The organism is Acinetobacter zhairuonensis, assembly GCF_022601715.1.
Taxonomy (GTDB): Bacteria; Pseudomonadota; Gammaproteobacteria; order Pseudomonadales; family Moraxellaceae; genus Acinetobacter.
The window spans coordinates 1-57671 of the sequence record NZ_JAKVIM010000005.1; the positions used below are offsets into that span (position 1 = coordinate 1).

53 protein-coding genes, 1 tRNA gene and 1 pseudogene (1 of these 55 running past the window's edge) are annotated in these 57671 nt (G+C 43.1%); 31 read left to right on the forward strand and 24 right to left on the reverse strand.

All coding sequences use genetic code 11. The annotated features are described in order from the left end of the window. Positions 1–2 precede the first annotated feature (2 nt). The 4 genes from MKI85_RS05210 to MKI85_RS16905 form a co-directional block, all read right to left on the reverse strand. Positions 3–75: transfer RNA gene (locus MKI85_RS05210), tRNA-Lys, on the reverse strand. 133 nt (positions 76–208) lie between these two features. Next, on the reverse strand, positions 209–2050 hold the full coding sequence (locus tag MKI85_RS05215; RefSeq protein ID WP_241625661.1) for a long-chain-acyl-CoA synthetase: 1842 nt from the start codon (positions 2048–2050) through the stop codon (positions 209–211). 188 nt (positions 2051–2238) lie between these two features. Further along, positions 2239–5574 (reverse strand): Rne/Rng family ribonuclease, encoded by a 3336-nt coding sequence (locus MKI85_RS05220; RefSeq protein ID WP_241625663.1) that lies wholly within the window; start codon positions 5572–5574, stop codon positions 2239–2241. A gap of 125 nt (positions 5575–5699) precedes the next feature. Continuing rightward, a complete protein-coding gene (locus MKI85_RS16905; protein WP_281070019.1) occupies positions 5700–5825 on the reverse strand; it encodes a hypothetical protein in 126 nt (41 codons plus the stop codon). Positions 5826–6326: 501 nt separating this feature from the next. Here MKI85_RS16905 and MKI85_RS05225 point away from each other — a divergent pair. From MKI85_RS05225 to MKI85_RS05265, 9 genes are all read left to right on the forward strand, one after another. Next, entirely contained in the window at positions 6327–7265 is a 939-nt protein-coding gene (locus MKI85_RS05225) for an RluA family pseudouridine synthase (protein ID WP_241625665.1), read from the forward strand. 274 nt (positions 7266–7539) lie between these two features. Next, positions 7540–8208, forward strand: a complete 669-nt coding sequence (locus MKI85_RS05230) for an HAD-IA family hydrolase (RefSeq protein ID WP_241625666.1) — start codon at positions 7540–7542, stop codon at positions 8206–8208. A gap of 74 nt (positions 8209–8282) precedes the next feature. Further along, positions 8283–8996, forward strand: coding sequence for a helix-turn-helix transcriptional regulator (locus tag MKI85_RS05235; protein WP_241625668.1), 714 nt, complete (start codon positions 8283–8285; stop codon positions 8994–8996). 49 nt (positions 8997–9045) lie between these two features. Further along, positions 9046–9651 (forward strand): glutathione S-transferase family protein, encoded by a 606-nt coding sequence (locus MKI85_RS05240; RefSeq protein ID WP_241625670.1) that lies wholly within the window; start codon positions 9046–9048, stop codon positions 9649–9651. A gap of 417 nt (positions 9652–10068) precedes the next feature. Further along, positions 10069–10866, forward strand: a complete 798-nt coding sequence (locus MKI85_RS05245) for a fumarylacetoacetate hydrolase family protein (RefSeq protein WP_241625673.1) — start codon at positions 10069–10071, stop codon at positions 10864–10866. A 25-nt stretch (positions 10867–10891) separates the two neighbouring features. Continuing rightward, positions 10892–11788, forward strand: a complete 897-nt coding sequence (locus tag MKI85_RS05250; protein WP_241625675.1) for an acetaldehyde dehydrogenase (acetylating) — start codon at positions 10892–10894, stop codon at positions 11786–11788. Positions 11789–11798: 10 nt separating this feature from the next. Next, on the forward strand, positions 11799–12818 hold the full coding sequence (gene dmpG, locus MKI85_RS05255; RefSeq protein ID WP_241625677.1) for a 4-hydroxy-2-oxovalerate aldolase: 1020 nt from the start codon (positions 11799–11801) through the stop codon (positions 12816–12818). Between the two features lie 785 nt (positions 12819–13603). Continuing rightward, positions 13604–14842 carry an OprD family outer membrane porin gene (locus tag MKI85_RS05260; protein ID WP_241625679.1) on the forward strand — a complete coding sequence of 413 codons (1239 nt, stop codon included), beginning with the start codon at positions 13604–13606 and terminating at the stop codon, positions 14840–14842. A 283-nt stretch (positions 14843–15125) separates the two neighbouring features. After that, positions 15126–15986 (forward strand): alpha/beta fold hydrolase, encoded by an 861-nt coding sequence (locus MKI85_RS05265; protein WP_241625681.1) that lies wholly within the window; start codon positions 15126–15128, stop codon positions 15984–15986. Positions 15987–16062: 76 nt separating this feature from the next. On the opposite strand, the pseudogene MKI85_RS05270 reads toward MKI85_RS05265, so the two are convergent. Then, a pseudogene (locus MKI85_RS05270) lies at positions 16063–16741 on the reverse strand (DUF1345 domain-containing protein). Positions 16742–17048: 307 nt separating this feature from the next. Continuing rightward, positions 17049–17948 (reverse strand): DNA-binding transcriptional regulator HcaR, encoded by a 900-nt coding sequence (gene hcaR, locus MKI85_RS05275; RefSeq protein WP_241625685.1) that lies wholly within the window; start codon positions 17946–17948, stop codon positions 17049–17051. A gap of 282 nt (positions 17949–18230) precedes the next feature. Here hcaR and hcaE point away from each other — a divergent pair, with 282 nt between their 5' ends. The 7 genes from hcaE (at position 18231) to MKI85_RS05310 (ending at position 25164) form a co-directional block, all read left to right on the forward strand. Beyond that, positions 18231–19598: a 3-phenylpropionate/cinnamic acid dioxygenase subunit alpha gene (gene hcaE / locus MKI85_RS05280; RefSeq protein ID WP_241625688.1), complete on the forward strand. Its 1368-nt coding sequence runs from the start codon at positions 18231–18233 to the stop codon at positions 19596–19598. Continuing rightward, complete coding sequence (hcaF, locus tag MKI85_RS05285) at positions 19595–20113, forward strand: 3-phenylpropionate/cinnamic acid dioxygenase subunit beta (protein WP_241625689.1); 519 nt, start codon at positions 19595–19597, stop codon at positions 20111–20113. Before hcaE ends, hcaF begins: the two co-directional genes overlap by 4 nt. Further along, positions 20113–20439: a 3-phenylpropionate/cinnamic acid dioxygenase ferredoxin subunit gene (hcaC, locus tag MKI85_RS05290; RefSeq protein ID WP_241625691.1), complete on the forward strand. Its 327-nt coding sequence runs from the start codon at positions 20113–20115 to the stop codon at positions 20437–20439. The genes hcaF and hcaC overlap by 1 nt, the downstream gene beginning before the upstream one ends. A gap of 2 nt (positions 20440–20441) precedes the next feature. Continuing rightward, entirely contained in the window at positions 20442–21257 is an 816-nt protein-coding gene (hcaB, locus tag MKI85_RS05295; RefSeq protein WP_241625694.1) for a 3-phenylpropionate-dihydrodiol/cinnamic acid-dihydrodiol dehydrogenase, read from the forward strand. A 406-nt stretch (positions 21258–21663) separates the two neighbouring features. Next, on the forward strand, positions 21664–22629 hold the full coding sequence (locus tag MKI85_RS05300; protein WP_241625696.1) for a 3-carboxyethylcatechol 2,3-dioxygenase: 966 nt from the start codon (positions 21664–21666) through the stop codon (positions 22627–22629). 4 nt (positions 22630–22633) lie between these two features. After that, on the forward strand, positions 22634–23860 hold the full coding sequence (gene hcaD / locus MKI85_RS05305; protein WP_241625698.1) for a 3-phenylpropionate/cinnamic acid dioxygenase ferredoxin--NAD(+) reductase subunit: 1227 nt from the start codon (positions 22634–22636) through the stop codon (positions 23858–23860). A gap of 245 nt (positions 23861–24105) precedes the next feature. Beyond that, entirely contained in the window at positions 24106–25164 is a 1059-nt protein-coding gene (locus MKI85_RS05310) for an MBL fold metallo-hydrolase (RefSeq protein WP_241625701.1), read from the forward strand. A gap of 24 nt (positions 25165–25188) precedes the next feature. On the opposite strand, the gene MKI85_RS05315 is transcribed toward MKI85_RS05310, so the two are convergent. Both MKI85_RS05315 and MKI85_RS05320 read right to left on the reverse strand, forming a co-directional pair. Continuing rightward, positions 25189–25581, reverse strand: a complete 393-nt coding sequence (locus MKI85_RS05315; protein WP_241625704.1) for a DoxX-like family protein — start codon at positions 25579–25581, stop codon at positions 25189–25191. Continuing rightward, positions 25556–26014 (reverse strand): thiol-disulfide oxidoreductase DCC family protein, encoded by a 459-nt coding sequence (locus MKI85_RS05320; RefSeq protein WP_241625706.1) that lies wholly within the window; start codon positions 26012–26014, stop codon positions 25556–25558. The genes MKI85_RS05315 and MKI85_RS05320 overlap by 26 nt, the downstream gene beginning before the upstream one ends. A gap of 271 nt (positions 26015–26285) precedes the next feature. Here MKI85_RS05320 and katG point away from each other — a divergent pair, with 271 nt between their 5' ends. Together katG and MKI85_RS05330 are read left to right on the forward strand one after the other, a co-directional pair. Continuing rightward, on the forward strand, positions 26286–28478 hold the full coding sequence (gene katG, locus MKI85_RS05325) for a catalase/peroxidase HPI (protein ID WP_241625708.1): 2193 nt from the start codon (positions 26286–26288) through the stop codon (positions 28476–28478). Positions 28479–28687: 209 nt separating this feature from the next. Beyond that, entirely contained in the window at positions 28688–29434 is a 747-nt protein-coding gene (locus MKI85_RS05330) for a hypothetical protein (RefSeq protein WP_241625710.1), read from the forward strand. Positions 29435–29631: 197 nt separating this feature from the next. Here MKI85_RS05330 and MKI85_RS05335 read toward each other — a convergent pair whose 3' ends face one another. Beyond that, positions 29632–30249, reverse strand: coding sequence for a TetR/AcrR family transcriptional regulator (locus tag MKI85_RS05335; protein ID WP_241625712.1), 618 nt, complete (start codon positions 30247–30249; stop codon positions 29632–29634). A gap of 79 nt (positions 30250–30328) precedes the next feature. On the opposite strand from MKI85_RS05335, the gene MKI85_RS05340 reads away from it, so the two are divergent. Then, positions 30329–31981, forward strand: coding sequence for an acyl-CoA dehydrogenase family protein (locus tag MKI85_RS05340; RefSeq protein WP_241625714.1), 1653 nt, complete (start codon positions 30329–30331; stop codon positions 31979–31981). A gap of 331 nt (positions 31982–32312) precedes the next feature. Here the strand turns inward: MKI85_RS05340 and MKI85_RS05345 are convergent, their stop codons facing one another. After that, complete coding sequence (locus tag MKI85_RS05345; RefSeq protein WP_348637231.1) at positions 32313–33311, reverse strand: NADP-dependent oxidoreductase; 999 nt, start codon at positions 33309–33311, stop codon at positions 32313–32315. 318 nt (positions 33312–33629) lie between these two features. Beyond that, entirely contained in the window at positions 33630–34070 is a 441-nt protein-coding gene (locus MKI85_RS05350; protein ID WP_241625718.1) for a MarR family winged helix-turn-helix transcriptional regulator, read from the reverse strand. Positions 34071–34333: 263 nt separating this feature from the next. On the opposite strand from MKI85_RS05350, the gene MKI85_RS05355 reads away from it, so the two are divergent. After that, positions 34334–34534 (forward strand): DUF7230 family protein, encoded by a 201-nt coding sequence (locus MKI85_RS05355; protein ID WP_241625721.1) that lies wholly within the window; start codon positions 34334–34336, stop codon positions 34532–34534. On the opposite strand, the gene ptsP is transcribed toward MKI85_RS05355, so the two are convergent. Then, positions 34531–36828 (reverse strand): phosphoenolpyruvate--protein phosphotransferase, encoded by a 2298-nt coding sequence (gene ptsP, locus MKI85_RS05360; protein WP_241625723.1) that lies wholly within the window; start codon positions 36826–36828, stop codon positions 34531–34533. The two genes, MKI85_RS05355 and ptsP, sit on opposite strands and share 4 nt — an antisense overlap. 83 nt (positions 36829–36911) lie before the next feature. After that, positions 36912–37394, reverse strand: a complete 483-nt coding sequence (locus MKI85_RS05365; protein WP_100240527.1) for an RNA pyrophosphohydrolase — start codon at positions 37392–37394, stop codon at positions 36912–36914. Between the two features lie 182 nt (positions 37395–37576). Here MKI85_RS05365 and MKI85_RS05370 point away from each other — a divergent pair, with 182 nt between their 5' ends. The 3 genes from MKI85_RS05370 to MKI85_RS05380 all read left to right on the forward strand — a co-directional run bounded on the left by MKI85_RS05370 (position 37577) and on the right by MKI85_RS05380 (position 39213). Next, positions 37577–38230 (forward strand): HAD family hydrolase, encoded by a 654-nt coding sequence (locus MKI85_RS05370; RefSeq protein WP_241625725.1) that lies wholly within the window; start codon positions 37577–37579, stop codon positions 38228–38230. 151 nt (positions 38231–38381) lie between these two features. After that, entirely contained in the window at positions 38382–38630 is a 249-nt protein-coding gene (locus tag MKI85_RS05375; protein ID WP_241625727.1) for a DUF2789 family protein, read from the forward strand. Positions 38631–38706: 76 nt separating this feature from the next. After that, complete coding sequence (locus MKI85_RS05380; protein WP_241625730.1) at positions 38707–39213, forward strand: DUF2628 domain-containing protein; 507 nt, start codon at positions 38707–38709, stop codon at positions 39211–39213. Positions 39214–39265: 52 nt separating this feature from the next. Here MKI85_RS05380 and MKI85_RS05385 read toward each other — a convergent pair whose 3' ends face one another. Together MKI85_RS05385 and MKI85_RS05390 are read right to left on the reverse strand one after the other, a co-directional pair. Next, positions 39266–40123 carry a LysR family transcriptional regulator gene (locus MKI85_RS05385; protein WP_241625732.1) on the reverse strand — a complete coding sequence of 286 codons (858 nt, stop codon included), beginning with the start codon at positions 40121–40123 and terminating at the stop codon, positions 39266–39268. A 122-nt stretch (positions 40124–40245) separates the two neighbouring features. After that, a complete protein-coding gene (locus MKI85_RS05390) occupies positions 40246–40488 on the reverse strand; it encodes a DUF2061 domain-containing protein (protein WP_241625734.1) in 243 nt (80 codons plus the stop codon). A gap of 227 nt (positions 40489–40715) precedes the next feature. Here MKI85_RS05390 and leuC point away from each other — a divergent pair, with 227 nt between their 5' ends. The 4 genes from leuC (at position 40716) to leuB (ending at position 44592) form a co-directional block, all read left to right on the forward strand. Beyond that, positions 40716–42134: a 3-isopropylmalate dehydratase large subunit gene (gene leuC / locus MKI85_RS05395; RefSeq protein WP_241625736.1), complete on the forward strand. Its 1419-nt coding sequence runs from the start codon at positions 40716–40718 to the stop codon at positions 42132–42134. Between the two features lie 21 nt (positions 42135–42155). Next, a complete protein-coding gene (gene leuD, locus MKI85_RS05400) occupies positions 42156–42806 on the forward strand; it encodes a 3-isopropylmalate dehydratase small subunit (RefSeq protein WP_241625737.1) in 651 nt (216 codons plus the stop codon). Positions 42807–42906: 100 nt separating this feature from the next. Continuing rightward, entirely contained in the window at positions 42907–43470 is a 564-nt protein-coding gene (locus MKI85_RS05405) for a hypothetical protein (RefSeq protein ID WP_241625738.1), read from the forward strand. 42 nt (positions 43471–43512) lie between these two features. Further along, a complete protein-coding gene (gene leuB, locus MKI85_RS05410; protein ID WP_241625740.1) occupies positions 43513–44592 on the forward strand; it encodes a 3-isopropylmalate dehydrogenase in 1080 nt (359 codons plus the stop codon). Between the two features lie 63 nt (positions 44593–44655). Here leuB and MKI85_RS05415 read toward each other — a convergent pair whose 3' ends face one another. Both MKI85_RS05415 and infA read right to left on the reverse strand, forming a co-directional pair. Further along, complete coding sequence (locus MKI85_RS05415) at positions 44656–45048, reverse strand: hypothetical protein (RefSeq protein ID WP_241625742.1); 393 nt, start codon at positions 45046–45048, stop codon at positions 44656–44658. 139 nt (positions 45049–45187) lie between these two features. Continuing rightward, entirely contained in the window at positions 45188–45409 is a 222-nt protein-coding gene (infA, locus tag MKI85_RS05420; protein ID WP_001284370.1) for a translation initiation factor IF-1, read from the reverse strand. Positions 45410–45638: 229 nt separating this feature from the next. Between infA and MKI85_RS05425 the strand changes: the two genes are divergently transcribed. Continuing rightward, a complete protein-coding gene (locus tag MKI85_RS05425) occupies positions 45639–46646 on the forward strand; it encodes an AraC family transcriptional regulator (protein WP_241625744.1) in 1008 nt (335 codons plus the stop codon). Positions 46647–46711: 65 nt separating this feature from the next. On the opposite strand, the gene truA is transcribed toward MKI85_RS05425, so the two are convergent. The 5 genes from truA to asd all read right to left on the reverse strand — a co-directional run bounded on the left by truA (position 46712) and on the right by asd (position 52634). After that, a complete protein-coding gene (gene truA, locus MKI85_RS05430; protein WP_241625746.1) occupies positions 46712–47509 on the reverse strand; it encodes a tRNA pseudouridine(38-40) synthase TruA in 798 nt (265 codons plus the stop codon). Positions 47510–47527: 18 nt separating this feature from the next. Continuing rightward, entirely contained in the window at positions 47528–48499 is a 972-nt protein-coding gene (locus tag MKI85_RS05435; protein ID WP_241625748.1) for an asparaginase domain-containing protein, read from the reverse strand. A 46-nt stretch (positions 48500–48545) separates the two neighbouring features. Next, on the reverse strand, positions 48546–49862 hold the full coding sequence (locus MKI85_RS05440) for a hypothetical protein (protein ID WP_241625749.1): 1317 nt from the start codon (positions 49860–49862) through the stop codon (positions 48546–48548). 69 nt (positions 49863–49931) lie between these two features. Then, positions 49932–51374: a FimV/HubP-related protein gene (locus MKI85_RS05445; protein WP_241625751.1), complete on the reverse strand. Its 1443-nt coding sequence runs from the start codon at positions 51372–51374 to the stop codon at positions 49932–49934. Between the two features lie 141 nt (positions 51375–51515). Then, positions 51516–52634, reverse strand: a complete 1119-nt coding sequence (asd, locus tag MKI85_RS05450) for an aspartate-semialdehyde dehydrogenase (protein ID WP_241625753.1) — start codon at positions 52632–52634, stop codon at positions 51516–51518. 190 nt (positions 52635–52824) lie between these two features. Here asd and MKI85_RS05455 point away from each other — a divergent pair, with 190 nt between their 5' ends. After that, positions 52825–53943 carry an endonuclease/exonuclease/phosphatase family protein gene (locus MKI85_RS05455; RefSeq protein WP_241625755.1) on the forward strand — a complete coding sequence of 373 codons (1119 nt, stop codon included), beginning with the start codon at positions 52825–52827 and terminating at the stop codon, positions 53941–53943. Positions 53944–54241: 298 nt separating this feature from the next. Here the strand turns inward: MKI85_RS05455 and MKI85_RS05460 are convergent, their stop codons facing one another. Both MKI85_RS05460 and MKI85_RS05465 read right to left on the reverse strand, forming a co-directional pair. Next, the gene (locus MKI85_RS05460) at positions 54242–55348 is read right to left on the reverse strand and encodes a glycosyltransferase family 4 protein (RefSeq protein WP_241625757.1); all 1107 of its coding nucleotides are present in this window, start codon (positions 55346–55348) and stop codon (positions 54242–54244) included. 105 nt (positions 55349–55453) lie between these two features. Beyond that, positions 55454–56389 carry an LpxL/LpxP family acyltransferase gene (locus MKI85_RS05465; protein WP_241625759.1) on the reverse strand — a complete coding sequence of 312 codons (936 nt, stop codon included), beginning with the start codon at positions 56387–56389 and terminating at the stop codon, positions 55454–55456. 172 nt (positions 56390–56561) lie between these two features. Here MKI85_RS05465 and MKI85_RS05470 point away from each other — a divergent pair, with 172 nt between their 5' ends. Together MKI85_RS05470 and MKI85_RS05475 are read left to right on the forward strand one after the other, a co-directional pair. Further along, positions 56562–57020, forward strand: coding sequence for a GNAT family N-acetyltransferase (locus MKI85_RS05470; RefSeq protein WP_241625761.1), 459 nt, complete (start codon positions 56562–56564; stop codon positions 57018–57020). A 58-nt stretch (positions 57021–57078) separates the two neighbouring features. Further along, positions 57079–57671 carry the 5' portion of an acyltransferase family protein gene (locus MKI85_RS05475; RefSeq protein ID WP_241625763.1) on the forward strand. The gene runs 379 nt beyond the window's last position, so only the first 593 of its 972 coding nucleotides appear in the window; its start codon is at positions 57079–57081; the stop codon falls past the right edge of the window.

Consider the following 57671-nt stretch of genomic DNA (forward strand, 5'->3'; position numbering starts at 1 on the left):
GGTGGGTCGTCCGCGACTCGAACGCGGGACCAACGGATTAAAAGTCCGCTGCTCTACCAACTGAGCTAACGACCCATCTCGTTTTGATGGAGCGTATTGTAGCAAGATCTGTAACGAGCGCAAGAGAAAAATCGCAAAGTTGTTGATGTTTGATTATAAATACAACAACTTTGCCTGATTTTATACAAAAAAATGCCGTTTTTTCAGTTTAGAAGCGATATTGGTACTGTTGAATATTGCTATAGATTTCTGTATTCATGTCGCAATAGGCCTTGCTATTTGGCAACAAGACTAAAATTTGCTCATCGGTTTTTTCAGGATTGAAAGCTTGCTCTTTCAATTTATTCTTCTGATATTTAAAGGTGCCTGTGGTTTCAACCTGTTTCTGTACTCGTAAAAATACAGGCACAGCATAGGCAGGTAGGCTCTTTTTAAAGCAACTGACCATCGCTTGCAAATCTTGTTCATTCAGCTGGGCTTGTTCTGCTAATGTAATGGCTGCCATGCCTGCACGACCATTGGTATGCGGAATTTCTACGCCATAGACCACCGCTTCAACAATTTTAGGATATTCACACAACATGTTCTCCACTTCTGTAGTCGAGACATTTTCACCTTTCCAGCGGAAAGTATCCCCCAAGCGGTCGACAAACTGTGCATGACGGAAGCCAATATCGCGCACCAAATCACCCGTGTTAAAGTAGGCATCACCTTGTTTAAACACGTTTTGCATAATCACGGATTTGTTCTTTTCAGGGTCGGTATAGCCATCAAAAGGTGAGCGGCGGGTAATTTTGCCGACCAATAGTCCGACATCCCCTTTAGCGACTTTTTGACACCAGCCTTGTTCATTACGAATCGGCTCATTTTTTTCTTTGTCGAATTGAATAATCGCATACGGTGTAGGCGAGAAACCCACGGTATTGTCGAAATTAAATACGTTGCTAAAGCCGACATTGCCTTCACTAGAGGCATACAGTTCCAGTACTTCCTCAACACCAAAACGTTGTTTAAATTTGTCCCAAATATTCGGGCGCATACCATTACCAATCATCTTTTTCACACGATGGGCACGGTCTACATCCGATGCAGGTGCATCCATTAAGTAGCGGCACAATTCACCGACATAGCCAATTGCAGAGGCATCAAATTTCTGTACGTCTTTCCAGAAAGAGGAAGTTGAGTATTTGCGACGCAGTGCCAATGCAGCACCACCTGCAATCACGCCACACCAGCACACCACGATGCCTGTAGCATGGTAAAGCGGCAGGGTCACATACATCACGTCTTTGCTGTTTAAGTCCAGCACGTGCCCGTAAGTGCCATAGGCGAGAGTCCAGCGACTGTGGGTGAAAATCACGGCTTTAGGTAAGCCTGTGGTGCCCGAAGTGTAGATGTAAAATAAACCATCTTTGCCTTTGACACTGTGTGTGGTTGGCGTGTTAAAGGTCGGAAAGGTGATAATTTCATTAGTCAAATTTAAATACTGAGCCGGTGCTGTACCTGCATCTTGGCGTGTTTCTTGATCGGCAAACCAGTAAAAACGCTGCTCGGGTAAATTCAACTCTTGGCGGATTTCATCAACCGCCGCGCGACACTCTTCACCAACAATCAGGGCAATTGGATTGACTAAATTGATGCTATATGCCAGTACCTTGCCGACTTGAGAGGTATTGACCAGTGCAGCAGTCACGCCAATTTTTGCCAGTGCCAGTACACTGGCAACCAATTCAGGGCGGTTTTCAATCATCACCGCAATCACATCACCTTTTTGCGCACCAATTGATAAATAATAGTGTCCAATTTGATTGGCCCAATCATTGAGTTGCTGGTAAGTGTATTTTTGTTCTTCAAACAGGAGTGCAGCGCCATGCGGATTACGTTTAACCGCTTTTTCAAAGGCAATTCCTAAGCCAGCAGGAGAATTTGGGGTACGGATATATGCCTGTTTCAGCCCTGTAACCAGATGCGGCAGTTTTCCTAGAAATTGTGGGATTTTGGCAGCGACGTCTTTAATTCCAATAAGATCGCTTTGTGTGGTTTGGCTCATAAGAATCCTATTTATTTTTCGTGTCCAATACGATGTCTTTGTCTACAGGTTGAACGAGATAATCTGTACTGTTGTCCTTTTAATCGTTTCTTTCTAGTGCAATCAACCTAATCTGCTCAAAATAACAAAAAAAACCTAGCCATCGAAATGACTAGGTTTTAATTTTTTCACAGCAATTGGGTAAATGCTTACTCTGCTGTTGGATTGGCTTTTTTCGGTGGACGACCACGTGGGCGGCGTGGACGAGCTTTTTCTTTCTCTTCCTTTTCAGCCGCTGTTTCTTCTGTCGCAGCTGCTTCAATTGCCGAATCTTCGACTACATCTACAGCCAGCTCAGTTTGCACAGGTTCTGCTTTGGTTTTGGCTTTGGTAGGTGCTTTAGTTTCAGCTACCGCTTCCTTTACTACAGCAGGTGTTTCAGCAACAGCTTCAGTTACAGCAGCTTCCACAGCAGCCTCTACAGGTTCAACCACAGCAGCAACTTCTTCAACTCCTGCTACGACAGCAGGTTCAGCGGCAACTGGCGTTTCTTCCACTTGAGCTTGTTTTGCTTGCGCTAGGGCTTGTTCAGCAGCTTGTTTTGCTAAACGACGACGCTCTCGCGGGTCATTGGCAACACGCTTCTCTGACTCAGGCTTTGGTGGTGTTAAATCCAATACCGGCGCAGGTTCAGCTTCATGTGTCGCTTTCGCCACTTCGACATCACGTGTGACCGGCTTCTTCTCTGCTTCTACCGTAGTAGAGCTGTTTAAGCTAGCTGCGTATTCAGCTGTGAACTTTTGTAGCGCACGGTTGAAGGTTGGGATTAAACCAAATTGCTCAATGAGCACGGCACAGTCGTCACCATAGACATGGCGAATTAAGCTGCCCACCGTGTATTGCGCCAAAGTTGGCACTTGCGAAGGGTTGAGCTTAGGTGCTTGCGCTTGTTTGGCTTGTGCATCACGTTGCTGACGACGACGCATACGCGGGTCATTGCTAGCACGTTTTACGTCTGAACGCGGCTTTTGCTCTTCCTTTGCATCACTAGGCGTTGCTTCTGGTTGAGCTTCTACCTTGCTTACCGCTTCCACAGGTGCGGTTTTCACGGCTTCTACAGGTTTAGCAGCAACTGGAGCGACATCTTCAACAGCAACGACTGGTGCAGTGTTGTTGATCGCAACGATTTCGCTTTGTGCTTGATCAACATTCACCACCAATGCCGTAGGGAGCATGTCTTGACGTGGAGCATCAATGAGTTCCACTTTGACTTGTTGCTCATCTACAACCACTGGCGCTGGAGCTGCTGCCGGAGGTTGTTGCTGTTCGTTAAATACGCTTTGGTCGCGGTGGCGATTTGGGCGATTTGGACGTTGCTGGTTGTTGCGGTCACGACGTGGAACAGCTTGTTGTTCAGCATGAGCTTCATTTTGTTGCTCTGGTTGCTGTTGACGTTGCTTGTGCTGACGCTTCTCACGCTGTTCTTGGCGTTGCTCTTGACGCGACATTTGCACAACTTCTTCAACCACTTGATTTTGTTCTTGTGGTTGTTGTTCGCGTGGTTCACGTTGCTTGTTGTTATTCCGCTTTTTGTTGTGACGTTGCGATCTTTCTTCTTTCTCTGCATTTTTCTCAGCAAAGTCACGTTGCTCGGCTTTTTGAGGAGCAGATGTTGCAGATAAGTACGCATTGTTGCTTGCCGCAGGTGCTGTTGCGATAGTAGCAGGCGTCGTCACTTGACCAAATTGACCACGGCTTACTGCACCACCATTGACCATTTGCTCGATTGCAGCAGCTGCATTGTTTGCTGTACGCGCTTGATCTACAGTTGCCGCTTGCTTTTGAACAAATAGGTTTTCTAGCCATGCACATGGGCTGCTTGATACCGCTGGAGCAGCAGGAGCAGGTGCTTGCTGTTGTTGAGCTACTTGCTGTGGCTTTCTCTTCGCCTGTTTTTCAGCAGCAGGTGCAACGCTTGGTTGTTGATCGGCATCTTCTAAGTGCCAATCTGAAGCTTCATAACCCAATTCTTTTTCGCTAGAACGTGTTGCTTCAGTACGCTCATAGCTGGTTGGCGCGAAGCCTTCAGGGTTATAAGAAATTTCGTAATGTGGGGTTTCTAAGTGTGGGTGTGGTAATACCGTCACACGTACATTCGAAGTTTGTTCTAAGTAAACCAAGCTGTGACGCTTTTCATTCAATAGGAATGCTGCAATTTCTACAGGCACTTCAACTTGAACTTCACCATGACGTTCACGTAACGCAATTTCTTCCACTTTACGCATAATTGAAAGTGAAAGTGAGCGTAAGTCACGCACCATACCTGTACCATGACAGCGTGGGCAGACATAACCAGTCGCTTCTTCTAGCGATGGACGTAAGCGTTGACGGCTCATTTCCATTAAACCGAAGCGAGACAATTGACCAAACTGAATACGTGCACGGTCGCTTTGTGTTGCTTCACGCAGTTTCGCTTCTACCATACGCTGGTTACGGTCTTTGGTCATGTCGATGAAGTCAATCACCACCAAACCACCGATATCACGTAAACGAAGTTGACGTGCGATTTCTTCTGCGGCTTCTAGGTTGGTATTTAACGCTGTTTCTTCAACATCGTGTCCACGTGTTGATTTCGCAGAGTTAATATCAATTGAAACTAGAGCTTCGGTTTGGTCAATTACGATTGAACCGCCAGAAGGGAGCTTCACTTCACGTTCATAAGCAGTTTGGATTTGGCTTTCGATACCAAAATGCGCAAATAATGGCTCATTTAAGGTATACGTTTTTAACTTGTCGATTTGACGAGGCATCACTGCTTTTACGAAGTTATAGGCTTCGTTATAGGCTTGCTCAGAGTCAATTAGGATTTCAGCCACATCATCACGTAAGTAATCACGAATCGCACGTGTGACCACACCTGCTTCTTGGTGAACCAACATTGGCGATGGGCCAGAACTCGCTGTGCTTTGGATTTGTGCCCAAAGATCGAGAAGGTGTTGCAGATCGAGTTGTAATTCTTCTTGAGAACGACCAATACCCGCAGTACGCACAATCACGCTCATGCCGCGAGGTACATTCAGTGATGCCAACATTTCTTTCAATTCGTCACGAACTGAACCTGAAATTTGACGGCTGATGCCACCACCTTTTGGATTGTTTGGCATGAGGACTAAATAACGACCTGCCAAAGAAATAAAGGTCGAAAGTGCAGCCCCTTTATTACCACGTTCTTCTTTTTCAACTTGAACTAAAAGCTCAGTGCCTTCTGTGATGAGTTCACGAATATTTGAAGTTTGACGAGGGTCTGCTTTGTAGTATGAGTTTGCGATTTCACGCATAGACAGGAAGCCTTGGCGTCCCGCACCGTATTCTACAAATACAGCTTCTAAAGAAGGCTCGACGCGAGTCACGTGACCTTTATAAATATTGGATTTTTTTTGTTCACGGGTACGATTTTCTAAATCAAAATCGTAAAGACGCTGACCTGTAACCAGTGCAACGCGGATTTCTTCGGCATGTGTTGCATTAATCAACATACGTTTCATGGGTGTAACACCTTATAGTGATACACAGCAAAAAATCGCTATTCACGTAGCGAACATCAAACATCATGGATCAAGCTCAGATCTCAAATAAACCGATTGCGGTCTGAGGTTTTATACTGGCCTTTTTAGCTAGGCATCAGTTTTGATTCACGTATCGATGATGGCAATACGGCTTCAATCTCTAAACGATTAAAGTCACCTGTACGCTTCACTGGCGGACGAGCGGTGCATTGGATGTGAGTAACTTTCACTGTCACATTGCTCGAAGAGCATCCCTACATAGAGTGTCTTGATACGGAATTATCGTCGTATCTTTACAAATTGTGCAGATCCAATGCATCAGACGCTGTAGCCTGAATGCTGTATCAGGGTGCGACTAATCTGATGTGTATCAGTTTACGTTTAAAAACCAACTTGAGGTTGGCGACATATTTTTTCAGGCAAACTGATTTATGTACCTGAGGTACAATTAAACGCAACAGTTTGCAGTTTTGCCGATATAATAAGCCTTCGGCGTCGGCATAATTCTTTTGGGACCTTTCCGAGTTGATAATCAAAATTTCAGCTATATTTCAATATCAATATAATTGAAATGTGCTGATGATGATTCACTTACGGTGGTTTCCGTGCGCTGACTATAGCAAACCTTGCATCATCTGCCTATGGGCTAAGCTTACGTTTCTAGTGAAAAGTATAGCCTAAATGATCAGTTTTTAATCAATTTTAGTATTTTTTTAGGTCACAGTATCTGTATGAATTCTACGCAAGAATGGCAAAGTGTCACTTGGTTTGAAGTGGATGAGCATCAAGCGGGTCAACGCATCGATAATTTTTTATTTAGCCGACTCAAGGGTGTACCGAAAAGTCGCATTTATCGTTTGATTCGTGAAGGGCAGGTGCGCGTGAATAAGAAGCGCATTAAAGCCGAAACCAAATTGGCCATTGGTGACCAAATTCGCGTTGCGCCTATTCGCTATGAACAAAAAGATGAAACGGCTGCACCAGTATCTGACAAAGTGGCACAGAGTTTACTCAGCCGTGTGGTGTATGAAGACGAAGGACTGATGGTGGTGAATAAGCCATCGGGCATTGCGGTACATGGTGGTAGTGGCATGGCCTATGGTCTGATTGAAGGCTTACGTGCGGCAACAGGTAAAAAATATTTAGAACTGATTCACCGAATTGACCGTGATACATCGGGTTTGGTGATGATTTCTAAAAAGCGCAGTGTGTTAAAAACCTTACAAGACATGTTGCGTGAACACAAAATCAAGAAAACCTATGCGGCTGTCGTGAAAGGTGTGGTGAGTTTAGACAAGCAACTGATTGATGCACCATTACACCGTTATGAACTCTCGAATGGCGAACGTCGTGTGCGTGTATCGAAAGAAGGCAAGGACTCGAAAACCCAATGGAATGTGGCGGAGCGTTTTATGCATGCGACTTTGGTGTATGCATCGCCACTTTCGGGTCGTACCCATCAAATTCGTGTGCATGGTTTAAGTATTGGTCATCCGCTGGTGGGGGATGAAAAATATGGACATGAAACCGAGTACAACGGTCCTAAACCACGTCGTTTATGTCTACACGCAATGCGTTTGGATATTCCAGGTTATCCGCCGATTGAAGCACCGTTGCCTGAAGATATACAGAGTATTGTGGCGCAGTTGCGAGCACAGAAGAAGGATTAAGCCTTTTCCCTCTCCTTTTGAGAGGGTTAGGGAGAGGTAATAAAATAGGACCTCTTTTGTAGTGATTAACTGGAAATGATGCTGTATTGGTCATCTTTTCAAAGATGAAAAGAAGCAAAAATCTTTTGTTGAGCTGATGGAACATCCTGCACGAGCTTTAAGCACTGCTTTAAAGCGAAGTGCACGTCAGCTCAACGGCGACATCCTTGTCACCATCGCGTGGCAAATACACCGTGTAAATTGTCTTTCATACAAGCAAATATTGGACTCCCGCATGAATAAACCTGTAGAACTGATTATCTTTGATTGGGATGGCACATTATTTGATTCAGTCGGGCAGATTGTGGCGAGTTTGTTGTTTGCAGCACAGCAATTTTCGCAACCGCTCACCCGTGAAGATGCCAAAAGTATTATTGGTTTAGGTTTGCCTGAAGTGGCACAGCGGTTATTCCCACAAGTTCCTGAATTGCACACCGAGATTTTGCAATGTTATGCCGAGCATTATGTCGCTAATTCCAAAGGCGATGTTTGGTTTGATGGCGTGGCAAATATGCTGAGTGAATTACGCGAAGCTGGTCTATTGTTGGCTGTTGCTACAGGCAAAAGCCGTAAAGGTCTGGATCGCGTCTTGGCTCAAACCAATAGCCACGAGTTATTTGTGACAACACGTGCTGCTAGTGAAACCCGTTCTAAACCGGATCCATTGATGTTGCAGGAAATTTTGCAGGTTACTGGACTCTGTGCCGAACAAGCCATTATGGTTGGCGATACCAGCTACGACTTGGAAATGGCGAGAAATATTGCTATGCCTCGCGTAGGAGTAAGTTATGGCGTACATACGCCTGAAACTTTAAAACAGTATCAACCTTTAACCATTGCCGATGATGTTGCCAGTTTAGCTCAGTTTTTAAATCGGCAAGTCAATGCTTCTGATGTGGCATAAGCAAAGTTGATCATTTTTTAAGGCGTGTAAGGATATGCGCCTAAAATTACTTTTGAATAACAAGAAAATCCGCTATGAGTCGTTCTATTCGATTACTGCATTTATTACAGCATCTCCGTGAACAGCGTTATCCTGTTACTGCGCAACGTTTGGCTGAACATTTACACATTAGTGTGCGAAGTGTTTATCGAGATATTGAAAGTTTACGTGATCAAGGGGTTAATATTGAGGGAAGTGTCGGTTTAGGCTTTAAATTGAAAGAAAATTTTCTCCTTCCACCCATGAGTTTGGATGAATCAGAAATTGAGGCCATGTATCTGGCATTACAATGGGCCAAATCTATTCCTGATCAAGCCTTACAACAGGCTTCACATTCGGTGTTAAGTAAATTAAGAGCAGTATTACCTCAAAGAAAACAAGAATTTTTAAATGATACTTATCTAAAATCCATTCATTCGTGGATTGAAGTCGACTCAACTGTTGTTGAACAAGTTCGTATCGCCATTCGTTTACAAACTAAAATCCAGATTGATTATATGGATGAGCAAAAACAGATTTCACACAGACAATTATGGCCGTTTGCATTGGGATATTTTAATGACAAAATGTTATTGGCTGCATGGTGTGAATTACGGGAAGATTTTAGAAATTTTCGTTTAGATCGCATACAAACGCTCGTATTGACTGAGCAAATCTATCCTCAGTTTAAACGTCATTTATTTCAACAATGGTGTCAAAAAGAATTTTCAAATTCAGAAAAATCACCCAGCACTACTGACAAAAACTGACACAGCTCAGGTCTATTCTAAAAAAACAATAAACACAGAGGATAGAACAATGGCTTTAACTTTATATACAAATAAGCAATCTCGAGGCGTTGTGGTGGATTGGCTCTTGCTTGATTTGGGGATTGAGGTTGAACGTGTAGAAGTCGCTTATGGCGCGGAAATGAAATCAGCCGAATTTTTAAAACTCAACCCATTTGGTAAAGTGCCTGTGTTGGTGGATGGCGATGTGGTGATTTATGAATTAGATGCCATTTGTGCATATTTGGCAGATAAATTCGCTGAAAAAGGTTTAGCGCCTGCACTCGATGATCCGAAAAGAGGTTTATATTATCGTTGGTTGTTCTTTGGTGCAGGCCCGTTTGCAGCAGCTTCCGACAATGAACATTTAAAAGTTCAGGTGGCGCCTGAGCAAAAAATGTTTATGGGCTATGGCGATTATCAGGATACCTATCAAGCCTTGATTCAAGGTTTGGAGCAGGCAAGCCCATATTTGTGCGGTGCACAGTTTACGGCAGCCGATATCAGTTTAGGCGCAATGCTCATGTGGCAATTAAAGATGAATTTATTAAAGCCACATCCAGCAATTGATCGCTATGTATTGGCCATACAGCAACGTGAAAGTTTAAAGAAAAATCCTGCTTTGTTTGCGGCATAACGCCATTTGACTCAAAAAAGCCTCTGATCAAAGAGGCTTTTTAAATTGTAGATCTATCTCAATAGACTGCTTGCGTATTATTTTTTAGTCGTAGCTGAAAAACTCAATCCCATCTATAAAGCTGAATTCTGAATAATTAGCGCATTTTTCTCTTTGATTTTTCTACATTGTTTATTTTGATGGATAAAACAAAAAAAGATTAATAAGTTATAGCTATTGTAAAAAATAAAATAAGTATTGGCATAAAACCGCCAATTTTCCGATGCTTAAGCTGTCTAAATATACACGTTTTTAGCGGTGGTTAGGGACAGCCATCAGATTTCATTTCGCACTTTCGTTAAATCGAAAAGATGCTGTCTACACGCTTCTCTCGCGCAAAACGTTATCTATCTTTATTTACAGTTTAAGGAAACCTAGATGTCGAATTCTGCTGTTGTTGAATCCGTTGCCTTGGCACTTCGTAACGCTGAGCTTACACAGACTGCGATTGCTCCTATTCGCCCACAACTGGGTGCGGAACAAGCAGACGTCGATATTGCGTATGCGGTTCAGGAAGTGAATACCCAGCGTGCCTTAAGCGAAGGCCGTCGTTTAGTCGGACGCAAAATTGGTCTGACCTCAAAAGTGGTTCAAGCACAACTTGGTGTGGATCAGCCTGACTTTGGAATGCTGTTTGCCGATATGGCGTATGGAGATGGCGAAGCCATTCCAGCGGGATTATTGATTCAGCCCAAAGTCGAAGCTGAAATCGCGCTGGTGATTAATAAAGATTTGACCCAAGAAAAACATAGCTATGCCGACATTATCAGTGCCACGGCCTATGCCTTGCCTGCAATTGAAGTGGTGGATAGCCGTATTGAAAACTGGAAAATTTCATTGATTGATACGGTGGCGGACAATGCTTCGTCGGCTGCGTTCGTGTTGGGTTCATGTCCAGTGTCCTTAGCACAACTGGATTTGGTCAATTGCAAAATGACCATGACGCATGGTGAAGAAGTGGTTTCGCAAGGTGTGGGTAAGGCGTGTCTAGCCAATCCCCTGAATGCTGCGGTATGGCTTGCCGATGAGATGGTACGCCGTGGTCGTCCATTGCTTGCAGGTGACATTATTTTAACCGGTGCTTTGGGACCTATGGTGGTTGCCCATCCTGGGGACGAATTCAAGGTTGAAATTGAAGGATTTGGTTCAGTCATCGCTGCTTTTGCTGCGGAATAAATGTGAATTTTAAGAGAGTGAATGCATGAAAAAGATTAAATGTGCATTAATTGGTCCAGGAAATATTGGGACTGATTTACTGTATAAATTGCAACGCAGTGAATTTCTGGAACCTGTGTGGATGGTCGGGATTGACCCAACCTCGGAAGGTTTGGCACGTGCTGCCAGCATGGGCATTAAAACTACGGCAGAAGGCGTAGACGGTTTACTGCCCCATGTACTTGCAGATGAAGTTCAGATTGCCTTTGATGCGACTTCAGCTTATGTACATGCAGAAAACAGCCGCAAGTTAAATGAGTTGGGTGTACAGATGATTGACCTGACACCTGCTGCGATTGGTCCGTTCTGTGTGCCGCCTGTAAATCTTCAAGAACTCTTGGATGCAGGTGAGTTGCCAAATGTGAACATGGTGACCTGTGGTGGTCAAGCGACCATTCCTATGGTGGCTGCGATTTCGCGTGTACAGCCTGTGAACTATGGTGAAATTATTGCCACAGTTTCGACCAAATCGGTCGGTCCGGGGACACGTAAAAACATTGATGAATTTACCCGTACCACGGCAGGCGCGATTGAAAAAGTTGGCGGTGCAAAACAAGGTAAAGCCATCATCATTATTAACCCAGCCGAACCTCCATTGATGATGCGTGATACCGTGCATTGCTTGGTCGAAGGTGAGCCTGATCAAGCGGCAATTACCGCTTCGGTGCAAGCTATGATCACAGAAGTACAAAAATATGTACCAGGCTATAAATTGGTGAATGGTCCTGTCTTTGATGGCAATCGTGTTTCGATTTTCCTAGAAGTGCAAGGTTTGGGCGATTTCTTGCCGACCTATGCAGGCAATCTCGACATTATGACTGCAGCAGCTGCACGAACCGCAGAAATGTTTGCAGAACGATTATTGGCAACCGCTGAAGTATAAGGAGCAACCCATGTCTAAGATTATTGTGCATGATATGACTTTGCGTGATGGGATGCATCCTCAGCGCCATCAAACTACGGTTGAGCAAATGATTGCAATTTCAACTGCTTTGGATGATGCGGGAGTACCGTTGATTGAAGTCACTCATGGTGATGGATTGGGTGGTTCATCGGTTAATTACGGTTTTGCTGCGGCAAGCGATGAAGAATACTTATCTGCTGTGGTGCCACGGATGAAAAATGCCAAAGTTTCGGCATTACTTTTACCTGGGATTGGTACGGTCGATCATTTGAAAATGGCGCATGAGATTGGAGTGTCGACCATTCGTGTGGCGACGCACTGTACCGAAGCAGATTGTTCAGAACAGCATATCACCGCTGCGCGTCATTTGGGGATGGATACAGTAGGTTTCTTGATGTTGGCACATATGGCATCACCTGAGCGTCTTTTAGAAGAAGCGAAAAAGATGGTGTCTTACGGGGCAAACTGTATTTATGTGACGGACTCAGCTGGTTATATGCTGCCACAAGATGTGACCGACCGTGTTGCTTTACTGCGCCAAGAATTGGACAGCAGTATTGAACTGGGTTTCCATGGTCATCATAACTTGGGCATGGGCTTAGCCAATACGGTGGCAGCGGTTGAAGCGGGTGCAATTCGTGTCGACTTGGCTTCTGCCGGCTTAGGTGCAGGCGCAGGCAATACACCATTGGAATTGTTTATTGCGGTGGCAAACCGTATGGGCATGGAAACAGGTGTGGATCTGTTTAAGGTACAAGATGTAGCAGAAGATTTGGTGATTCCAATGATGCTAAATCCAATCCGTGCCGACCGTGATGCAGCAACTTTAGGTTATGCGGGTGTGTATTCATCCTTCCTGTTATTCGCGAAACGCGCTGAAGCCAAATATGGTGTATCTGCCCGTGAAATTCTGTTGGAATTGGGACGTCGTGGAACCGTGGGTGGTCAGGAAGACATGATTGAAGATTTGGCGTTGACCATGTCTAAAGCGAAGGCTGCTTTGGTTTGATTTATTAATTAAAGCGAAGAATCGAAAGCATCTAATGTCTATAAGTTAAGGAGTTTCTCGTAAACTCCTTAACTTTTTTGCTTTTCATAATTTTGTTGAGTCTCTCAAGAATCATATACTTGGAGCTCGTATGTTACTTTGGATAAGCCCAAAGTAACCAAAGGCATTTGTCATTCGCAAAACTCGTCATATAATTGTTATTAAATAATTAATCGCAGAAACTTTACTTGCAAAATACAGTCTGCCTCAAACAATTGCGAATGCCATTTTCGCGTATTAAATAAAAAAGAAGATTCCAAAGGAAAGCTAATTTTATTTTATGAACTCACAATGAACCAAGTCATGATAGTTAAATAAGCTATAGGGAAAAATACTTTTCTTCCTTAATTTAATTGCATATTCGTCAGGTTCTCAGGCTGTTCCTTACACGCTTTAAATATAGAAAATATCTGTGATATGAGCGGTTTTTCTTATAATTCTGTAGCGAACTTGAAATTTTTCACTTTAAAATTTAAACAAAAAAACACTTAAGAATTGCAGTAATTCAGAGAATAAATCAGATTTGGCGAATAAAAACGGTATAGATTCAATCTTTCATTACATCTTGCGAAATTGGGTAAAGAGTGAGTTATTGTAATTTTATCTTAATCTAAAAAATACGAGGTCTATTCAGTGGGTTAAGTTGGGTTAAAGCGCATTTTCTTAAGACTGTGGTCGGATTTTTTCTGCTCGACAAGTTCCGCATGATGGCGTCATAGCTTAACGTGATCATTGGAATGAATATCATGCGTCGTCAAACTTTATGGACAGCCATCTGTGTTGCAACAGCAGCATTAGGTACAACTGCAACGAATGCAGAATTTATCGACGATAGCCAAGTCCAGCTCAAACTCAGAAATTTTTATTTAGACCGCCAGTATGAAACGGTGCCGCAAAACAATTGGGGCAGTTGGTCGCAAGGCATCACTTTAGATGCCAAATCAGGTTATGCCGAATTGGGTGGTTTGCAGTTAGGTGCCGATCTTTTGGTGCAACATGCATTCCGTTTAAATGGGCGTGACAAAAATGCCGATTGGGTACTTCCGCATAATGGACAAGAACAAGCCAGCAATTTCGGCAAAGTCGGTGCAACCTTAAAAGCCAAAGTGTCACAAACAGAATTGAAAGTCGGTGAGTTATTGCCTGTATCACCTGTGTTGGTGTTTGACCCATCACGTCAGTTACTCACGACCTATAGCGGGGCGTGGCTAGAGTCTAAAGAGCTGAAAGATACCAAACTGAGTTTGGCTTATATTGATGGCATTAATGCGCGTTATGACAATCAGTTTCAGGACTTAAGTTTATTCCCGAACAACAATCCGAATACCGCCAAAGCTGCAGATGGGATGTATATCGCGGGGATTGATCATCAGTTTAATCCAGCGATTGGTGCGAGTTATTGGTATGCCGATGTCAAAGACATTTATCAACAGCATTATGCTGGCATCAATTACAACACCAATTTAACTGCAAACACCAAGCTCAGCAGTCATGTGCGCTATTTTGATAACTCCGAGTCAGGCGACAAACTGTATGGTGACATTGACAACCAAGCCTTGTCGGTTGGTGCAAAATTCAATCATGGTGCGCATACGCTGGGTCTGGGCTATCAACAAATGTTTGGGGAAAATAATTTCCCAACGTTGGCTGGCTGGGTGCCGCAACCATATTTGGTGAACTGGTCTGTTGCGACCTTTACCAATGCCAAGGAGAAATCTTGGAGCGTGTCTTATGCTTATGATTTTGCAGGATTGGGGCTGAAAGGCTTGAATGCCAATGCCATTTATTTTGCAGGCTTTGATGCCAAAGCAGGCGGCAAGACCCATCAGGATGAACAAGAACTGAACCTGATTGTGAATTACACTGTGCCTGAAGGTAAACTCAAAGGTCTGGGGGTACAAGCCATGTATATCGACACCGATTATGACTGGAAAAGCGACCTAAAAGAATATCGTGTGGCGACCACCTATAGCTATAAATTCTAAGTTTTCAGCTGCAAGCGGGCGATTTGGTAACAAGTCGCTCTTTTTTTTATTGACGCGATCTTGAAATGCAGAGTAACGAATGGATTGTTGGTTTTAATTTAAAAATATTGTTTTAAAACATGGTCTTAAATAATCGTTTTTTTGTAGCGTGTGATCGAAAACAAGTATCAGTATGAGGCTTTTGAACAGGTAAGATGGAGCAGTAAAACCTGTCGAAATGAATGAATTGACCTGTCTTGAACACAGAATATCAGACAGGTCTTAGGCTGTACGAGGAGTATGTATGAGCACGGTCCAAATCCCGAATTACACCACCGACCCATTTTTTGGCTTGGAAGATAAATGGATTGAAACGGCTGAAGGTGAGTTAACCCATTACCATGAAGTGGGGCAAGGAACGCCGATTTTATTTTTACACGGCTCTGGAACAGGTGTTTCGGCAGCAGCAAACTGGTGGTTGAATTTACCTCAAATTGGTGAGCAAGCCCGTTGTATCGCCATCGATTCGATTGGCTATGGTCAAACAGTCGTGGCTGAAGGTACAGCGTATGGTATTCGCGCATGGGTCGATCATGCGGTGCGTACATTGGATGCGTTGGGCATTGAAAAAACGTGGCTGGTAGGAAATTCATTGGGTGGCTGGTTAGCCTTCCAAATGGTGCTGGATTATCCTGAACGAGTGTTGGGGATTGTATCGATGGGTACAGGCGGCGCCAAACAAACCGCTGCGCTGAAAGCACATGCCAACCCTGTATTGACCGAAGAAGGCATTAAAAACACCTTGTCGATGTTTGTGGTGGATAAGAGCCTGATTACCGATGAATTGGTGAAAGTTCGCTATGAAGCTGCGAAAAATGATTATGCTTCAGATCGTTTAATGGATGTGGTCGGTGCACGTGACCGCGACCGTTTTGAATTCCCGCTCGATTTTGAAAAAATGAAAGACATCCAAGTGCCTGTATTGTTGATTCATGGCGTTCAGGATGTGGTGATTCCCGTTTCACGCACATGGGATATCCTAAATACAGTTCCATTTGCCGATGCGCACATTTTTAGTCAGTGTGGACACTGGTCACAAGTGGAAAAAGCCGAAGAATTTAATACGGTGATTAAAGACTATTTGACCGCGCGTGGCGTGAAATAATCTGATCGAAAAGAAAAGGGATGCTTGAGCCATCCCTTTTTTATGTCTGAAGTTTCATCGAGGGAAAATCGCAAAATTAAAGCGTAATAAAGCCTTTGGCAACATTAATGCTGATGGCTAAAATGGAGGTGTTGAAACCATACCTCAGAATAATATGCAGAATATTTAAAATCCGCATGGAGCGGGACGTAATGGAAACATCGGCGGTTTGTGCCGAGGTGCCAATGACATAACTAAAGTATAGGAAATCAGGGGCGGTTAGATATTGGGTCTTGGGGAAATCCAGTCCTGCATCTTGCTCATCTGCCAGTGCCAGATAATAGTCATGGGCATAATGAATCGCAAAAATAGTATGCATAAAAAACCAAGCACTGATAATGGTCAGCAGTGAAAGTAAAAGATGCCCAAGCGTCAGCATTGAGTTGTGTGGCAAATGCATCAGTTCAATCACAATTGCAATCAGGTACATCCCCAGTGTGAGAATCACCAGCAATAAAATAATCCATTTACTGGCATCCTGCTGCTGTGCATGTTGCAAAATATGCTGATGATCGACAGCCCAGAGTGTGGGCAGGGTTTTTAGTAAATAACTGGAAACAGCAATATTCCAGCTAATCAGTAAACTAGTCGACCATGTCCAGTTGCTAAACAGGGTGAGTATGCCAAATAGTAGTGCGGTCAGCAAAAAGGTAATAAAAAAGAAAGGGGCGAAATTGCATCTCAGATTTTAGGCGATGCAAGGTGGGCATAGGCATAAAGCGCTCCCGTTTAATTTTTATTTTTTATCGTATGCCTGACAGTATAAAAATTCATGCTGGGGGTGCATCTGTGTAGACTTAAGTTGTAGGAAAAACCCTACAAAAAATCTGATTTTATTTTGCAATCGTATCGTAAAAATGAAGGCAGCGCTAAAAGTTCAGCAGGGATGGGGAGCATTACAGTTCAGAGTGGCGAGTTTTTGCTAGAAAATAGGCATTTTTACCGCAAAAAAAGCACACCAATATTTACTCAGAAAATAATGGTGTGCTCAAAATTCTGTTTCTCAATCGACCAAAGAGCGTATTAATTGCGATTTATATCCAAATAAAACACGCGCGTCAGCAATTCGATAAATTTATTGACGGCTTGCGAGGTATTATTTTTACGGTAGCTCACATACAAATCGAGCGAAGGTAATTCAACTTCGAGTGGGCGAATCACGGTATTGTTCATGGTCAGTGGCGCAATGTAGCCGGGTAAAATCGTACAGCCGAGTCCCATGCCAATCGAGTTGATATTGAAAAGAATATTGTCGGCTTTTTGCACAATATTGAATTCAATATTATTGGCCTTGGCAAATTCCAAAATGGTGTTGTGCAAAGTCAGCGACTGCTCTGCCGCAGGGATAATAAAATCAATCCCGTTCAAGGCTTTGACTGGAATGCGTTCGTATTTTGCCAAAGGATGATCTTTCGGAAGTAGGAACAGCAGTGGCTCACGCAACACAAACTGGCTTTCAATTTCATCATTATGAAAATTATGCCGTGTGAAGGTAATGTCCAGTTCACCTTTTTTGAGCAAACGCATTTGCTCAGTATTGTTCATACTCAGTAATTCAATTTTTAAATCAGCATTTTGTACGCGTAAATTCGGCAAAACATATGGGAAAATTTTCATTTCCGCGACAGGGACAAAACCAATGCGCAGCATTTGTTGTTTGGCTTGCGCCACTTGGCGTGCCATCGCCACAGCTTTGTCTGCTTGGGCTAAAGTTAGGCGGGCTTGTTCCAGAAAAACGGCGCCTTCTTCCGTGAGTTCTACTTTGCGTTTGGTTCGAAACAACAACTGCACCCCAACATCTTCTTCCAGATCTTTAATCTGTTGGCTTAAAGAGGGTTGAGCGGTATAAAGCTTCAAAGCCGCCTTACTAAAGTTAAGCTCTTCAGCAACGGTAATGAAGTAACGAAGGTGTCTAAGTTCCATATAAATAACCCACTGAGTAATCCAAAAAATGTCTTACCATGACTGCAGCAAAGTATAATCTATAAACAACTATGCCGTGAAGTTGATTCAAGCATTTAGAAAATAAATGGTCTTGAGCTTAGAGCTGAGATTTTAATCTAAGAAATCACTTTTTTAATAATTGCTAAAACGTATTAATTAAAACAAAAAAAATATTTCCCTAAAAGCGCCTAAAAAACCATGATTCCTCCAAAGTTGAGTCTATTTACGTTGTGCCGTGTATTGGTCGCAGGAGAGCTTTTCATGAGTGGAAAAATTGATGTGCGTGAAATCGACGCTTTGGTCGATGCACAAAATGGACGTATCTCGCCATCCATCTATACAGACCCAGATTTATACGAATTAGAACTTGAACGGGTGTTTGGGCGTACATGGTTATTTTTATGTCATGAAAGCCAAATTCCAAAGTCAGGCGACTTTTTCAATACTTATATGGGTGAAGACCCGATTATTGTGGCACGTCAAAAAGATGGCTCAATTAAAGCATTTTTAAACCAGTGCCGTCACCGCTCGATGCGCGTGAGTTTTGCTGACTGTGGGAACACCCGTGCCTTTACCTGTCCTTATCATGGTTGGTCTTATGGGGTCGATGGTTCACTCAAGGATATTCCACTGGAAGATCGTGCCTTCCCGCAAGGGGCGTGTAAAGAGAAGTGGGGCTTGGTCGAAGTTAACCGTGTCGAAAGCTACAAAGGTTTGATCTTCGGTTGCTGGGATGATACCACCCCAGACTTGGTTGAATACATGGGCGACATCGCTTGGTATCTTGATGGGGTGCTCGACCGTCGTCCAGGTGGCACGGAAATTATTGGTGGCGTGCACAAGTGGGAAATCGAGTGTAACTGGAAATTTGCCGCAGAACAGTTTGCCTCAGACCAGTACCATGCCTTGTTCTCACATGCTTCTGCGATTCAAGTGTTGGGTGCCAAACCAGACGATGATTCATCTAAACAACTCGGTGCTGCACAAACTGCGCGCCCAGTTTGGGAAACGGCTAAAGATGCCCTGCAATATGGTCAGCGCGGTCATGGTTCAGGCTTTTTCTTTACCGAAAAACCCGATGCTAACGTATGGGTAGATGGTGAAGTGGCCAACTACTTCCGCGAAACCTTTGACGAAGTGAAAGAGCGTTTAGGCGAGATCCGTGCCTTACGTTTGGCTGGACATAACACCATGTTCCCAACCTTGTCTTGGTTAAACGGCACAGCAACCCTGCGCGTATGGCACCCACGCGGTCCAAACAAAACTGAAGTTTGGGCATTCTGTATTGCCGATGCCGAAGCATCACAAGAAGTCAAAGATGCCTTTGAACGTTCAGCCACCCGTGCCTTTGGTCCAGCAGGTTTCCTTGAGCAAGATGACTCGGAAAACTGGGTTGAAATTCAGAAAGTCTTGCGCGGCTATAAAGCCCGTCAAAACCAACTGATTATGGAAATGGGCATGGGCAATGAGAAAGTCCGTGAAGATGGTATTCCAGGCATTACCAACTATATTTTCTCTGAAACAGCAGCGCGTGGTTTATACCGCCGTTGGGCAGACTTGCTGATCCATGAGAAATGGGAAGACGTTGAAGCCGCAGCCGAAGCTTATGAGAAGGAGCTTGTGAAATGAAAGCAGTCAGCTTAGAGCTTTATCATTCAATTAGCCAGTTTATGTATGCCGAAGCCAAGTTATTGGATGATTGGAAATTTCGGGAATGGCTGGATGTGCTGGCAGAGGATATTTCCTACACCTTACGCACCACGCCAAATGCACAAACCCGTGACCGTCGCCGTTCGGTCGAACCACCAACCACGTGGGTGTTTAATGACAATAAACACTTGTTGGAGCGTCGTGTAGCCCGTTTGGAAACGGGGATGGCTTGGGCAGAAGAGCCGCCATCACGGACCACGCATATGGTCTCGAATATTTTGGTCGAAGCGACTGAAGTAGAAGGGGAATATGATGTGCATCTGACTTATTTGCTGTATCGCACGCAAAAGGAAAAAGATGTGACCATCTATTGCGGCAAACGCTTAGACAAAATCCGTCAAGTTGATTCGGAGCTGGGTTGGCAGATTTTTAACCGCAAAATTGTATTGGATCAGGTGACCTATTCGTCACATAACTTGAGTGTGTTCTTCTAATGAATAAGATTTTTGTATGCCAAATCGATGAATTAGATGAAGGTGAAGCACTCAAGGTCGATTGTGGTGTCAATGGAATTGACGCCTTGGCCGTGTTCAACAATGGCGGAGAATTCTTCGCCATGAATGACCGTTGCTCGCATGGCAATGCCTCGATGTCAGAAGGCTATCTGGAAGAAGATGGCACGGTGGAATGCCCATTACATTCTGCCCGCTTCTGTCTTAAAACAGGTCAGGCATTGTGCCTGCCTGCAACGGATTCGATTCAGACATTTCCTGTGATTGTGGAAGATGGTGCACTGTACGTCCATATGGAAGGAGCATAAGCATGGGCTGGCTTGAGGGTGAAGTTGCCTTGATTACGGGCGGTGGCTCGGGGCTAGGCTGGGCTTTGGTCGAGCGCTTTTTAGAAGAAGGTGCTCAGGTTGCAGTGCTGCAACGCTCACAAGCCAAAGTGGATGCACTGAAAGCCCATTTCGGTGACCGAATTGTGGCAGTCACTGGCGACGTAGCGAATTTTGCCGATAACGTCCGTGCCGTACAAGCCGCAGTGGAACGCTTTGGCAAACTGGATTGCTTTATTGGCAATGCGGGAATCTGGGATCACTATGCCGACATCGTGAATATGTCAGGTGAACAGCTAGAAAATGCCTTTGATGAAATCATGGGAATTAATACCAAAGCATTGATTCTGGGCGCGAAAGCGGCACTGGATGAATTGGTGAAGTCCGAAGGTTCGATCATTTTCACCCTGTCCAATTCAGCGCTGTATTCTGCGGGCGGTGGTCCAATTTATACCGCATCGAAACATGCGGGTGTGGGTGTGATGAAAGAATTGGCGTATGAGCTTGCACCAAAGGTGCGAGTCAATGCCGTCGCGCCATCAGGCATGAATGTGAATATCAAAGGGGCAGCTTCTTTAGGGCAAGAGAACCTTGGTCTACTGGATGCACGCGACCCTGAAAAAATTGCACGCGGTATGCCGCTGAACTTCTTGCCTGAACCTGAAGAAATGACAGGTTCGTATGTGCTACTGGCATCACGCCAAAATAACCGTCCACTGACCGGTGTGTTAATCAATGCCGAATGTGGTCTGGGAATTCGCGGCTTACGTCAGCCTCGTGCTGGGTTCTTTGATGAATGATTGATTCACTGAATTACTCATCATTTAGGAATCCTCAGAGCTTTCAAACGTAAAGAAATTTCAAATCTAAATTGAATGAGGTTTGATGGGTATCTAAAGATCTTTGGTACGCGGAAATGTCATTCGCAATTATTTGAGGCGGGACTAGAGTCAAAACGAAATGTTTCTGCGATTCATTAATATCGCGCTGGTTGTTGCCGAGTTTTGCGAATGACAATGGTTTTGCCTACTTTTCCCAAAAGAAAAGTAGGTCGAACCGAAGGTTAGTTCGAAAATTTATACTTTCTTGGAAAGACTCCGCTTCATCATTTCAATGTTTAATTTTGACCCACTCTTTATATTGAAATCTTTGCATATTTTAAGGAAACACAGTCATTAAGCGACAGTTTCTATTTTGGAGTCACACATGGCCGTTAAACTCATTTGTGCATCGCACAGCCCATTAATGGAATTTGCCTCTCCGCAGGAACAACGCAAAGAGCAAGTTGTTCGTGACACGTTTGCCAAGCTGGCTGCGGAAGTCAAAGCCTACGATCCAACCTTAATCATTACTTTTGGTCCAGACCATTTTAATGGCTTCTTTTATGACTTGATGCCAAGTTTCTGCGTGGGTATTCGTGCCACAGCCGCAGGGGATTGGGATTATGGCAAAGAGCATCCTGAACTGAATGTGCCTGAAGCCACCGCGTTGCAATTGGTGCGCCGTGTCTTGGATGAAGGCGTGGATGTGGCTTATTCCTATCGTATGCAAGCCGATCATGGCGTGACTCAGCCCTTGCATTTCTTATGTGGTGGACAACTGAACCGTTATCCAACCATTCCAATTTTTATTAATGGTGCCGCAGCACCAATGCCAACCACCAAGCGTACGCTGGCTTTGGGTCGTGCAGTTGGGCAGTTCATTCAGTCTTTAAATCTGGAAAATGAACGGGTACTGATTTTAGGTACAGGCGGATTGTCACATGATCCACCGACACCACAAATGGGTTCGGTGCCTGCCGAGGTCGAAGAGTTCCTGATTTGTGGGCGTAATCCAACCGCAGAATCTCGTAACAATCGTCAAGCCAAAATTATTGCGGTGGGACAGAAACTGGCCGCGGGAGATATGTCCGTTGCTGTGCCACTGAATCCCGAATGGGATCGGGCATTACTCGACACATTGGCCAAAGCAGACTTTGCCGCGATTGAAGCCATGACTGAAGCAGATATCCGTCGTGATGGTGGCCGTGGCGGACAGGAAGTCCGTTCATGGATGGCGGCATTTTCAGCCTTGCATGAGTTGGGCGAATACCACATGACCACACATTGCTATGAAGCGATCAGTGAATGGATTGCGGGCTTTGGCATCGTATCAGCAGAGTTAAAAGGGTAAATTCATGAGTACGATTGAAACCATCATCATTGTGGGTGCAGGACAGGCGGGCGCGAGCGCGATTTTAGAACTACGTGGCAATCAATACCAAGGCAAAATCATTTTGGTGGGAGATGAAAGCCATCTTCCTTATGAGCGTCCACCTTTATCCAAAGATGTGATTTTAAAGCCAGAAGCTACCAAAATAGAAATTCTGTCGGAAGCCAAACTAGCAGAGTTAGGTGTTGAGGTGATCCGCAACAATGGCGTAGTCAAACTGAATGCTGAAGCCAAAACCGTGACCCTGAAAAATGGTGATGTGTTGGCGTATGACAAACTGTTGCTGGCTACAGGTGGCGCAGCACGTCGCTTGCCGAATTTCGATGCCTTGGGGCAGCAGGTGTATACCTTACGTAATTTGGAAGACTCACAAGCCTTGGTGCCTGTGCTGCAACCTGAACGTCGCATTGTACTCATTGGAGGCGGTGTCATTGGTTTGGAACTGGCTTCTTCGGCACGTTTTAAAGATTGCCAAGTGACGGTCATTGAAATGGGTCCAATGCTGATGGGGCGTTCTTCACCCCAGCTTTTAAGCGATTTTTTGTTGGCACAGCAGCGTCAAGCGGGTGTCGATGTCCGTTTGAATACTCAAATCAGCAACTGTCGTTTAGATGGTGAAGAAGTCGTGATCACGCTTGCTGATGGAGAGGAACTGCGTGCCGATGCGGTGATTTACGGGATTGGGATAGTGCCGAATGCCCAACTGGCAGTGGATGCAGGTTTAGCGGTTGATTTTGCTATTCAGGTCAATGAAAACTGCCAAAGCTCAGATCCTGATATTTATGCTGCGGGCGATGTTGCGACTCAGTTACGTGCTGATGGACAGTATCGTCGCGTAGAAACTTGGGAAAATGCCAATCTGCAAGCAGGTATTTTTGCACGCCATGTGATGGGAGTGGAACATCCTCAAGTCAATCCTGCATGGTTCTGGACGGATCAGCTGGAGATTAATTATCAGTTTGTTGGCGATATGCAGGCAGCGCAGTGGCATGTACGCGGTGAAATGGATGCCAGTTTAGGTTCAGCCTGTTCTTGTGTGCTGTTTGGTGTGACCGATGGTGTTGTGGTGGGTGGTATTACCATCAATGCCGCCAAAGAAATGCGCCATCTGAAAAAAATGATCAGTAAACAACAGCCTTTCGACGCAGAAAAGCATTTAGATCTGGTGCAAGACTTACGTAAAATTGCTTAAGTTTTTGAGTTTACAACCTCGGCAGACTGAGTCGGATTTAAGTCTGCCGCTTTTTTTTGTGATGTATCTGTTATTTTCAATGCTTACTCGATTGGAGAGCGCGAGAAAGCATAGCAAAGTCTAAAGTTTATATTTTGTTGTTTGGCTTGAATTAGCCAATAGAGTATCTACAATAAGAAACACGCCAATCTCGACATTCATGTTATTGCATTGAATGTGACGTTTCTTTTAGATAATGACAGTACATGAAACAGAATTTAGAACAACAGCATTTCCAGATTAAAACCCAAGAATGTTGGTCACATACTTGGCGCAAACCTACTTTTCAATATCTTGAATCGGCACATTTTAATGGGACACGATTTTTAAATCCGCTACATGCACCAGAAGGCCGTACCCATTTTGATTTATTTAAATGGCTGTTAAAACGCAAATCCTCGACGTGGGGAACAGCAGAAACCGTAGATATCAGTTCAAATACAGCAACAACGAAGCGGGTTTTACCGCAAGACCGTCCGAACGCAGCACTAAATGATTGGCAGGTCTGGTTTGTGGGACATGCCACAGTGCTGTTACAGATTGGTCCCTACAACTTGATCACCGACCCCGTTTGGGCTGAATTTGTCAGCCCGAAACAAGGGCGTGGTCCTAAGCGCTTTTGTCCTGCAGGCATTGCGCTAGAAGAGCTGCCGACCATTCATGCAGTGCTGCTGAGTCATAATCATTATGACCATATGGATTTGGCATCGCTAAATTGGTTGCATGACAAGTTTGCCATGCCGATTTATACAGGCTTGGGCAATGGTTGGTATTTACCAAAAAGCATGTACGTGATTGAACTGGACTGGTGGCAATCAGCTCAGTTTCATGAGTTGGAATTGATTTATACCCCTGCGCAGCATGGCTCTGGACGTGGCATACGGGATCAAAATATGGCTCTCTGGGGCGGCTTTGCGGTCAAGCAGGGGCGTGAATACAGCTTCTTTGCAGGGGATACAGGTTATTCACCACATTTTAAAGAAATTCATACCCGTTTGGGTGCGCCGCGCATTGCCTTATTGCCAATTGGGGCATATGAACCCCGTGAATTGATGCGATATATGCACATGAATCCTGAAGATGCTTTTCAGGCGCATAAAGATTTACACGCCAAATGTTCTTTGGCGATCCACTATCGGACTTATCAACTGACCGATGAAGCGCGAGAGCAGCCTGAACATGATTTGCATGTGGCGATGCGAGGTTCTTCTAAATTGATGAATCCGTTTTATTGCCTTCGTGAAGGCAAACGCTTAATTGTTTAAATCACAAGCTATATTTTACAGTATTTATTCTTGATGTTTGATTAGGTTAATGGCTGCAAGAGATAGAGCAGTCATGGCCACATTCATAACAAAGGGATTAAATGCTTGTGTGAAATAGTGTCGGTCTACAAGCAAAACTACAAGGCTTAACCCCATCATTCCGACAATATTGAAGTAATGCAGCACTAAGGGTTTAAAGCCTGTTAAAAATAATACTCCGAAGATGATTTCGATCGCACCTGAGCATTGCATTAAGCTAAGCGCAGTTTGTTGGCTAAATCCCTGTAAAATCCAAATCCGCAGTTCATCATCGGCTTGAAATATAAGCTTGGGAATAAGACCTTGATAAATCCAAAGCACGGCAAAACTGATGTGAATGATGAGAAGGGTTTTATGATTGAATGGTGTCGTATTCACGAATAACCTGCTCTAGAAAATGATGCTTATTTTCTTTGGATGGAATAAGGCAATAATCGGTTTTACCAAAAATTTTATAACGATTGAGTGCAACACTGCGGTAAAGAAAATCACGCAATGCTCGCGGCATCATATAACCCGTTTGCATCAGTGAGAACGGCAAACCTAACCGAGACAGGACTTTTAATAAGGCTGTAGATTCTGTAAAGAGTTGCCCATTGATAATCACGATCATGGTGGTGTAATGCGTGGTCGACATTCCGTAATAGTTAAGAATTTGCTCTCCCAAAGGCGATTGAGCAGAAGCCAGTTTAAATTGCGCTTGTGGATCATGTTTAATCAGAAAGCGTGCCCAACCATTACAAATGACACAAACGGCATCAAATAAGATGATGTTATTTTGCTGAATGATTTGTTTGAGATCTTGTTCCATTTTTTTAATTATTCGAAGTTTCATGCTTGCAAAGTAGCAGATTTTTACAAACAAATACAGTTTGAAAATTGAGCTAAATTGTGTGCTGAGTATTTAGATGCTTTGTGTGAAAAATTGTTTTTAAATATTGATTTAACATAGAAGAATTCGATTGTTTTGATTAGTAAATTCCGCTTTAGCTCGTGTGAAAAACAGGCTATGTTGGTAGTCGAACACTAATTTAGACGGTTCAATAATAATCAATTTATAAAATTGAGTTTGGAGAGATAACATGGACAATAATTCGCAAGCCTCGTCAGGTAAGTGCCCATTTTCACATGGTGCAAATACCTCCGCTGCCAGCTCAAATACTGATTGGTGGCCAAATTCACTTAATTTAGACATTCTTTCTCAACACGATACTAAAACCAATCCTTTAGATCCTGATTTTGATTATGCGAAAGCCTTTGAATCCCTCGATTTAGAAGCGGTTAAACAAGATATCCGTGAACTCATTAACAGCAGCCAAGACTGGTGGCCATCCGATTATGGTAGCTATATTGGCATGTTTGTTCGTACCGCATGGCATTTGGCGGGTTCCTACCGTAAGCAAGATGGGCGTGGTGGTGCCAACACAGGTAATCAGCGTTTTGCCCCGCTGAACAGTTGGCCTGATAACGTGAATACTGATAAAGGTCGCCGACTGCTTTGGCCGATCAAGAAAAAATATGGTAACAAACTTTCTTGGGGCGATTTAATCGTCCTCGCAGGGACGGTGGCGTATGACGTTGCAGGGCTAAAAACCTTTGGCTTTGGTGGTGGTCGAAAAGATATTTGGCATCCAGAAAAAGACATTTACTGGGGTGAGGAACAGCAATGGCTTGCCCCAACAGCCAACCGCTATGGTAGCGACCAAGACCGTCAATCTTTAGAAAACCCACTAGCAGCGGTACAAATGGGCTTAATCTATGTCAACCCAGAAGGGGTGGATGGGGTACAAGACCCACTACGTACTGCGCAAGATATGCGCGTTACCTTTGACCGTATGGGCATGGATGACGAAGAAACCGTTGCGCTTACAGTAGGTGGTCATACCGTGGGTAAAGCGCATGGCAATGGTAAAGCGGAATTACTTGGTAAAGATGTTGAGGGTGCTGATGTCGAATTCCAAGGCTTAGGTTGGCATAACCCTGAAGGCACAGGTAACGGTCCAAATACCATGGTCAGTGGTTTGGAAGGGGCGTGGACCACACATCCAACCAAATGGGACAATGAATTCCTCTATCTGTTATTCACCTATGAGTGGGAAAAAACCAAAAGTCCTGCGGGCGCAAAACAATGGGAACCGATTAACATCAAAGAGGAAGACAAGCCTGTTGATGCGCACAACCCGAATGTGCGTCGCAATCCAATGATGACCGATGCCGACATGGCACTGAAAATGGATCCTGAATACCGCAAAATTGCAGAAGGTTTCTATAAAGACCCTGCACGATTAGCAGAAGTCTTTGCGCGAGCTTGGTACAAATTGACGCACCGCGACATGGGACCAAAATCGCGTTACTTAGGTGCAGATGTCCCGAGTGAAGATTTAATTTGGCAAGACCCAATTCCGACTGTGGACTACACGTTGTCTGAAGCAGAGATTGATGAATTGAAAGCCAAATTGCTGAACAGTGGTTTATCCTGCAGTGATTTAATTACCACGGCTTGGGACAGTGCTAGAACTTATCGAGGTTCAGACTACCGTGGCGGTGCCAATGGTGCGCGTATTCGTTTATCGCCACAAAAAGACTGGGTGGGGAATGAACCTGAACGTTTAGCGAAAGTACTTGCGAAACTGGAAGAAATTCAAGCAGGTCTTGCCAAGAAAGTCAGTATTGCCGACCTGATTGTACTGGGTGGTACGGCTGCGGTAGAAAAAGCAGCGCAAGCAGCGGGTGTGAATGTCAAAGTGCCATTTACCCCAGGTCGTGGCGATGCCACACAAGAACAAACAGATGAATATTCATTTGCAGATTTAGAACCCGTGCATGATGGTTACCGAAACTGGTTAAAACAAGATTATGCGGTGCAACCTGAAGAAATGCTGTTGGATCATACCCAGTTAATGGGTTTAACTGCGCCTGAAATGACAGTGTTGATGGGTGGTATGCGTGTTTTAGATACCAACTACGGCGGTGCAAAAGAAGGTGTATTTACAGACCGCGTCGGTGTGTTAAGCAATGACTTCTTTGTGAATTTGACTGATATGAATAACTCGTGGAAACCTGTGGGTAAAAACCGTTATGAAATCTGTGACCGTGCTACGGGTGCAGTGAAATGGACAGCAACCCGTGTGGACTTGGTGTTTGGTTCTAACTCGATTTTACGTTCTTATGCTGAAGTGTATGCGCAGGATGATAACAAAGAAAAATTTGTACATGACTTTATTACCGCTTGGAATAAAGTGATGAATGCCGACCGTTTTGATGTGAAAAAATAATTTCACTGATTTAGTTTGGAAAAACCGCCTTTAGGGGCGGTTTTTTATTGAATGATGATTTTGTATCTAAAAAGTTAATGATAAGTAAGCACACTTTATTTTTAATTTGGTCTCAATTTATTTAAATAATTAATTTATTAAATTTAATTTCATATAAGCTGTGTATGGTGAATTGTAGAAAAACTAAAATTTCTCAGGAAAAGTATTTGATGAACATTAGAAGAATTCTACCTGCTGTGTTTAAAAAAGGTTCTCAAATAACTGCAGCAGCTACCACTCCAATATTTCAAGTATGGATTCCTGATCCAACAGGAATTATTCCAAATACCATAGGGGTATTAATTACTACAGCTGGTGAAACAATAGCTGATACTTTAGATAGGAATATGTCACAGCGAGAAGTTATACGTACTAATAAAGCTTATATTTATTTCGTAGAAAAATTAGAAAGCAATTTAAATCAAGGTCTTAAAATAAGAGATGATGACTTTTTTAGATCTTCTGTAGGATATAGAAAACCTGCAGAAGAACTGTTTGAAGGGATGCTTATAAAATCTAGGAATCAGTATGAAGAAGCAAAAGTTGAATTATTTTCAAATTTATATGCAAACGGATGCGTAGATACAACTCTTTCACCACAAATGATTTCATTATTCATTTCGATTTTGGATAGATTAAGTTTTAATCACTTAGACATTCTCAATAGATTTGTAATATTAGGGCAAGAGTCACTATGGCAATCTAATGATGTTTATGCCTTGCAAAATGAAAATCCACTTTTACCCACTTATATGGAAGAACTGAAAAACCTAAATCTAATTGCTCCTACATTTTGGGGCGATTCCCCTTTAATAATTACTAATTTAGGGGAAAAATTTATTCACTCTATTGAATTTAAAGATATATTTGATCTTCCTCATAATAACTGTATTTCTAAAAATAACCCTATTAGGTAGTAATTCTAAGTAAAATAGTGGATGTAAAACTCTTCTAAAATATTTTAATTTATCAGGCTGATGATTATGTATTTTTAAATTGTATTAAATATCAATTGCTTAATTTATTTGATGTGCTAATAAATGAAGAAATCCGATTTGTAAATAAGTCATTAATTTAGATGTGTTTTGCCAATTCAAGATGGTTACTTCGCTTATTAAAAATTAATCTTCTCCAAACTTTGGCTAATGTCTTTTCCAAGTTCATCCCACTCTCTAAACTCCGGCTCAATCAACAAAGTTTGCGACACAAAGCCATAACACACCCGTTGTACATTCAAACTGATTCGCTTGAGTTGTTCTGTATCTTCAATATAGGGTTTAAGGATGCTACGCCACATTTCCAGCATCATGGCATAACTTTTACGGTAACTTTCGATGTTGGAGATCTGTCGTTCCAGCAAAAAAGTCTGCGCCCATAAAAATTGCTGGGTTTGAATGTGCTCCAGTTGAAAATGAATAATTTGCTGTAAATAGTCCTCAAAGCTTAATTTTGTGGATAACTCCATCAGGCTTTGTGCATAACTTTTGAGTTGTTCAGCATTACTTTTCACGTGCTGATGAATGGTCAATGCAATCAAATCTTCCTTTTTGGAAAAGTATTCATAAAAGGTGCCTAAGCCTACACCTGCCAGATCGGTAATTTCACGAATGGTGATTTTATCGGCTGAATGCACATGCAAAAGCCGAACAAAACTTTCCTGCAAGGCTTCTTGGGTCAGCTTGGCACGTGATTGGCGCGGTCTGCGACGGACTTGGATCTCAGGTTTTTTCATTGCACAAAGCTGAACATATCACAGTTAATTTTTCTCTATACTGAAATGAAAATCGAATCAGAACAAGAGCAAAATGACGATGAGCAATACATGGATGACCCATCAAATTAGCAACCAATTTGATGAAAAACAGGACTATAACCTGTTTACCACTGATCAAGTGCTACAGGAAATTTTGACTCGCTATGGCAGTCAAGATCAGCCCGCTTTAACTGAACTCGGACAAGTCGCAGGTTCTGCGGAATATTACAGCTACGCCGATCAAGCCAATCGACATACGCCAATTTTACATGCCTTCGATGCACGTGGGCGCCGTAAAGACTGCATTGAGTTTCATCCTGCATGGCATCAGTGGATGGCATTGAATCGCAGGCATGCCGTGCATGCTCATCCATTTTTAGCACCGCAATCAAAATCGGCTTGGGTGGATTGGGCGGCACGTTTTTATCTGGCTGGGCAAGTCGAAAGTGGTAGTTTATGCCCAACAGCCATGACTCTCGGTAGTATTCCTTTGCTCCAGCGTGAACCTGAATTATGGGAAAAAATTGGCACTAAGCTGTTATCGACTGAATATGATCCTCGTGATCTTCCGATTGCTCAGAAAAAGTCGATCTGGCTGGGCATGGGTATGACGGAAAAACAAGGTGGATCGGATGTGCGTGCCAATCAAACTTTAGCCAAGCCTGTTGCTGCTGCAGGCAGGGGGCAAGCCTATTTACTGACAGGGCATAAATGGTTTTTCTCGGCACCGATGTGTGATGCTCATTTGGTAGTGGCACAAACCGAACAGGATGGTTTGGCATGTTTCTTTGTGCCGCGCTGGTTGGAAGATGGCAGTAAAAATGCAGTACAGGTACAACGCTTAAAAGAAAAAGTCGGAAACCGGAGTAACTCTAGCTCTGAGGTTGAATTTCAAGAGGCTTGGGGCATCATGATTGGTGAAGTGGGACGTGGTATTCCGACCATTATTGAAATGGCAAATTACACTCGACTGACCTGTTCGGTGGGTAGTAGTGCCATGTTACGTCAGGCTTTGGTGCAATGCTTGGCTTATACCCGACAGCGTAAAGCCTTTGGCAAACACTTGGCCGAACAACCACTGATGCAAGCCGTGTTAGTCGATTTGGCACTAGAAACCGAAGCCGCAGTACAACTGAGTTTCCATTTGGCACATTGTTATGAACAAGATGACGAATTATCTCTAGCATGGAAACGGATCATGACACCTGCCGCCAAGTTCTGGATTTGCAAACGTGCGGTGGAATTGACCGGCGAAATGATGGAAGTATTTGGTGGCAATGGCTATGTCGATGCGGGCATTATGGCGCGAATTTTTAAAGAAGCCCCTGTAAATACCATTTGGGAAGGTTCTGGTAATGTCATGTGCTTGGACGTATTGAGAGCCATTCAACGTGAGCCTGAGTCTATACAGCTGTTGTTCCAGTCTTTTGCTCAGGTGGCAAAGCAACAACCATTATTACAGGCAGAATTAAAACAATTTTTGGCTCTTCTACAAAAACAGCCCGATGAACTGCAATTTATGGCACGTAGTTTGGTCAGCCGATTGGTGATTTTGGCGCAAGCCATTTTATTACAGCAGTATGCGCCTGCATTCGTAGCCGAGGCATTTATTCAATCTCGCTATCAGGTATTTCATGGGCGTGTGGTGGGGATGCTAGACCCGAAACAATTTGATGTAGACGCAATATTGGCAAGGGTTTTAGCTGCTTAACACATCAGAGTGGTTAGAGCTAAAATATATAGATTTGATTAATATTTAATCGATAGTGTAAGCCTAAGCTTACAATGAATGATGGACATTGCGTATAGGCAATTTTTTCGAAATCTCCTATCATGCATTTCATTCAGGAACAGGATGTTCCAGAACATACAAGGATTGTAATGTTCTAAAGCAAGGATCGTTTTGGTGCAACAGGAAGTTATACCGAGCAACGAATATGGAAAAAGCCCGACAGGATGTTGGGCTTTTTTTATTTGTATTCGCAGATCATTTCATCCATTAAGAAGTTTTGAGATCTGAATCATTCAATTCTGTTGCCGTGCTAAAACCTGACAATCAGTTTGCCCATGGGAGCTGCATGATTGAAGTATTGAATTAAGGTTTCAGGCAAGTTTTCAAAACCGTCAATCACATGTGCTTGGTATTTAATTTTGCCTTGCATTAAATACTCTGCCAACACGCAATGCGATTCCTGCATCAAGTCGAGATAATCACTAACCTCAAATCCCTGAATGCTAAGGCGCTTGTGCTGAATCTGCATTAAATCGGGAATATGGCGAGATTTATGCTGCTGAGACTCAGGCATGTCTGTGACAATCACACGTCCATACGTATTCATCTGCGGATAAATCAATTCTTGAATCGGCTCATCAGTATTTTCAAAGAAGATGTCAATGCCATCAGGTACGGCAGCTTTTAAGTGGACTTCTAGATGTTCAGTGTGCTTGTTAATGGCGCTATCGAAACCGATTTCATCCATTAACCATTGGCACTTCTCATCTGAATCTGTCATGCCAACCACCTTTAAGCCGTTGGCTTTCCCCAGTTGACCCAGCAGGGATCCTACCGCACTTGCCGCATCTGTGATTACGAGGGTTTGACCTTGCTGCGGTTGTGCGAGTTTGAACAGGCTGACATATGCGGTCAGCCCCGTGAAATAGAACAGAGAAAGTATGGCTTCTGGTGCAAGACTTGAGTCCATGAGGTACATATCTGCATTCCCGAGAATATATTCACTCCAACCAGTCAAACCGACCACTTGTGCGCCCACAGGAAAATCTGGATTTAACGATTCAATCACTTTGCCAACCCCATAAGACTGCAGAATTTCACCGATTTGCATGGGCGGGGCATGATTGAGTTTACTTTGCTGCAACCACGCGTGCATGACTGGGTTTAAGGACATATGTGTTTGCATGACCAAAAATTCACCCTCAGTAAAGTGGGGGAGTGGTAAGGGAACCATATCTAATATATCCATACTGAATTTTCCTTGTGGATATTTGGATAACCTAAACGCTTGATTCCTCATTATTGTCATCCTTTTGCATATGCTTTTTTATAATTGATATTGCACTTATCAAGGGAAAGCGTTGAATTATGAGTTGTTGCTTTAATTATTCTGAGTTCAAGTTCGGGTGATGTTGCTGCTCGAAATTTGTTCTGTGTAACGGATCAATGAGTGTTGTAATTGTCAGTATGTGTTACTCGGTTGTATAAACAGGATTTTGCTCTGCCATATACCACATTAAATTGCATGAACAGGGAGACTGATCAGTTGTCGCTGAACAGCAGTGATAAGATGATTGTAAAATGTACGATCACTGCTTTTCAATCGTGTTTTGATCAGTTTTCTACATTATTGTTCTTTGAGTTGTGCACGTAAACGATTGAGCTCTTCACGTAATTGACTAACTTGATCGGGCGCACATTGGATGGCTGACATAATCTGTTCAGGAATCGGCATGACGGCTTGTTTTAAAGCTCGTCCTTCGCTAGTCAAGGAAATCAGGACGCGTCGCTCATCTTCAACCGAACGTTTGCGTTCAATAAAACCTAAACTTTCCAGTCTTTTTAACAATGGGGTTAGGGTAGAAGATTCTAAAAAAATACGTTGTCCAATCTCGGAAACGGTAAGCTGGTCTTGCTCCCATAAAATCAACATCACCAAATATTGGGGATAGGTAATGCCGTGCGGTTGTAACAATTTTCTATAGTATTGATTTAACGCAAGATGAGTTGAATATAAAGCAAAACAAAGTTGATTATCGAGCTTTAATAACTCCTCTTGGTTTGACATGGTGTAGTTCCGATCACTGAAATGATCTCTATTATAACTTTAAGGCTGCACCGCTTGTACTCCAATCTGTATATTCAGATAGTTATACATAATGACACACTTAATTCCTGATTTTTAAAGTATCTGTGTTTGGGTAAAACCATACAAAAAAGCAGGAGATAAAGCTATTAATATGCTTGAAAAATGGTCAAAGAGGCGTATGATTATTTTCCTACTCAAAGCGTAGAAAAACCTAAAGCTGTATTGGAAAAAGGTGAAATTACATGGCAAAACAGAAACGACAGCAAGAACTCGTCGTGCATAATTTTGTGGCAAAACATATGCATGAGGTCAATAAAAGCCAAGTGTTTGTAGATCGAAAGAAAAATGCAAAACGTGGTTATAGCAAACATAAGCAAGGGCGATATTCCGAAGATTATCGCCCTTTTTTACATCTGTTCTATGTACATGATACTGTGTGTTAAACACTCACGATACGCGTAGAGGATTTCACCATATCGGCTAAACCATGGGTTTTAAAATAATATTCCATCCAGCTTTTAATCATCAGCGGATTACTCATCTTGAGCACATGTGCCAGTAATTCTTGTGCATCACTCATCGGAACATGGCAGATCGCCTTACGAACACGCAAAATATTACTTGAGCTCATCGACAGCGTATTAAAGCCCATTGCCATTAGCAAAATTGCCGACAACGGATCTCCCGCCATTTCCCCACAAATACTGATCGGCTTATCGTATTTATGACACTCTTTCACTAAACGCGCCAGTGCTCTTAAAATGGATGGATGATAGTGCGAATAGACATTGGCAACACGCGGGTTATTACGGTCTACAGCCAATAAATACTGGGTTAAGTCATTCGAACCTACTGAGAAGAAATCGACCAATTCCGCAAATTCTTCTATTTGTAGCAGCACACTCGGAACTTCAACCATAATGCCGATTTTAGGTTTATTGATTTTAACCTGCTCTTCTTCTTGGACAGCATGCCAGTCACGATCCAGTAAATACAGTGCTTCTTCCACTTCACTGACACTGGTGACCATTGGCAATAAAATATGTAAATTGTTCAGACCAATGCTGGCTTTGAGCATGGCACGAATTTGCGAAGAGAAAATTTCAGGATGATCTAGGGTAAAGCGGATACCACGCCAACCCAAAGCCGAGTTTTCCTCTTCAATCGAGAAATAAGGTAAATCTTTATCCGCACCAATATCGAGGGTACGCATCACCACGGGCTTGTTGGCAAAGTGGCTCAACTGTTGACGGTAAATCGCACGTTGTTCTTCTTCGCCAGGGAAGCGGTCACGTAACATAAACGGAATTTCAGAGCGATATAAACCAACACCTTTAGCGCCACGTTGCACACCACGCACGACATCAATCATCAAACCTGTATTCACATAGAGACGAACCGCGACCCCATCAGGTGTAATCGCATCTTTAGTCTCATATTGTTTCAGGTCTTTGGCAATTTGCTCTTCTTCTTTCTGAATTTCTTTATAGCGGGTACGTAAACGACGTGGTGGATTAATAAATACCCGCCCTTGATGCGCATCGACAATCATTTCCGCATCATCAAGGGTATTAATAGGAAGTTCTGTGACACCAACCACGGTTGGAATACCCAGTGCGCGTGCGACAATCACCATATGGGAATTCATGGCACCTTCAGTGGTGACAATCGCGGCAATTTTATCGACAGGTAATTCCACCAACGCTGCGGTAGAGATTTCTTCACCAATCAAGATGCTTTCATCAGTCAGTTCACGATGGCTGGAGTCAGCTTCCTGTAAAAAGGCTAAAATACGTCGACCTAAATCTTTCAGATCCGCTACTCGCTCACGCAAGTAGTCATCTTCCATTTGCGCAAATAGGGCAATATGGTTGTCGATGACGATACGTACAGCACCTTGTGCCCAGTTGCCATCACGAATTTCCGATTTAATTTCGGCAGGTAGGGCATTTTCATCCAGCATACGTAAAAATACGCTAAATAAAGCCCGTTCTTCTGCCATCAAGGCATCTTGCATTTTGTCATCAAGCGACTGGATTTCTTCCCGTACCGCTTTGATTGCACGATCCAGTAAATCCAGTTCTTCACTAATATCATCCGCTTCACGGTCAGGCACTGCTGATAAATCTGCTGGAGGATATAAAATCACAGCACGACCTAAAGCAATGCCCCCTGAACCTGAAACACCTTGGAAGGTTTTGTAGGCTGGTAAATTGTTCGGTTTACGGAAAACATCAATATTCCCGACGGCATGCGCATGGGCAATTACACCCGACAATTGCGCACATAGGGTTACCAGGAAAGATTCGGCAGCTTCACTAAAATCTTGTTTATCTTTATTTTGAACCACCAATACGCCCATAACTTTGCGGCGGTACATGACAGGCACACCGAGGAAGGAGTTATAAATTTCTTCCCCTGTTTCTGGCAGGTACATAAAGCGTTCATGCTTAGGTGCATCATCTAAGTTGACAATTTCTTCACGCTGTCCAACCAGCCCCACCAGACCTTCGCCTGTATGTAAGGATACATGCCCGACAGACTCAGGGTTTAGACCCTTAGAAGCCATAAGCAAATAGCGTTGGTTACGTTCATCGAGAAGGTAGATGGAGCAGACATCCACATGCATCGCTTCTGCGACCTGATTGACCATAATGTCGAGTGATTCATGCATACTGGTGGACGCATTGATTTCTTGTACAATCCGTCTAAGGGTATCCAGTTGCATATTCGACATAGAGTCTGCTCCCAAAAAAAATGTAAATTAGTTTTATTTATAGCAATAGTGTCCTAAAAAATCTGCATGTTTATACAATTTTTTTAAGGTTTTTTAATGGGTAATTGATTGCACAATTCCACCATGGCTTTACGATAAACATCGCGCTTGAAATTCACCACCTGTCCCAATGGATACCAATAGCTCACCCATTGCCATTGGTCAAACTCAGGGGGGTCGGACAAATTCAATTGAATATGCTGTACCGAAGCGGTCAACTTGAGTAAAAACCACTTTTGTTTTTGACCAATACATACGGGGTCTGAATCCGTACGTATATACCGATGTGGCAAACGATAGCGCAACCACCCTTTAGTTTGCGCTATGATTTCGACGTGTTCGGGCAGTAAGCCAACTTCTTCTCTCAGCTCACGATAAAGTGCCTGTTCAGGGGTTTCTCCATATTGGATACCTCCTTGTGGAAATTGCCAAGCATTGTGTCCAATGCGTTTTGCCCATAAAACCTGTCCAAAGTCGTTTGCCAAAATGATCCCGACATTGGGTCGGAAACCTTCAGAGTCGATCATTTGGCTACCTAAATTTTGTGTAATATTGTGGCCTCGCGGTCGGGGATTGTTATTTCTTTATCCAACTCGAACCAAAACAAAGCTAAAATGTTAAAATTGCTATGATCTTAACGAATTTCTATCGACTAGCGGAGATAGATTTACAATTTTTTTCTTAAATTTCAGTTTTTACGAGTATTTTCATGAAATTGGCGCTATTTGATCTCGATCACACCTTACTTAATACCGATTCAGATCACTCTTGGGGAGAGTTTTTAGTCAATGAAGGACTGGTCGATCCCATCCGCCATCGTCAAATGAACGACAAATTTTATGAGGACTACAAGGCAGGGCAATTGGACCCGATAGCCTACAATGAATTTGTATTTGAATTTTTGACTCAGCATGACAATCAGTATTTAACGGACCTACATGAATTATTCATGCAGAAAGTGATTCGTCCTCAAATGCGCCCTGAGGGTTTCGCTGCCATTGAAAAGCATCGTGAAGCAGGTCATGCCTTGGTAGGAATTACTGCCACTTCAGACTTTATTACTGCACCGATTTTTCGTGAATTTGGGATTACGGAAATTATTGCGACCAATGCGGAAGTGGTTGATGGTAAATATACGGGTAAAGTGATTAATATCGCATGTTATCAAAAAGGCAAATTGGCACGTTTGGATTTATGGTTGGCCGGACGTGAAGTGGAGGAGTCTTGGGCATACTCAGACTCCATCAATGACCGTTTCCTATTGGAATATGCGGATCATGCCATTGCTGTTAATCCTGATGATCGCTTGGAAGTCTTAGCCAAAGAACAGGGTTGGGATATTCAAGACTGGTCGATTGTTTAAATCACTGCAATACGACGCGAATTCTAAACAGCATGGGCGGATGGAAATCTGCCCATGCTTTTTTATGTGCATGTTAAAGAGATTTAACAGTTTTCAGTGCTTCGAGTTGCTATGCTGATGGGGAGAATAATAAGACGATAAGGACATGAGCATGAATCAAGTTCGACCAAGAATGACACATTTATTTGAACAGCTCGGTTTAGACGCGAGTGAAGATGCGATAGCGTTATTTATTGTGACCCATCAATTGAATGCAAAGACGCATATTGTGCAGGCAGATTATTGGAGCGAAGCACAACGTCAGTTTTTAGAAGAAAAAATCCAGTCCGATGGAGAATGGGCGATTGTGGTTGATCAATTGAATGAATCATTGCATGAAGAGTCTGTGATTAAAAAATAGGGGTTATATCGAGGTGTGGTGATCCAAACACTTTGCGTCAAGTCGTAAATAAACCCATAAATGAAGAAGAAAAAATATGACTTTAGATCAACAAGCGGTTCCACCGTCAACGTCCTTGGAAAATTCAACCTGCATGAATCAGCTGGAGCAGGATCGTGCTGTATTTATCGGTGAAAAATATAAAACTTATTATCAACAACAATTTGAAAAAATGACCACAGAGAGGCCGTATGCAGGCTTTAATATTGCAGCCTTTTTCTTAGGGGTTGTCTGGTTATTTTATCGAAAAATGTATAGCTATGTTTTGATGGCAATCGCTTTGATGATTGTGATTGGAATGGTTGAAACACTTTTGGAGATTGAAGGTTTTGGTTCAAGCATTGGTTTAAGTGTTGCATTTGGTGTATTTGGTAATACTTTGTATAAGCATCATGTCGATAAGCAGATTGCTAAGATAAGACAGCTGGGTAATGGTGACCTCACTGCTGAGTTAGAAAACCACGGTGGAACCAATTTCATTGCTGGTTTAATTTCACTGCTGATTCTACTGGGGCTGATTGGACTGGCAATGATGACCTCTTAAGACTACATAAAGTTAAAAAAACCATCCTTGAGATGGTTTTTTATTGCAACGATTATTTCATCATTTCAATCAGTTCGAGTACCGCTTTCGATTGTGTACGCCCTGGGTGCCAGACCATACCCAATTGACGGTTCATCTCAAAACTAATATCGAGTTGTTGTAAGTCTTGATTGAGCAAGGTCTGCGGTAATACGGACCAACCTAAACCAATTGAAACCAGCATCCGAATCGATTCCAGTGGATTATTACTCATGGTGATTTTTGGCTTTAAACCCTGCTTTTCAAATTCTGCCAGCGTAATTTGACTGGTATAGGTTTGTGCTGCAGGTAATAAGCTCGGGTAAGCGATTAAATCTTCTAGCTTCAGATTTTTCTTCTGCGCCAAGGGATGAAAAGGCGCAGCCACAAATACCAAGGGATCGTTCCAGAGGGTCACATACTTTAGACGTGCATCACCTTGGGGAGGAAGGGTTAGAAAAGCCAATTCCAAATCACCCGCCAAGACTTGTTCATGTGCTTGTTCAGAATCAACAAAATGCACATCTAGGGTGACTTGCGGGAAATGTTGTACATAATTGCGTAAATGATGCGGAAGATGATGCAAGCCGATATGATGACTGGTGCCAATCTTGAGTTTACCTTGCACCTGACCTTGTTCATGGCTCAGGGTGTGGTGAATATCTCCCAGTTCGTTTAACCAGTTTTTGACTTTTGGTAACAGTGAGTGCGCAGCATGGGTGGCTTGTACGCCACGTCCTGCTGACTCAAATAATTTCACCCCAAAATAGTCTTCAAGGCTATGAATCCTCTTGGTGACAGCAGGTTGGGTAATAAACAGTTGATCTGCCGCCAAAGAAATAGAACCTGTTTCCATGACTTTTACAAATGCTTCAAAGGCGGCTAAATTCATAGGAGTAATCCATAAAGTTTTTTTATGTGTAATGTATTATTTATAAACTTTTAGCTTTACGCAATAAAAAAAGCACCCGAGGATAGGGTGCAAAGAGGTCAGCAGACTCAAGGCGGAGTTATTTAAGCTGTGGTTTCTTGAGTTGTAGGTTCTGAGGTAGATTTCTTGTCCCATACTTTTTCATGGAAGAAGAATGCAATCGCTTGTACTGTCGGTTCGAGTAAACTTAAGGTAATCGCCATGACCAAGCTGCCTGTGACAAAATAGCCAACCAGCATCGCCACACTGATATGCATGATGTAATAGCTAAAAGTTTTCTTTAAGGTGCGTTGATTGTGTTGTACAAAATGATAAATGTGAGCCATGAGAAATTACCTTGAGTTGCTGTGTATGAGTAAATGATAATGATTTTATTTTCATCTGTAAAAACGAATATATTTTTAAAAATGATCGAATAATGCGATTTATATTTAGAATTTAAATATTCCAAAAAGTTTTTAAATTTATAAAAATGATAAATTAGATTTATGTTATTTCAACGCTATAATCATTTTAATGAAAGAAATTACCCAGTTCTATGGAGCGCGTCGACATGGCAGGCAAAACCTTATATGACAAATTGTGGGATGACCACTTAGTAAAACAACGTGATGATGGTTCGTGCTTACTTTATATCGACCGTCATTTATTACATGAAGTGACTTCACCGCAAGCCTTTGAAGGTTTACAACTTGCAGGACGTCAACCTTGGCGTTTAAGTGCCAATGTGGCAACGCCTGACCATAATGTACCGACCTCGAAGAAAGAGCGTGAGCAAGGTATTGCAGGGATTGAAGACGATACTTCACGTATTCAGGTACAAACCTTGGATGACAACTGTGATGCCTTCAATATTGTTGAATTTAAAATCAATGATATTCGTCAAGGGATTGCGCATGTGGTTGGGCCAGAACAAGGTTTAACCTTGCCAGGTATGACGGTGGTATGTGGTGATTCACATACGGCAACGCATGGTGCTTTTGGCTGTTTAGCGCATGGTATTGGAACTTCTGAAGTTGAACATGTATTGGCAACCCAATGCTTGGTTCAAAAGAAAATGAAGAACATGTTGGTTCGCGTGGATGGCACTTTGGGTCAGGGAGTAACACCAAAAGACGTGGTTTTAGCCATTATTGGTAAAATTGGGACTGCGGGTGGTACAGGTCATGCGATTGAATTTGGTGGTCAAGTATTCCGCGATATGTCGATTGAAGGACGTATGACGGTATGTAACATGGCGATTGAAGCCGGTGCGCGTGTTGGTATGGTTGCAGTCGATGATAAAACCATTGCTTATGTGAAAGATCGTCCTTATGCACCGAAAGCTGATCAATGGGATGCAGCGGTTGAGTATTGGAATACCTTACACTCAGATGCCGATGCTGAATTCGATACCGTTGTGGTATTGCAAGGTGAAGAGATTGAGCCGCAAGTGTCTTGGGGAACTTCGCCTGAGATGGTGATTCCAGTGTCTCAAGCAGTACCAACTTTGGCTGAAGCGAAAGATGACGTACAACGCAATGACTGGACACGTGCCTATAACTACATGGGCTTGGAAGCGGGTCAGGCATTGGCAGATATTCAATTGGATCGCGTGTTTATTGGTTCATGTACCAATTCGCGTATTGAAGACATTCGTGCAGCAGCAGAAGTAGTGAAAGGTCGTAAAGTGGCTGCAAGCATTAAACAAGCCATGGTGGTTCCAGGTTCGGGTTTAGTGAAGAAACAAGCTGAAGAAGAAGGTTTGGATCAAGTGTTCCTTGAAGCTGGTTTTGAATGGCGTGAACCAGGTTGCTCAATGTGCTTGGCGATGAATGCCGATAAATTACAACCAGGTGAACATTGTGCTTCGACTTCAAACCGTAACTTTGAAGGCCGTCAGGGCAATGGCGGTCGCACGCACTTGGTTAGTCCAGCAATGGCAGCAGCGGCAGCAATTGCAGGTCATTTTGTCGATGTTCGTACATTTTAATTGGGTTGAAGGGAGCAAATAATGAAAGCTTATACCGTTGAACAAGGTATTGTTGCACCATTAGACCGTGCCAATGTCGATACAGATTTAATTATTCCAAAGCAGTTCTTGAAATCGATCAAACGTACTGGTTTTGGCGAGAATTTATTTGATGAATTGCGTTATTTAGATGAAGGTTATCCAGGACAGGACAATTCTAAACGTCCGAAAAATCCTGACTTCGTGCTCAATCAACCGCGTTACCAAGGGGCTTCGGTTCTCATTTCCCGCGCCAATTTTGGTTGTGGTTCAAGCCGTGAACATGCGCCTTGGGCATTGGAAGAATATGGTTTTCGTACCGTGATTGCACCAAGCTATGCCGACATTTTCTTTAATAACAGCTTTAAAAACGGGATGTTACCTGTGATTTTGGCTGAAGAGATTGTCGATCAACTTTTCAAAGAATGTGCTGCGACTGAAGGCTATCAATTGACGATTGATCTTGCTGCACAGGAAGTTCGCACACCTTCAGGTGAAGCGTTCAAGTTTGAAATTGATCCGTTTCGCAAGCATTGCTTGTTAAATGGTCTGGATGACATTGGTTTAACTTTACAGGCACAAGACGATATTCGTGCCTATGAAGAAAAAACCAAACAGTCTCGTCCTTGGGTTTTCCAAGAAATTCAAGGCTAAAGGTTGCATATTTACTCATGACAACACCGCCCAACTCTTGCTAACATCGGGGCATCATCAACATGATCAATGCTTTATTACGCAAGGTTGGGCTAGCAAAATGACGAAGGTTCTCGGTCAATGTGTCATTGCGGGATTATTGTTTAGTACCCTCAGCGCATGCCAGTGGGTGGATAGTGCACGCATCAAGCAGGTGGAATACTCCGAGAACACGCCAACAAATGCTTTAATTTATTGTGCTGGTACGCATAATTGTGAGTTTGAGCGTCTAGGTGATGTCTTCATTGTGGATGCTAAAACGCATCGAGTAAATGCGGATGCGATTGATAAAGGTTTGGTGCGTCTACAGGCAAAAACGCTGAATCAGCCGAATGCATTGTATTTATCTGCACCTGCAAAGCAGCAGGAACTGGTGATTCGATTTTATCCGATTTCACCAGACCGAGCAGAAACCTTGCACGTGATTCATGCCTTCAAAGCCAAGCAGACCTATACTTTTAAAATGTATCGGGATCGTACTCGGCAGCATGTCAATTTGCTGAATGCGTCTGTGCCTGACCCGCTTTGTGTCGATTTGCAGCAACAACAAAAAACAATTCGTCGCTTTTGCAGACCATATGACCCGCAAACGGGGTTAGGTGAGTTTGTAGAGCAAAAAAATTAATCTCTAAACAGTCAATGTACTGATGTAATAATGGAAGTTCTCATGTCTAAACAAATTTTGATTTTGGCGGGTGATGGTATTGGTCCTGAAATTGTCAAGGCGGCTGAACATGTACTCGACCGAGTCAATGAAAAATTTAATTTAGGTCTGACATGGGAACATGGTTTGTTGGGGGGTGCAGCGATTGATGCCCATGGTGAACCGTACCCAGCAGTGACTGCAGAACAGGCGAAAAAAGCAGATGCTATTTTATTAGGCGCTGTTGGTGGTCCAAGGTGGGACACGATTGAGCGTTCGATTCGCCCTGAACGTGGCTTGTTAAAGATTCGCAGTGAATTGAATTTATTCGCGAACTTACGCCCAGCAATTCTTTATCCACAACTCGCAGATGCTTCAAGCTTAAAACCTGAAATCGTGGCAGGTTTAGATATCTTGATCGTGCGTGAATTAACGGGCGGTATCTATTTTGGTCAGCCACGTGGTATTCGTGAACTTGAAAATGGTGAGAAACAAGGCTTTAACACCGATGTTTATGCTGAATCAGAGATTAAGCGTATTGCTAAAGTTGCTTTTGAATTGGCAGGTTTACGTGGTGGTAAAGTGTGTTCAGTCGATAAAGCTAACGTACTTGAAGTGACTGAGCTTTGGAAGCAAACCGTTACCGCATTAAAAGAAGAGCAATACCCAGAAATTAATTTGTCGCACATGTATGTCGACAATGCTGCGATGCAGTTGGTTCGTGCACCTAAGCAGTTTGATGTGATTGTAACGGGTAACTTGTTCGGTGATATCCTTTCTGACGAAGCGGCAATGTTGACTGGTTCGATAGGTATGTTGCCATCTGCGTCATTAGATGAAAATGGTAAAGGCATGTATGAGCCATGTCATGGTTCGGCACCAGACATTGCAGGTCAGAACGTTGCGAATCCATTGGCAACGATTTTGTCAGTTGCCATGATGTTGCGTTACACTTTCCGTGAAGACGCAGCTGCACAGGCAATTGAAGATGCTGTGGGTCAAGTCTTGGATCAAGGTTTACGTACTGCGGATATTATGTCTGAAGGCATGAATAAAGTCGGTACTGTAGAAATGGGTCAAGCAGTGGTTGCGGCACTTGCATAATTCATCCATCGTGTTAAAAAACGCAGCCATGAGCTGCGTTTTTTAACGGACTTAATAGCGCAGTTAACACGTACGTTGACTATATTGTACGGATGTTGCTATGTCATTTTTGAGCTGGAACAGGATCCTGCAAGATAGATCTGTAGAATACTGCTGCGCGCTGTTACTTGGTATGTAAATCGGGGCTTCACCAGCACTGTTGGGTGCTTGTGGAATAGGAATCGGAATATTCACTGTTCGAGGAATACTGTAGATCAAGACCTCTTGATTGTGTTTCACCAGCTGGGCAGGAGCATAACCGAGGGTACTGAGGTCAAAGTTTTGCATAATACGCTGACTCGACTGACCAATATAGCCTTGTAGGTACTGCTGGAGTTGTACGCTTGAGGAAGGCGATGTCGCACAGGCAGATAAATACAGAAAGATGCTTCCGAGAAAGAGAGAAACTAACTTCATAGGAGTGTCCTATGTATGGCCGTTTTCTTATTATAAGCATCCGTCGCTGAGAGTGTTGCACATCGCGATAGGCGGTGAATTAGAAGAATTTAGGCAACAAAAAAGCCACATCAGGTGTGGCTTCATTTGCATTCACTAATTAGCGTGCACGGTACGTGATACGACCTTTAGTGAGGTCATAAGGGGTCATTTCTACCTTCACACTGTCGCCAGTCAAAATACGGATATAGTGTTTACGCATTTTACCAGAAATGTGGGCAATTACTTCGTGACCGTTTTCTAAACGTACACGGAACATCGTATTAGGAAGCGTTTCGGTGACAACGCCTTCGAACTCAATGAGTTCCTCTTTATTGGCCATAGCCTACCTGATGATCAAATTGGAAAGGGGCAAATTATAGTCAATTTTTTAGAAAAAATCAAGAATCAAACCTCTTCAAACGTGCTGGCTGGCAGTAAATTAAGCGAACTGATGGATTCAAAAATTTCCAGAAAAAATTGACTATAGATGTTGTCAGTTTGGTCAATCACAGTTAATCTAAATTTATTGTTTTAGGTATAAATGAATCACATACAAGGAAGGTCATTGCGTGGGTCAGCTAACGGATGCATCGGTTGTACTACGATTGGGCTATCAGGCGATTCGTCGTTCAGGATTACCAACCGAAGAAATTTTAACAAAAGCGGGGGTGGCCTTAAATCAAGTTCAGGCCAATGATCGTACCCCATTGAATGCACAATTTGCATTTTGGACAGCAGCCGAAGACGTCAGTAAGGACCCTGATATCGGTTTGCATTTAGGGGAGCATTTACCCTTATATCGTGGACAGGTGATTGAACATCTGTTTGTGAGTAGTGAAAATTTTGGCGAAGGTTTAAAGCGTGCTTTGGCATACCAACGTCTGATTAGCGATGCTTTTCATGCAAGTTTGGTGATTGAACATGACCGTTGTTATCTGACCAACGGTGAGCAGCCTTGGGCGGAAAATTTAATTAATCGACATTTTTCTGAATGTGCAATGTCAGGCATCTTACGCTTTTTTAAGTTTATTACTGAAGGGCGTTTTCAGCCTTTATATATCGACTTTAACTTTTCTCAAGGTGCATCAGATGACGAATATTTTCGCGTATTTGAGTGCCCAGTCAGCTTAGGTCAAAAGGAAACGCGTCTTTATTTCGATCCTGCAATTTTGGCTTATCCTTTATGGCAAGCTGAACCAGAACTGTTACAGTTGCACGAGCAACTGGCGATTGAAAAATTGCAGGAACTGGCTCGCTATGATTTGGTGGGTGAAGTGCGTCGTGCAATTGGTTCAACCCTGGAAAGTGGTGAAACGACTTTAGAAACTGTGGCTGCGCATTTAAATATTACCCCGCGCCGTCTACGCACCCAACTCAGTGAAGCCAATACCAGCTTTCAGCAGATTCTTTCAGATTATCGCTGCCGCTTAGCCAAGAAACTGTTGGCGAATACCACTGAAAGTGTAGAGCGAATTGTGTATCTGACAGGATTTTCCGAGCCGAGCACATTTTATCGTGCATTTAAGCGCTGGACCAATGAAACGCCTGTTGAATACCGTAAGCGTAAACAACGTTAATTTACTTCAAAATAAAAAACCTCCCTATGGAGGTTTTTTATTTTGGGATGAATAGAACAAAGGACTCAGTCAGGCATATTTAACCAGTGTGGTCCTAAAGGTACTTTAGGTAAATCGAATTGTGCTGGATAGTCGGCATGAATAAAATATAGACCATCAGGTGGGGCAGTCACGCCCGCTGCTTTACGATCTTGTGCGGCAAAAATCTGGTCAATATGGTCAATCTCATACATCCCTTGTCCGATTTCCAGTAAACAGCCCATAATATTACGCACCATATGGTGTAAAAAACCATCGGCTTGAATGTCCAGCACCAAATAAGCCCCATGTCGAATTAAGCGGCAATGACTGACGTGGCGCACAGGCTGATTGGACTGGCAAGCAGCGGCACGAAAACTCTCGAAATTATGCGTACCTTCGAATTTTTTTGCTGCAGCAATCATCTTTTCTACATCTAAAGCATAGTGAGCATGGGTCACTTGTTTATGCAGTAAAGCAGGGCGTTGTGGATGATTGTAGACCACATAGCGATAGCGACGGGCTTGTGCCTTGAAACGGGCATGAAACTCATGATCCATCTCTTTAATCCACTGGATAGCAATATCTTTAGGCAGTTGGCTATTGGCACCCATCAACCAGCCACGCAGTGGTCTGATGGCATGCGTATCGAAATGTGCCACCATATTGGTCGCATGGACACCTGCATCGGTACGACCTGCACCATGCAGCATAATCGGTTCGGCTGCAATTTTACTCAGGATGGTTTCAAGCGTTTCTTGTACACTAATTACACCTGCTTGTTGGGTTTGCCAACCACGATAAGCTGCGCCTGAAAATTCGATGCCAATGGCAAAGCGTTGCATAGATCTATTTACCTTTGATTAAACCGAGTCATGCCAGTGGGTGAAGCATTGATCAATGGAATCATGCTTGAGATACATCAACAGCGCTTTGGCATACAAATCGGCATGGCTGATACAATCACTGACCAGCACGCCGGCTTCCTGAATCCAGCTGCTAATCGCATAGCGCTGGTCGGTTTTACCAAAGCTGACCTGAGTCGTGAGCAGCACCATACAGCCTTGTTGGCGGAGTTGTTGAAAGAGTGCTATACACGCGGCATTTACCGCCAGATTACCCGTACCAAAGCCTTGTAAAATCAGAAATTGGGGTGGACGCTGTGCGATGGTTTGTAGATTCTGTAATTGAGGATCCAAAGCAATCGGCTGCATCATTAAATTCAGACAATTGAACTGATCTGCTTTAACCAAATCTTCATCTTTGACCAAATATGCCGAACTCGGTTGAGGCAGCTCGTGTTGGCTATTCAAACCCGCAAAGGCATCCAGTTCCGTGGTGTGGTGTTTTAACACACTGCGTCCATGTAACAGTTGTTGATGGAAGGCGAGATATACTCCGACTGGTTGAGTATGAACCGCATGCAGTGCAAAACTCAGGTTGTCGATGGCATCGGTGAATTCGCGTGTGTCCTGCCCCTGAATATTGAGTAATGGATATTGACTGCCCGTGAGCACGACATGTGCAGATTGTCCTAAAAATCTGGAGAGAATTGCACTGGCATAGCTGAGGGTGTCTGTGCCATGAATAATGACAAAATGCTGGAATTGTTGTAATTGCAGTTGTTGTATAAATTGGACCAATTGCAACCAGTCCGCAGGTGTGCAAGCACTACTGTCTTTAATGACAGGTGCAACCATGCATTCAATGGCAAGATCCAGTGGTAAAACTTTCTCAAGTTGAGGCAGAAACTCTATTGCAGGCATCGGGCTAAGCGGCTCACCGACACAGCCAAAGGTCCCACCCATATAAATCAAAGCAATTTTTTTCATCATAAAAAAAGCAGTCAAGTATGACTGCTTTATAGTAGAGGGAAATGCTTTAAGATGCTATTTGATTCAGTAACTGTTCTGCACGATGTTGTTGCTCTGTCGAAAATTTATTCGAATTTGCAGCTAAAAGCTGGCGGGCAGCTTCATAAGAACCGAACTGGATATATTGCTCGGCTAAATCTAGATCGAGTGAGGTTTCACTGATTTGTCCAAGTTCAGGGAAAGATTGGACTAATGGATCTTCTAAATTAACCTCTTCCTGAGCCACAGCTGCAAAGGATGTAGCAGGCTCAGTAATCTCTTGTGGAATGCTTTGAGTTGCTGCACGGTCAGACGGGTCTAAATCAAAAGAAAGTGCTGGAAGAACAGCAGGAGCTTCTTCTTCAATCTGTGTGGTTGTTTCTGTAGGAGTAGGAGATTGCTCAAGGTCAAAAGAAAATTTGAACTCTGGTTTATCCTCTACCGTATCTTCAGCAGGCACCGCTACAGGTTCAGAAGCGCTTTCAACCGTTGGAGCAGGGTCCAGATTGAAAGAAAATTCTAGATCCTTTAACTCTTTTTCGAGAGGTTTATCTTCAGTCTGAGGCACCTCAGCAGGCGCATCCGTAGATTTTAATGGAGTATCTTCAAGACTAAACTGCAGCGGTTGAGCTGAATGTTCAGTGGTTGCTGGTGATGGCTCGTTCGATTCTGGAGTCAAACTAAACGATTTAAATTCTAGAGGCTGATCTGCAGCTGCAGTCGTATCAGAAGCTGTTTGTTCGTTAGCGTTTTTTGATGTCGTATCTTGAATCAGGGCATCAAAGTCGAAACTATGTGTGGTTTGAGTTTGTGTTGTCGATTGATTCGAAGATGTTGACGTTTCAGATTGAAGAGCAGTCGTTTCTAAGGCAGAAGTATGTTCTGCTTCATAGGCCGCTTTTTTCTGTTCAGCTTGAGCCAGTGTTTCTTCTAATTCAAGTGAGCGTAAATGGTTGAATAATTGGCTAGTTGCAAATTCATCCTTTTGTTGAAGATGAATATCCAATAAAAATAAATACAGCTCGTGTTGCGTATTATCTTTATTTAATGCCTGGTTAATTTGCGCTTCTGCAGCAAAGTAGTTTCGATCGCGAATGAGGTCTTGAATTTGCTTTTTTAATTCAGTACTCAGCTGTGTGACTTGCTTTTGATCTGAGATAGGGGCTTCTGCAACAAGTGGCTCATTTTTATGGGTAGCCTTCTGTTTACTTGAGGTTGCTTTGCTCTTAGTACGAGCCGCCGCTGTTTTTTTTGGTGCCTTATCGGCTTCTTTACTTGCTTCACGTTTTTTTAGCACAATGGCGATGACTAACAACAGTACAAACGGAATCACATAAATCAGCATGTTTTACCCCTTATGAATCAAATGCAAGCTTAAGACACTGATTCTAATATCAAAAAATTATATAACACGTTAGCTGTTTGGCTTTTTCTGTGCTTGTTGTGCTTTCAACTGTTGTTGCAATTGTGCAAGACGAGCATTTAATAATTGAATTCTCTGGTCCTTTTGACGTAGTGCCAATTCCAGCTGGGTTACGTTTCTCTGTAATTTAACGGTTTTTTCCCGAGATGTCATAACTTTTGATGACAATTCATTTGATATTTGTTCATTTTCAGTCTTCTGTTTTGCCGTCCCATTCGTCGCTTCAGAACTCTTTTCAGCAATTAAACTCATTTCTGCTTGATTGAGACGATATTTGGCTTTGCCAGATTGTTTGACCGTGGTGTCTGCTGGTGTAACGATCTTCTGCTGTGGTTTATTGGTATTGGTTTGTAGGTTTAACGTCACCCCTCGACGTAGGCGATTGATATCGCCTTGGATAAATGCGTGCGAGTTTTGACTTTTAATTTGCTGCATTACTTCGCCAATCGGGCGATTTTGTTCTGAGGAAACCCGTTGTGCAATTGCCCAGAGGGATTCATTGTTTTGCACCACATGTTGATTATTTGCTGGATTTTTCCGTTCAGAAACAGGTGCAGTTGGAGTCGGTTTTGTCGCTTGTGGTTTTGCTTCAGCTGTGGCTTTAGTATTTTCTGGTGTTGGCGCTGAAGTTACAGCCGTCTTTGCTGCTGAATTTTTCTGATATTGCTGTACTAAAGGATCGGCAGACTGCTGAGATGATGGACTCAGTGTGTTCGTGGTCTGTTTGGCAATCGTTGTGTCTGGGGTTTCAGATTTGGTTGCAGTCTGCTCAGCTGCTTGAGCGTCTATTTTGGGTGCACTGCTTGTATTTAAGCTGGATACGACGACAGGTGCATCACCTGATTCAGACAGACTTGTCAATTTGGGTGGTTGAATGGGTTTAGTTTTGAGTGCGTCTACATCATTGTTGGATGTGGCTTGTTGTGTTGTGATCGGTGCCTGAAATTGGGTGCTGGTTGGTAAATTCAGTGCAATATCCTTTTCACTGACAATCATGATTGGGTTGAGCACTTTCTCATTAGTTTTGGCATTAAACATGGGTTTTGGTGCCGCTGTACGTTGAATTGGCGTACGAATATGACGTAAATGTACTGCGCTACCTTCTTGAATACGGACCACGATATTCAGTTCAGACTCAGTCAATGGGCGTGAGGAAGTAATGGTAATTACACCTTCGCCAGCACTGTTTTGTCGAGAAAAGAAATTAAGATGACCTGGTGGCTGATGCATGACCCCTAGGGTATTGATCTCTTCAGGAGTTGCCAAACTGACTTGGACAGGCTCATCTGTTTTCGCATGATGAAACGGAATTTCTGCATAAAGCAGTTCCCCAGGCGCAGACTGAATCTGTAGAGGATCAATACTAATCGCGTGAAGATTTTGCGATGCAATAATGGCGAGAATAGCAATTTTTAATTTGTTATATACAGTCATCTTAGTTTTGACTCTGGTCATATATCGCAACGAGAGAATTATACATTACCGAGATGTTGAGGAATTGTAAATGGATAACATTCTAGTTACATAAAAAGCCGATCATAATTGATCGGCTTTTGTTTGAAAATTTAAAAATACTTATGCATTTTTAAATTCAATTAGGATACGCAGCATACGACGGAGTGGCTCAGCAGCCCCCCAAAGTAATTGGTCACCGACAGTGAAGGCACCTAGATACTCTTTACCCATGTTCAACTTGCGTAAACGGCCCACTGGAACAGTCAAGGTACCAGTAACTGCAACAGGAGTAAGATCAGTCATGGACGCTTCACGTGTATTTGGTACAACTTTCGCCCACGGATTGGCATTGCGTAACATATCTTCGATTTCATCAAGCGGGACGTCTTTTTTCAGTTTTAACGTCAGCGCTTGAGAGTGGCAACGCATTGCACCGATACGGACACAGTGACCATCAATTGGAACGATTTGCTGGTTGCCCAAGATCTTGTTAGTTTCAACTTGACCTTTCCACTCTTCTTTCGATTGACCGCTTTCAAGCTGTTTGTCAATGTACGGAATAAGTGAACCCGCTAAAGGCACGCCAAAGTTTGCAGATGGGAAACCTTCACCACGTTGTAATTCAGCAATTTTAGAGTCGATGTCTAGAATTGGAGAACGTGGGTCATCTAACAAATCTTTGGTGTTGTTATACAAGTAGCCCATACCTGTGATCAGCTCACGCATGTTTTGCGCGCCTGCACCAGAAGCTGCTTGATACGTCATTGAGGTTGCCCATTCCACCAAATTGTTTTGGAATAGACCACCTAAACCCATCAACATCAATGAAACGGTACAGTTACCGCCTACAAATGTTTTAGTGCCATTCACTAAGCCATCTTTAATGACATTCATGTTAACTGGATCAAGTACGATAATTGCTTCATCTTCCATACGTAGGGTAGATGCCGCATCAATCCAGTAGCCACTCCAGCCTTCAGCTTTCAGCTTTGGAAAGACTTCAGAAGTATAATCACCACCTTGACAGGTAATAATGACATCCATTTGCTTCAGACTACTAATGTCTGTTGCATCCATAAGTGCTGGGGCAGTCTTACCACCAAATGCAGGCGCTTCACCACCTGCATTACTGGTAGAAAAATAGAATGGCTCAAAGTGAGCAAAGTCATTCTCTTCAACCATACGTTGCATAAGGACGGAACCAACCATCCCGCGCCAACCGACCAGACCTACTTTCATGTCATTTTGCCTCGGTGCGTTAAAAAAATAAAAGGGGTTTGAGTGTATCAAAAGCGACCACAACTGCAAGCACTACATAAGTAAAACATCACGATAATTGAACGAAATAACTTGTTTATGATACATACAAAATTGATAAAGTTAGTCCAGACTTAGTTTTACCAAACGGCATACGATTGAGAAAAACAATATGATTTGGGTGGAAGTTTTGGCAGTCACAGTGGTGATTCTAACTTTTTGGTCCTTGATCCCGCGTGATGAATGGTGGATTCGCGGTGCAGATTTCCCTCGATTGCAAATCCTCGCGCTGGGTCTGCTGGCATTTGTTTTATTGATTTTCTGGTCAGCAGCTTGGGATTTACAACGTGAATTGATCCTTATCGCTTTAATCGCAGCGCTGGCTTATCAATTGAAAATGGTTTTGCCCTATACCTTTCTGTGGAAAAAACAGGTAAAAACCGTTTCCGAGGCGCAACTACAGCACGAGCGGCAAATCTCCCTGCTGATTTCCAATGTGCTCACACCCAATACCCAACATCATTTATTGATTGAACAGATTGTCAAATTTCAGCCTGATTTGATTTTGACTTTGGAAACCGATCAGCGCTGGCAGCAGGCATTACAGGTACTTGAACAGGATTATCCCTATCGTGTCCCAATTCCTTTAGATAATTTGTATGGCATGCACTTATACAGCCGTTTGCAGTTAAAGGATACTGAAGTCAAATTCATCTTGAGTGATGAAATTCCCTCGATACATACCACGGTAATGCTGCCATCGGGACAGCCTGTGCAGTTGTACTGTTTGCATCCCAAACCACCAAGCCCGACAGAAGCCAAAGATTCCACCCTGCGTGATGCAGAACTGCTCATTGTTGGGGATCAAATTAAAGAGCTGGATCAAAGCTGTATTGTGATGGGGGATTTGAATGATGTGGCTTGGTCAAGAACCACACGTTTATTTCAGCGTATTAGTGGCCTACTGGACCCTCGAGTTGGACGACACTATGTGAATACCTTTCATGCCGATTATCCTTTTTTACGCTGGTCTTTAGATCACGTATTTCATAGTACCGATTTTGCGCTGATTCAGATGCAGCGGTTGCCACATATTGGCTCGGATCATTTTCCGATTTATGTGGAATTACAATCAGGGCGTGTCTTTGAACAGCAGCAAGAAGAGCTTGAACAAACCGATGCAGATGAACAAGAAGCGCAGCAAGCCATTCAGGAGGGGATTGAAAAGGCAGAACAAGAAGTGAAAAGAGTGACTGATGAAATAGCGCAGGATTATAAAAAGGAGAATTAGTTTGCATACTGATGAAAAAATTGTGTACGAAATTGCTTACAAAGGTTTCGGTCTCTGACGAATGGTCGAAACTGAAGAATTCTTTTATTCTTACTTCATCAGCACAAGGAGCAGGGAACGGAATATCCCACTAAGGAAGACGAAGCTGAAGGAAAATCATCACGGAAATGATGGCTGGTTAGGATGACCAAACACCAAAACAAGAATTATGATTGAAAGCACAACCTCATATGCCCGAGTTTTGCAGGAAGCAGAACTCGGGTTATGTGTTTTAGGCTATCTGAAAAATATTTAAAAATTATGACGATTTCAAAATGTTTTGATACAGCGCTAAAGTCTGATCACACATATCTTGCAAGCTAAACCGGGTCACTGGTGCAACCTGTTTTGGATGTTCAATATGCTGTTGTACCACGCGAATCATTTCGGCTTGATCATCGACAGGAACCAGACCTTGCGGATAAACTGTTGATAAAATTTCAGCCACGCCACCTCGATTCCAACCGACAACAGGCGTACCTACAGACAAAGCCTCTAGTGCGGTACGTCCAAAAGTTTCTGCCTGATTGGAGAGTGATAAAACCACATCACTATAGGCCAACCATTCACGAATATCCGAACGATGTCCGACAAAGGTAATTTGGTGTTCCAGACCTTTGCTCTGAATACTGCGTTGCAGTTCATCTAAATAGGCGGCTTTTTTCGGGTCAGCACCACCTACAACGATGGCATGTAAGTAAGGGAATTGTTCATTTAACTGTTGAATCAATTCAATTAAGGTTTCATGCCCTTTCAGTCGTGTGATTCGACCGGGTAAACATAACAAAAATTTATGTTCGAGTTGCGGATAGTCTTTTAACGTATGTTGAATCCATTGTACCGAAGGCTGATAACCATGCGGAAAAGCTTTAGGATCGATACCGCGGTAGATGCGGATAATATCCTGTGGAGGACAATTTTTATAATGCTCGGTGATGTATTGCACCACACTGTCCGATACCGCAATGACTTTCTCCGCTTGGGTCATAATCGCGCTATAGCGATTGATAGAATAAAAACCATGTACGGTACTAATCAGATGCGGGCGTTGTGCGGCTGGAATGCCCTTTAAGGCAAAATGGGTTAACCAAGCAGGTACTCGTGAACGCACATGCACAATATCAGGACGATGTTGCTGAATGAGTTGACGTAATGGACGAATTTGCCATAGGCTCGACAGTGATTTTTTATGAATCGCTAAGCTTAAATGGGTGGAACCTTCGGCTTCAAGTTGAGCCACCATACGTCCGCCATTGGAAACGACGAGTGACTCATGTCCTTGGCTGACCAATGCTTTGGCAATTTCTAATGTACCGCGTTCAACACCTCCGCTATTCAGTTCAGGAAGAAGCTGCATCACTTTCATTGAATTTATCCTTATTTGATTTGAGATGTTGTGCTGTTCAAGTGATGTGAAAACGAAAACAGCATGCAGTAAAATAATCGAAATTACACAACAGTAATTCTACTCTTAGTAAACCTTTTCATAGCCTTCTGGACGAGTTTTAAAGCGGCGGTGAAACCACATATATTGTGTAGGTGCAATCCGAAGCTGACGTTCGATAATTTGATTCACCCGTGTAGCATCATCAACTTCATCTTCACTGGGTAAATTTTCCACCGCAGGTTCAATCAAAAGATGATATTTCGGATTAGCCACATCGCCATGCCGATAAAAGTAAAGCGGTACTGGAACAGCTTTGGAGATTTTGAGTAGACGTCGATGGGCTGTGACTGTCGCCGCAGGCACGCCAAAAAAGGGTGCCATCACGCCTTGCTTTAAGCCAAAGTCCTGATCGGGGCTATACCAAATGGCATGCCCATTTTTCAGATTGCGAATTAGACCGCGCATATCATCATGGTCAATCTGATTGGCATAAATGGTGGCACGACAGCGGTAAATCAGCATGTCTAACAGCGGATTATTCTGCGGACGATAGACCACATCTGGTTCGAAGTATTGTGCACATAAATAACCGCCTGCATCTAGCAAGGTAGAATGCGTTCCCAGCAGTAGAACCCCTTTTCCTGCCGCTTGAGCAGTTTGGATATGTTCTAAGCCTTCAATAGTGACGCGGTTTTTGAACCATTGTGGGCAGTACCATGCATTCAGGGTTTCAAACACCCCTAACATTTGATCGACAAAGACCTGACGGGCATTGTCTTGAACCTGCTCTGGACTCCATTCGGGGAAACACACTTCTAAATTACGCACCGTAGTTTTACGTCGTGATTTGAGCTTGTTAAAAGCAATATTTCCAAGAAAAGTGGCTAAACGGTGCTGAATCGCCCATGGCAAAATCGCCAGTATCATGAGGAAAACAATGCCTAGCCAAATACCCCAATATTGCGGTAGTAGAAAGGACCATTGAAATTCACCGGGTTGATAGTCTGGCTTATTGCTCATAAATGATGAAAAGCATAGAAAAGAATGCTTTGAGTGTAACATGAAGCGGAAATAATTGGACACTGTTCGGCTGAAGGTGGGTGAACTCGGGTGTGACTATCATTGCTTTTCATGTGCGTGCAGTTGAGAATGTTTTACATGAAAATAATATTGAAGAGGATGGGGGTGCGACGTGATAAATTCAGACTTATTGATAAGAAAAGCAACGTCTAAAGACACAGCTGCCATTGTTGCTGTGATTGCCCCGTTTGTGGAAGATATTATTGCTAACGAGCAAGGGCGGCAACGATTTACACCAGAAGCGATTCAAGCCATTTTCGAACGGCAAGGTATACATTACTTTGTCGCTGAACTTGATCAGGAAATTGTAGGATTAGTTGCTTATTTAGAACCTGCACATGTCTTGCATTTTTTCCTGATTAAAGCGTTGCATGGTCAGGGTTACGGTACGTTGCTGTGGAATTTTATTGAAGAGAAAATCAAGCAGCAGCGGGTCGATAAAATTACCGTCAATTCCAGTGCTTATGCGCAAAAGATTTATGAGAAATTTGGATTTGTGACAACAGGACCTGCAATCGAAGATAAAGGTATTCATTTTATTCCGATGACTAAACACTATTCATCTCAATAAACTTGAGTGCACTGGTGTTAAAATATTACATATTTTCAAATTATTGCTGTGCCGATATATGAGAAATGAAGCATTGGATAGCGCTAAAGCGGGTCTCATTTTTTTGGTAGTGCTCGGGCATTTTCTGGAACGCATGATTGGTTGGTCGCAACCGAGTAGTCATGTATTGTTGGAAACCATTTATGCCATACATATGCCTGCTTTTATTTTTATTTCAGGCATGTTGTATAAAGATAAAAATTGGTTAAAAAACATCATTTTTTTTATTGCTTTGTTTATTCCCTTTCAATTGCTGTACTTAATTTCAGATGCTTTGATGACGGGGCAATGGCGATTTAACCTGTTTGAGCGACCTTATTGGCTGATGTGGTATCTCATGGGGATGATCGCGTGGACGCTGTTTATGCATCTGTTCTATCAAAGCCGCTTTGCGTTGTTCTTCGCAGTATTGATTGCTTTTGGAATTGGCTTATCACCGTGGAATAATTATGTTTATTCGATCGGTCGAATTTGTGTTTTTCTGCCGTTTTTTGTGCTGGGCTGTCGTTATGGACATCGTGTATTAGAGACCCTACAGCAACAGAAACATGCAGTAATATTCGGTGGTCTGAGTCTAGGATTAATCATGCTGATTCTATATTCGACCCATTT

Bases quoted from the DNA above. Each gene is read 5' to 3' on its own strand.
- leuB (WP_241625740.1), top strand. From the start codon at position 43,513: ATGTCTAAACAAATTTTGATTTTGGCGGGTGATGGTATTGGTCCTGAA.
- MKI85_RS05240 (WP_241625670.1), top strand. From the start codon at position 9,046: ATGGCTTTAACTTTATATACAAATAAGCAATCTCGAGGCGTTGTGGTG.
- hcaC (WP_241625691.1), top strand. From the start codon at position 20,113: ATGAATAAGATTTTTGTATGCCAAATCGATGAATTAGATGAAGGTGAA.
- hcaD (WP_241625698.1), top strand. From the start codon at position 22,634: ATGAGTACGATTGAAACCATCATCATTGTGGGTGCAGGACAGGCGGGC.
- MKI85_RS05380 (WP_241625730.1), top strand. From the start codon at position 38,707: ATGACTTTAGATCAACAAGCGGTTCCACCGTCAACGTCCTTGGAAAAT.
- leuD (WP_241625737.1), top strand. From the start codon at position 42,156: ATGAAAGCTTATACCGTTGAACAAGGTATTGTTGCACCATTAGACCGT.
- asd (WP_241625753.1), bottom strand. From the start codon at position 52,634: ATGAAAGTAGGTCTGGTCGGTTGGCGCGGGATGGTTGGTTCCGTCCTT.
- MKI85_RS05350 (WP_241625718.1), bottom strand. From the start codon at position 34,070: ATGTCAAACCAAGAGGAGTTATTAAAGCTCGATAATCAACTTTGTTTT.
- MKI85_RS05370 (WP_241625725.1), top strand. From the start codon at position 37,577: ATGAAATTGGCGCTATTTGATCTCGATCACACCTTACTTAATACCGAT.
- hcaE (WP_241625688.1), top strand. From the start codon at position 18,231: ATGAGTGGAAAAATTGATGTGCGTGAAATCGACGCTTTGGTCGATGCA.
- MKI85_RS05220 (WP_241625663.1), bottom strand. From the start codon at position 5,574: ATGAAACGTATGTTGATTAATGCAACACATGCCGAAGAAATCCGCGTT.
- MKI85_RS05230 (WP_241625666.1), top strand. From the start codon at position 7,540: ATGAATAAACCTGTAGAACTGATTATCTTTGATTGGGATGGCACATTA.
- MKI85_RS05355 (WP_241625721.1), top strand. From the start codon at position 34,334: ATGGCAAAACAGAAACGACAGCAAGAACTCGTCGTGCATAATTTTGTG.
- MKI85_RS05340 (WP_241625714.1), top strand. From the start codon at position 30,329: ATGAGCAATACATGGATGACCCATCAAATTAGCAACCAATTTGATGAA.
- leuC (WP_241625736.1), top strand. From the start codon at position 40,716: ATGGCAGGCAAAACCTTATATGACAAATTGTGGGATGACCACTTAGTA.
- MKI85_RS05310 (WP_241625701.1), top strand. From the start codon at position 24,106: ATGAAACAGAATTTAGAACAACAGCATTTCCAGATTAAAACCCAAGAA.
- hcaF (WP_241625689.1), top strand. From the start codon at position 19,595: ATGAAAGCAGTCAGCTTAGAGCTTTATCATTCAATTAGCCAGTTTATG.
- MKI85_RS05435 (WP_241625748.1), bottom strand. From the start codon at position 48,499: ATGATGAAAAAAATTGCTTTGATTTATATGGGTGGGACCTTTGGCTGT.
- MKI85_RS05330 (WP_241625710.1), top strand. From the start codon at position 28,688: ATGAACATTAGAAGAATTCTACCTGCTGTGTTTAAAAAAGGTTCTCAA.
- MKI85_RS05235 (WP_241625668.1), top strand. From the start codon at position 8,283: ATGAGTCGTTCTATTCGATTACTGCATTTATTACAGCATCTCCGTGAA.
- hcaB (WP_241625694.1), top strand. From the start codon at position 20,442: ATGGGCTGGCTTGAGGGTGAAGTTGCCTTGATTACGGGCGGTGGCTCG.
- MKI85_RS05250 (WP_241625675.1), top strand. From the start codon at position 10,892: ATGAAAAAGATTAAATGTGCATTAATTGGTCCAGGAAATATTGGGACT.
- MKI85_RS05265 (WP_241625681.1), top strand. From the start codon at position 15,126: ATGAGCACGGTCCAAATCCCGAATTACACCACCGACCCATTTTTTGGC.
- MKI85_RS05300 (WP_241625696.1), top strand. From the start codon at position 21,664: ATGGCCGTTAAACTCATTTGTGCATCGCACAGCCCATTAATGGAATTT.
- MKI85_RS05260 (WP_241625679.1), top strand. From the start codon at position 13,604: ATGCGTCGTCAAACTTTATGGACAGCCATCTGTGTTGCAACAGCAGCA.
- MKI85_RS05385 (WP_241625732.1), bottom strand. From the start codon at position 40,123: ATGAATTTAGCCGCCTTTGAAGCATTTGTAAAAGTCATGGAAACAGGT.
- MKI85_RS05365 (WP_100240527.1), bottom strand. From the start codon at position 37,394: ATGATCGACTCTGAAGGTTTCCGACCCAATGTCGGGATCATTTTGGCA.
- hcaR (WP_241625685.1), bottom strand. From the start codon at position 17,948: ATGGAACTTAGACACCTTCGTTACTTCATTACCGTTGCTGAAGAGCTT.
- MKI85_RS05390 (WP_241625734.1), bottom strand. From the start codon at position 40,488: ATGGCTCACATTTATCATTTTGTACAACACAATCAACGCACCTTAAAG.
- MKI85_RS05415 (WP_241625742.1), bottom strand. From the start codon at position 45,048: ATGAAGTTAGTTTCTCTCTTTCTCGGAAGCATCTTTCTGTATTTATCT.
- ptsP (WP_241625723.1), bottom strand. From the start codon at position 36,828: ATGTCGAATATGCAACTGGATACCCTTAGACGGATTGTACAAGAAATC.
- MKI85_RS05345 (WP_348637231.1), bottom strand. From the start codon at position 33,311: ATGACAATAATGAGGAATCAAGCGTTTAGGTTATCCAAATATCCACAA.
- dmpG (WP_241625677.1), top strand. From the start codon at position 11,799: ATGTCTAAGATTATTGTGCATGATATGACTTTGCGTGATGGGATGCAT.
- MKI85_RS05405 (WP_241625738.1), top strand. From the start codon at position 42,907: ATGACGAAGGTTCTCGGTCAATGTGTCATTGCGGGATTATTGTTTAGT.
- katG (WP_241625708.1), top strand. From the start codon at position 26,286: ATGGACAATAATTCGCAAGCCTCGTCAGGTAAGTGCCCATTTTCACAT.
- truA (WP_241625746.1), bottom strand. From the start codon at position 47,509: ATGCAACGCTTTGCCATTGGCATCGAATTTTCAGGCGCAGCTTATCGT.
- MKI85_RS05320 (WP_241625706.1), bottom strand. From the start codon at position 26,014: ATGGAACAAGATCTCAAACAAATCATTCAGCAAAATAACATCATCTTA.
- MKI85_RS05465 (WP_241625759.1), bottom strand. From the start codon at position 56,389: ATGAGCAATAAGCCAGACTATCAACCCGGTGAATTTCAATGGTCCTTT.
- MKI85_RS05445 (WP_241625751.1), bottom strand. From the start codon at position 51,374: ATGACTGTATATAACAAATTAAAAATTGCTATTCTCGCCATTATTGCA.
- MKI85_RS05460 (WP_241625757.1), bottom strand. From the start codon at position 55,348: ATGAAAGTGATGCAGCTTCTTCCTGAACTGAATAGCGGAGGTGTTGAA.
- MKI85_RS05225 (WP_241625665.1), top strand. From the start codon at position 6,327: ATGAATTCTACGCAAGAATGGCAAAGTGTCACTTGGTTTGAAGTGGAT.
- MKI85_RS05375 (WP_241625727.1), top strand. From the start codon at position 38,382: ATGAATCAAGTTCGACCAAGAATGACACATTTATTTGAACAGCTCGGT.
- MKI85_RS05245 (WP_241625673.1), top strand. From the start codon at position 10,069: ATGTCGAATTCTGCTGTTGTTGAATCCGTTGCCTTGGCACTTCGTAAC.
- MKI85_RS05455 (WP_241625755.1), top strand. From the start codon at position 52,825: ATGATTTGGGTGGAAGTTTTGGCAGTCACAGTGGTGATTCTAACTTTT.
- MKI85_RS05215 (WP_241625661.1), bottom strand. From the start codon at position 2,050: ATGAGCCAAACCACACAAAGCGATCTTATTGGAATTAAAGACGTCGCT.
- MKI85_RS05440 (WP_241625749.1), bottom strand. From the start codon at position 49,862: ATGCTGATTTATGTGATTCCGTTTGTACTGTTGTTAGTCATCGCCATT.
- infA (WP_001284370.1), bottom strand. From the start codon at position 45,409: ATGGCCAATAAAGAGGAACTCATTGAGTTCGAAGGCGTTGTCACCGAA.
- MKI85_RS05335 (WP_241625712.1), bottom strand. From the start codon at position 30,249: ATGAAAAAACCTGAGATCCAAGTCCGTCGCAGACCGCGCCAATCACGT.